The organism is Mitsuaria sp. MSU3D (genome assembly GCF_056867975.1).
Genome location: NZ_CP200314.1, coordinates 3,576,712 through 3,634,382, shown reverse-complemented (window position 1 = coordinate 3,634,382; position 57,671 = coordinate 3,576,712). Strand labels below are relative to the sequence as shown.

The window sequence follows — 57,671 nt, the reverse complement described above, 5'->3', positions numbered from 1 at the left end:
CGCGGGACCGGCGCTGGTGATCATGGACATGGAGCTGCCGGAGCTGCCCGGCGACGGTCCGCTGGAGTTGCTGCGTCGCCTGGGCGGCGGTGGTGTCCCGGTGCTGACGCTGAGCCGCCCGCGCGATCCCCTGCGGCTCGGCGCCCTGCTGGCGGCGGGGGCTGCGGAGTGCCTCGTCAAGCCCGTGCGGTTGAGCGAACTGCTCGCGCGCGTCGAACGCCTGCTGCACCCCGCGCCCGCGGCAGGACCCGCGGCGCCGCGCCGGCCCACGGCCAGCATGACCGTGCGGGAACGCGACGGCCATTGCGCGTGGCAGACGCCGCAGGCGCGCGCCCTGATGGCGGCGTACTTCCCGCCGCCCTGGTCGGAGCACGCGCGTCTGCCGCCGGAGGTGCTGGCCTGGCTGCATCGCGAGGCGCTGCGTCGGCGCGCGGGCGCGCCGCCCTCGTCGCTGACGATCGCGCCGCCGTCGGGGGCGCCGCGGCAGCGCCTGAGCTTCACGCTGATGATGGCGGACGCCGCCGTCATCGGCGACGGACACTGGCTGCTGGTGCTCCACGAGGCCGACGAGGCCGCGAGCCTGGCGACCCTGGCCAAGGCGCTGGACCTGCCGCTGTCGGACGCGGAGCTGCTGTTCGGCCTGCTCGGCGAACCCGCGCCGGACCAGCAGGCCCGGGCGCTCGGCCTGGGGGACGCGGCCTATCGCGTGCGGCTGGAGGAACTGTGCCGGCGCCTGGGCGTGCCTGACGTCGGTCATGCCTTGGCACGTGCCCGCTCGGCCCTGGGAACGTCCAAGCTCGCGGAACGATGACGGGAGCGTCGCTCCGGGCGGTCCCCTGCACCGCGGAGCGGATCAGGCCTCAGGCGGCGCCTGCGCCGGATCGAGCGCCGCCAGGTCGTCGGCACTGAGCCACCCGCGCCGGGCGCTCCGCCGCAAGGCCTCGCGCCAGACCTCGAGGCAGCGGGCATGACCGCCCTCCGATGCCGCGTCGCGACCGGGTCGCTCATCCGCGCCATAGGCGATGAGCAGTTCCCGCAGGTCGCCGTCGTCCAGCAGCTTGTCGGCGCGCGCCTGCAGGACCGCGTCGAGCCACACTTTCAACGCCTCATCGTATCCACGCGCGAAGGCGACATGCGCGCCGGCGCCGTCGGACGCGGATCCCGCTTCGAGCAGGCGCCGCACGAGCGGCTGCGACAACCGGGCTTCGCGTCCGGCACGCAGCGTCGCTCTGGCGACGGCCTCGATCACATCGGGCCGGTTGCGTTCGAAGGCGAGCGCCAGCGGCGGGCGCGTTCCGTGCCGGCCCTCCAGACGCAGGCGCAGCGTCGCGCGGTCGATCCACCGCTGTGAGACGGCAGAGACGAGCGCCTGCAGCACATCGGGGAGACCGGGGTAGCGCACCGCCGTCGTGGCGAGGTCGTCCAGTTCGTCGATCTCGAGCACGGCCGCCAGCGCCGGCACATGGCGGTCCGACCGCCGCGGCCATGACATGAGTTCGTCCAGACATTGCGTCAGCATCGAGCGATCCTCGAGGCTCATCAGCCGGCCCAGCAGCGAGGGGGCGTCGTCGGACCGAGTCGCCAGCAGCGAGCGCAGTTGCGGCGGGGACAAGCGCCGGTCTTCGACGAGCGCGCGCAGGCCTCGCAGGTAGCGCTTGAGCATCGGCCAGCCGTCGGTCGGACTGATGCCGGGCGGCGGCCAGAACAGACGGCCCCCGGCGTCGCGCAGATCCAGCCAGCCGAGCTGCTGCGCCGACATCGGCTCCGAGCCGACCACGGCGGTCTGCACCAGGGCCATGTACCGGTCGAGGGCGCCGGGGATCCGGTGTTCGAAGGCTTCCGCGAGCGCCGGCACGCCGCCGGCGCTCTCCGCCCGCAGCAGGGGGCGGACCTGATCCGCGGGCAGGATTCCCCGCGCATGCATCTCGAGGATGCGCTGCCAGTAGAGCTCGACCGTGCCCAGGTGACCCTGGCGCAGCGCGAGGGCCAGGGCACCGGTGCCGTCGCCGTCCGGTGGCGGTTCGATACGCAGCAGATCGATGGCCTGCGGCAGCGACAGCAGCCGCCGGCCCAGCGCGACGGTGACCGCCTGCAGATAGAAGGCCAGCGCCGTCGTGGCGCCGTGAGACAGCCCCTGCACCAGGGCGGTGGTCCCGGCTCCGCCCTCCGACGCGCGCAACATCCGCTGGAGCCACACGCCATCGCCGGCGTCCGGCCGGCACAGCGCCAGCAGGCAGCCGAGCACCGCCAGGACCGAGGCATCGTGGTCGCCCGCCATGCCCTCGCACAAGGGCCAGGCGCGGCGTGCCGGGGTGGCTTGCAAGGAGCCGTCCCCCGTGTCGTCCCGGAACGCCTCCGGCTCGATCAGCAGTTGTCCGATCAGCGCCCTGTCCAGATGCCCACGTTGATGGAGGCGCCCCAAGGTGCCCAGGATCGTCGTTAGCCGCGCGGCCTGCGCGCCCTGCGTCATCAGGACGCGCAGCCAGTGCGGCCGGTCCCGGGGCGCGCTGGACAGCGCCGCGGCCAATGCGGGACCGCGCGCCTTGTTCTCCCGGGCCGCCGCTTCCACCAGTGTCAGGTAGCGGTCGAGGACGGTCGGGCCGGCCGCCTGCAGCAGTGGCCGGGCCGACCCTTCGGCGCGAACCGCCAGCAGCAGCATGGCGACCGTGGGTGCGTCGAGCAAGGGCAGCGCGGTCGCCAGCGAATCCAGGTAGGCCTCCGCCACCGGATCCTGGCCCCGCGCGAGCTGGGCGAGGTAATGAGGCAGCACGGCGCCGTTGTGCCAGAGCTGGAGGCTTCGCTGCGCGCCCACGTTCTTCAGCAGGGAGACGATGAGCTCGACGTCCCCCCGCGACTCGGCCACGGCGATCAGCATCCGCGCGGCCTCGACGGGCAGCGTGTCCTCCCACCGGAGCTTGCACCAGCATCGGAAGCGGTCGTCTTCGAGCCGCCGCGCCATCGCGAGGGCGTCCTCCACGCGGGCGAACCAGAGGGCAGGCAGGCGGGTGATCTCGTCCACGGGGGCATGCCGCAGCACGACCTCGAGCAGGGCGGCTCGCGCGGGGGCATCGAGGCGTCCGCCAGGGTCGGCGGTCGACGGGCTCCCCAGCAGGCCCGCGCGCTCCACGCGGCGGAGATGGCGCGCCTCGGGCAAGGTGTCCACCGGCGCGTCTCCCGTCTGCGCGCTCACCACCGCCAGGTCGTCGTCCAGCAGGACCAGGCGACGCGGGCCGCCCGTGCCGGGCCACTCATGGAGCGAACGCTCGCGCATCGGCAGGGTCAGGTCTTGCCTGGCGAGGTTGCGGCGGATCTGGGCGCCCACGAGCGTGGCATCGCGGTGGAGCGTCATCGCGCCGTCGCTGTCCGTCCGGACGAAGGCGTCCATCTTGAGCGGCCCGTACGCCGCCTCCAGCCCCTGCACCAGCATCGAGAGACGCGCGCAATGCGAGGTGTCGCCGTCGTCCTCCTTCCGCGTTCCGGACCTCAGATCCAGTGGCTGGTCACCCAGCCAGCCCGCGAGGTCCGCCGACACGCGCGACACGCATTCTTCCGCCAGATGCCGCGCCACGCGCATCGGCGTCAGCGTTGTTGCCAGGCGTTCCCGCAGCGGTTCGACCAGGTCCGCGACACGTCCGTCGTGCGGGGTGAACACATCGTCCCTGCGCGGCGCGCGCCCGCCCAGCCGGAGTTCCTCGATGGCGGCGGCGACCAGGTGGACCTCCAGCGACGTCGTCCGCTGCTGCCCCGGCCGGTACGGGGTGCGGTGCTCCGCCCAGCGGGCTTCCTGCTCCAGGATGCCCCGGATCGCGGCACCGGTCCGGCGGCGCAGGCTGCCGTCGCGCAGCAGGTCCAGCGCGGCCCGGGCGCGCGCGAAGTCGTCGACGATGCGCATCCCGCACAGGCCCATGCCGGCGACCATCCGGCGGAAGATCCCGCACCGTTCCCTGGCCGGGAGATCCTCGTTCGACAAGCCCTCGACGCATGCCGCGAGCAGGCGTTTGCCCCGTCCGAAGAGCTGGGGCAGGTAGGACTCGTAGTAGGCCCCGTCGTTGTCCATCAGGTGCTGGTGGAAGACCCCCAAGGGTTCCGGAGGCACGGGATGCCGACGCGCGAAAGCCTGGAGCGTCGCGATGGAGGCCTGCATCTGCGCCCGCGCGCGCGGCCAGTCGGGGCCGGCACGGAACGCGAGGAACTCCGGCGGCAGACGCCCCGAGGCGTCGCAGGGGCCGTCGTAGTCCACGATGTCGGCCACGGCGCTCGCGTCGATGTGCCCGGCATGTCCGGTGCGGCAGGCGTCGGACGGCGCATCGTCGACGGGGTCGAAGAGGGTCGCATCGAAACCGAACGGAAATGCCGAGGGAGAGGACGGTTGCATGGCCCGATCAGTGGCGCGGGCCCGCCGCATTGGCGGGACGATCGCAGCGTCCGCCGCGCTCCCGCGAGCCCGGCAGGCCCCGGCGTCCTGCGCCCCGGTCCATCAAGTCAGGCTGATCAGCCCACGCTGGTCGTCGAGATCGAGCGGTCCCGCATCGATGGCGGGCTGGCGAAGAACAAGTTCGAGCATCCGGCTGTGTGCATCGCCATCCCGGAACGGTTTCCTGGTCGGCAACAGGTCGCCAGGCGGTCATCCGGCTTTGGCGGGACAATCACGGATTGCCCCAGGACCGCCGATGTTCAGTTCCCTGATTGCTCCCGATGCCGGCGCCGCGCCGTCCGATGCGCGCGAACGCTTCCTCCGCCTGCTGCGCACCGCGCTGGCGGAGCGCCGTTTCCAGCGCCTGCTGCTGAACCGTCACGAGGGCGAGGACGCCTCGCTCGAACGGCTGACCGTGCGCGACATCGAGCTGCGCGGCGAGCGCGCGTTGAGCTTCCTGTGGCGGCACAAGACGAAGGACGTCACCAAGAACCATCCGCTGGACGAAGGCCTCGCGCTGATCGACGGCCTGCTGGGGCGCGACTTCCAGCAGGCGCATCTGGACACGCTCGGCGAGGAGGTGCAACTGCGCTTCAGCCGCAAGGGCAAGCCGCTGCTGCAGGTGGGGAAGAAGGCGGGTGCGGGCGCGCCCGCCGCGGCCGACGGCAGCGATGCCGAGGCGGACGCGGACGGCTCGAACGGTGCAACGGCGCCCGGCGGGCATGACCGCGCCAAGCCCCGGGAGTTGTCGACCGGCAGCCCGTTCTGGCGCGACCTCGGCGTCACGCACGAGCTCAAGGGCCAGCCCACGCTGGTGCCGGCGATGGCGCGCAAGTGGAAGCAGATCAACAAGTTCATCGAGATCTTCGGCGCGGCGGTCCGCAAGGCCGGGCTGGACGAACCCGGCACGCCCGTGCGGCTGGCCGACTTCGGCTCGGGCAAGGGCTACCTGACCTTCGCCATGCACGACTGGCTGCGCGCGCAAGGCCTGGCACCGCGGGTGCAGGGCGTCGAGCTCAAGCAGGACATGGTGGCGCTGGGCAACGCGGCGGCGGCGCGTCACGGGCTCGAGGGCCTGAGCTTCGAGCACGGCGACGTGCGTGAGCGCGGCGACCAGCCGCTGGACGTGATGGTCGCGCTGCATGCCTGCGACATCGCGACCGACTACGCGATGCACTTCGGCCTGCGCAGCGGCGCGCGCATCATCATGTGCGCCCCGTGCTGCCACAAGGAGATCCGGCCGCAGATGACGACGCCGGCCGCGCTGCGGCCACTGCTGCAGCACGGCATCCACCTCGGACAGGAGGCGGAGATGGTGACCGATTCGCTGCGGGCGCTGCTGCTGGAGCTGATGGGCTACGACACGCAGGTGATCGAGTTCATCGCGCTGGAGCACACCAGCAAGAACAAGATGGTGCTGGCCGTGAAGCGCCCGCAAGACCCGACCCCGGCGCGGCGCGCGGAGCTGCTGGCGCAGCTCGACGAGATCAAGCGCTTCTACGGCCTGCGCAGTCAGGCGCTGGAGACGTTGCTGCGCGTGGAAGGCAGGCTCGAGCCCGTCTGAGCGGCCAGCAGGCCCGGGAGCGACGCGCGCCAGGCCTGGAGGTCGGCCTCGCCGCCGCCGCGCGCCGCGGCGACGCGCAGCAAGGTGCAGGGAGTGCCCTTGGGATACCCGGCGGCGGACAGCAGATCCACCGGCCGCAGTACGCCCGCCGCGCACGCGGTGTCCAATCCGGAGAGGTAACGGGTCAAGGCCGCGTGCACATGCGGCTCCTTGACGGTGGACACGACCTGCTCCGCTTCCCGTGCGTCGGCCAGCAGGATGCGCCGAGCCGCGGCACTGTCGAGCCGCTCCTCCCGCACCATGGCGGTCACCCACTTGAACAGGCTGTCCACCAGGAAGGGCTTCCCCGCGATCAGCGCGGCGCTCATGAGCGGTGACGGCACCGGGTATTGGGCGGTGCCGCTGACCTGCAGCAGGGCGGCGGTCTCCTCGGCGCTCAGATCGAGCTGGATCGAGAGCCGACGGATCAGGGCGAGTTCCACCAGCAGACGCTCCGGACCGCCTTGGTAGAACGTCGTTTCCAGCGCGTCGGACAAGCCAGCGGACTCGTTGAGCAGCGGCGCCGTCAATCGGCGTCCGGGCCCACTGCGCAGCGACTGCAGCGCTGAGATCAGGCCATCCCAGGCGGGTCCGCCGACCCTGGATCGATCGCTGCCGAGCGGATAGGCATTCTTGAAACGGACCAGTCCAACGCGCGCGGGGAAAAGGGGAACGGTGCGTCCGAGTTGTTTCGCGAAGCGGCCGATCAACTGGCGTTGCGGCGAGGGGCGGTCGACGACCTCCGCGTCGCCGTCCTCGACCCCGTCCCCGCCCCGGACCCGCGCCTCGGTGTTCAACGACCGGTCGCGCACCGCCTGCTCGTGCAACTGACGCTGCCAGCTGTCGGTGAAGCCCTCGGCGTCCCAGGACGCCAGCAGCGCTGCGAGCGGAGCGCCCCCGTGGCCGCGGAGCAGCAGATGCAGCGCGTGGTCCAAGGCGTCGGCTTCCCAATTCGGCGCGGCCTGCCTCAGCCACGAGGCCAGTGTCAGGTCGTCCAGTCCCTGGCGCTCGATCACGGTCTCGAGGCCCGCGGCGGTGGGGCAGGCGGCGACGCGCTCACGCGTCGTCTCCGGGTCTGATCGCGCCGCCGACGACGAGTCGGCGAATGCCCTCAGCGCCTGCCGGGTCCGTGCGTCGAGCCCGCGCGGCAGCCCGGTCGGCCGGAGCAGCGCGTCGATCTCCTGGCGGTTCAGGAAGCGCCGCGGCGGATTCAATTCCTCTCCGGTTCCGTCGTCGAGCGCAATGTACGGCCATCGGCCTTCGAACAGCACGATGCGTTCGCGCTTGCCGTGGACGCGACGCTCCTGGAGCACCTGCTCCTGCGGGGGCGGGGCGATGTGCTGTTCCGCCATGTTGTGGCGGATGCCGATGGCCAGGAGGCGCGGATCGTCGGTCAGGCCGCCTGTGAGATCGCCCTCGTCGTCCAGCGCCGCGACCTGGTGGACATGCAGATCGCCGAAGCGCGGGACGAACGCTTGCAGGGCCTTTTCCAGCAGGGGCCAGTGGTCGAGGTCCTCCCACACGGCGAGCGTGGCCCCCTTCAGTTCGTCCTCCAGCTTCTGGCCGACTTCCATCAGACAGTCGTCGGCGAGATGCTCCGCGATCGTCGTCATGTCCATGCGCTGCGCCAGGCCGTCGGCGCAACGCCTGATCTCGTCCGCATGGGCGCGGACGTCGATGATGAAGGTGTCGGTCAACTCCGACGCCAGCGAGAAGCCCGGCAGGCGCAAGGCGGCGGCGAAGGGGTCCAGCGCGTGGGGGGTCGAGAGATCATGGTGCGCGAGCCTGGCTTCGCCGCGCAGCAGCTCCCTCAGATGAACGAGGGCCACGTCGGAGAACGCGGACCAGACCGAGGCGCCGAGCCCGCCGGCCAGCCCCGCGAGCCGCAGCGCCGCCCGTTTGAGCTCCGAGGCGTGGCGCTGCGGACACTCTTTCAGTCCCTCGATGCGCAGGAGCGTCTGGCAGCGGTGCTGCAGGCTGATGTCTTCGTTGCCGAGATGACGGACCACCGCTTCCAGGGCCTGCTTGCACTCGGGTCGATAGAGCTCGATCTCCCCTTGGGGCTTCGGCCCCGCGTGCTTCTTGCGGAACGCGAGCAGATGCGACAGTTCCGTCGTGGCCGCCGTCAGGCGATGTTTCCCGGTGAACTCGAGGACCGCCGTGATCGCCGTCTGCCATTCCTCCCGTGCGCGATGGCCGTCGGGACTCTCGAGGAACTCGCGGTTCTGCCTCTTCAGCATCGGCTTGAACTCGCTGATTTCTGAATTCGGCGGCGGGGGCGGGGCATACGCCGGCGCGGGTCCGGCATCGAGGCCATCGGCCCGGGCGCCGTCCAGCCTGCTCTCCTCGGCGTGCTTGCTGTCGAAGAACGCCGGTTCGAAGCTGTAAGAGGTCTGGACGCTGGGCGCCCAGGAAGACGAAGAAGGAAAGGTCATGAGTCCTGGGTGTGCAAGCGCCCGGGACGGTTCGCGAAGTTGCCGGAATGAAACTTGCCATGCGGGGCCATGGCCGTGCTTGCGGCGCTCCAGGCGACTCGATGTCCAACCTCCTTGCACCGTCCCCCGCTCCCGTCCCCTGGCTGGCCCGCGTCCTCGGCGCCGCGCTGCTGATCCTCGGCTTCGTCATGCTCGCCGCGGGCGGCCTGCTGGCCTCGCTCGGCGGCAGCTGGTATTACGCGTTGTCGGGACTGGCCTGGGCCGTCATCGGCGCGTTGATGTGGGGGCGGCTGCGCGAGGCGGTGCTCGGTTATGCGCTCTACTTCCTCGCCACGCTCGTGTGGAGCCTGTGGGAAGTGGGCCTGGACTGGTGGCCGCTGGGCGCGCGCATCGGCGTGCCCTTCATCCTCGGCGCGGTGTTGCTCGCGCTGGTGCCGACGATGCGCCGTCATCTGCCCGTCGACGATCTCCGACGCGTCGCCTGGCGCAGTCCGCCGGCGCTCGCGCTCGCAGCGGTGCTCGGGATTTTCGTTGTCGTCGCGTTGACGTCGTGGACACGCGACCTTCATGCCGTCGAAGGCACGATGCCGGCCAACGGCGCCGCGCGTCCGCCCGGGGTGCCGGCCTCCGGCGCGGCATCGGTGCCCGACGGGGAGTGGCACGCCTACGGCCGCACCGGCTTCGGCCAGCGCTGGTCGCCGCTGGCGCAGATCACGCCGGCCAATGTCGGCGATCTCAAGCTGGCCTGGGACTTCCGCACCGGCGACGTCCGCGGCCGGCCCGGCGACCCCGTGGAGACCACCTTCGAGGTCACGCCCCTGAAGGTCGGCGAGCGGCTCTTCCTCTGCACGCCCCACCAGACGGTGCTGGCGCTCGACGCGACCACGGGCCGCGAGCTGTGGCGCTTCGATCCGCAGGTGCGCGGACAGCTGGCGCTGCAGCATCTGACCTGCCGCGGCCTGTCCTACCAGCCGCCGGCGGACACGATGGCCGCGGCCGGGGCGCAGCCTGCCGCCTGCGCGGCCAAGCTCTTCATGCCCACCGCCGACGCGCGGCTGATCGCCCTGGATCCGGCGACGGGCAAGACCTGCCCCTCGTTCGGGCGGCAGGGCGCGGTCAGCCTGATGGCCGGCATGCCCAACGCCAAGCCGGGCGCCTACTACTCGACCTCGCCGGTGGTGGTGACCCGCAAGCTGGTGATCGTCGGCGGCACGGTGCTCGACAACGCGTCGACGAAGGAGCAGTCCGGCGTGATCCGCGCCTATGACATCGAGACCGGCGCGCTGGTCTGGAACTGGGATTCCGCCAACCCCGACGCTACCGCGCCGATCGCGGCCGGGCAGACCTACACGGCCAACTCGCCCAACAGCTGGTCGGTGGCCAGCGTCGACGAGTCGCTCGGCCTGGTCTACCTGCCGATGGGCAACCAGCCGCCCGACCAGTGGGGCGGCAAGCGCTCCGCGGCGGTGGAGAGGCACTCGTCGTCGGTGGTGGCGCTGGACCTCGCGACGGGGCAGGTGCGCTGGGTCTTCCAGACCGTGCATCACGACCTGTGGGACTACGACGTGCCCGCGCAGCCGGTGCTGGTGGACCTGACGGTGAAGGGGCGGCGCGTGCCCGCGCTCGTGCAGCCGACCAAGCAGGGCGAGCTCTTCGTGCTGGACCGCCGCGACGGCAAGCCGGTGTTCCCGGTGACCGAGACGCCGGCGCCGCAGGGCGCGGCGGCGGGCGACTTCAGCGCGCCGACGCAGCCGGTGTCGGCGATCTCGTTCAACCCGCCGGCGCTGCGCGAGCGCGACATGTGGGGCGTGTCGATGTTCGACCAGCTCTGGTGCCGCATCGCCTTCCACAAGCTGCGCTACGAGGGCCGTTTCACGCCGCCGTCGGAGCAGGGCTCGCTGATCAACCCGGGCAACTTCGGCGTCTTCAACTGGGGGAGCATTGCCGTCGATCCGGTGCGCGGCATCGCGTTCACGACGCCGGCGATCCTGGGCTTCACCTCGACGCTGGTGCCGCGGCGCGACGACACCTCGCTGCTGGTGCAGGACGGCGGGCCGCCCAAGGGCGCGCTGCCGGCGCTCAACGAGAACTTCGGCGCGCCGTTCGCCGCGAAGATGAAGCCCTTCACCTCGCCGCTGGGCATCCCGTGCCAGGCGCCGCCGTGGGGCACGGTGGCCGGGGTGGACCTGAACGAGGGCAAGGTCGTCTGGCGCCATCGCAACGGGACCGTGCGCGATCTGTCGCCGGTGCCGGTGCCGTTCAAGCTCGGCGTGCCGAGCCTGGGCGGACCGATGATGACGGCCGGCGGCGTGGCCTTCCTGTCAGGCAGCATGGACGACTATGTCCGCGCCTACGACGTCAACGACGGCCGCGTGCTGTGGGAAAGCCGTCTGCCCGCCGGCGGCCAGGCCACGCCGATGACCTACCTGGGCGCGGACGGGCGGCAGTACGTGCTGGTCGTCGCGGGCGGCCACGGGTCGACCGGGACGAGGCCCGGCGACCACGTGCGCGCGTATGCGCTGGAGAAGCGCTGAGCGAACCGGGTCAGCCCTTGGCCGCCACGATGGCCTGTGCATCCATGTAGGCCGCCAGCGCCTCGGGTTTGTTGCTTCGCTCCAGCATGGTCCTCAACGCCGTGTTGTAGGGGCCCTGCAGCACTGTCCGAGCTTCCTTCGCGGTGATCAGGCCGGTGGCCTGCGCCTGCGAGATCAGCGTGCCCCACTGACGCAGGCGATCGGCCTTCCCCGGATCCCCCGCCCATGTCCGGATGTCGGCGTGATATCTCAAGCTGGTCGGCAGCAGGGCCTGCTTGGCCTCCCTGGCGTTCATGCGGCCGCCATCGACGGCCAGCTTGAGCGCCTGCAGCCAGGGCGCGAAGACGTCCGGATGGTCGAGCGCCTCGTTGCTCATTGCCTCGGTCAGCAACTTGCGTTCGTCCTCGACCCCGATCGCCTTGTCCTTCCGGAGCACGCCGGCGGCGGAGAGCAGCAACTGCACCGATGCTTCGTGGCCGTTCGCCATGGCCCCACGCAGTGCGCTCTGACGATGGTGCCCGGACGGCTCTTTCAAGAGTCGGGCGAGCTCGACGGGCGATGCGTGCAGCGCCTGCAGCGAGGCGCTGAGTGATGGCGCGTCGCCGGCTTTGAGCGCTGCCAGGAACGATTGGCGGGCCGCGTTCAAGTCGACTTCGGAGTCGGGCAAGGACGCGGGGAGAAGGGGGGCGACGGGGGGCAGGTACATGGCAGTCTCGGCGTGACGAAAGAGTGTCAGTCGACGCTGTTCGTCGCCGGTTCACCGAGGACATCCGGTTGCCCGACGCCGAAGAGACGAAAAAAAGCCCGGCCCCTCGTGGAGAGGCCGGGCAAGGGCGCTGTGACGCCGCCTGAACGCCCTGACTGCTGAGGGCGTGGCGCTGCGGCGTGGCGAATGGGGAGCGCTTGCGCGCCGGCCATGAGGCGACCCGCGACGGGACGCGGCCTGGGCGCGTGGATCGTGAGAACTCAGGTCCGCGGGGGCGGGACCGGCGCCGGGGCTGGCTTTCCGGGGCAGGGACGCGGGGGCGTGGACTGCGGGGAGGCGGGCGTGCGGCGTGTCGTCATGCTTCGCATCATCGCCGCGGCCGGAAAAGCCGAGAAGGAAAGAACAGGGCGCAAATCCGGCCAAACAAGTGGCCGGTTTTTTCGTCCATTTCCGGGCCTTCAGGGAATCGGCGGGCGCAAGGGCACCTGGAAGGCATGGCGACGTCGGAGGCGATGGTTGGAAGGATCAGTTGTCGTCCGAGACCCCTCGGTTCGATCAAAGTCGGGTCCACCAACGACAAGCCCGGCGCGTACGAGACGGGCCGGGCCTGAAGATGATCCGGTCCGGTGCGCGCAAGCGCACCGACGGGTCAGCGCGTCGCCCTGTCGGGCATCTCGCGCAGGTCGCTCATCACGTGCATCACGCGCATCACTTGACGTCCATCCCGAACGTGTTCGCGATGAAGGCCAGGATGTCCGCGCGCTCCTCGATGATCTTGGAGGTCGGCTTGCCGGCGCCGTGGCCGGCCTGCGTCTCGATGCGGATCAGCTTGGGCGCGGGGCCGGTGTCGGCGGCCTGCAGCGTCGCGGTGTACTTGAAGCTGTGGGCCGGGACGACGCGGTCGTCATGGTCGCCGGTGGTCACCAGGATGGCTGGATAACGCGCGCCGCTCTTGATCGTGTGCAGCGGCGAGTAGGCCTTCAGCCACTGGAAGTCCGCGGCGTTCTCCGAGCTGCCGTAGTCCGAGGTCCATGCCCAGCCGATGGTGAACTTGTGGAAGCGCAGCATGTCCATCACGCCGACCTGCGGCACGGCGGCGCCGAACAGGTCCGGACGCTGGTTCACGACCGCCCCCACCAGCAGGCCGCCGTTGGAGCCGCCGTTGATGGCGAGCTTCGCGGGCTGCGTGTACTTGCTGGACACCAGGTACTCGCCGGCGGCGATGAAGTCGTCGAAGACGTTCTGCTTCTTGGCCTTGGTGCCGGCTTCGTGCCAGGCGGCGCCGTACTCGCCGCCGCCGCGCAGCACGGCCAGCACGTAGACGCCGCCCATCTTCATCCAGGTCGCGGCGGTGACGCCGTAGCCCGGCGTCATCGGCACGTTGAAGCCGCCGTAGCCGTAGAGCAGCGTCGGGTTGCTGCCGTCCAGCTTCAGGCCCTTGCGGTGCGCGATGAAGATCGGCAGCCTGGTGCCGTCCTTGCTGGTGACGAAGACGCGCTTGCTCTCGAATTCGCTCGCGTCGAACGCGGTCTGCGCGCGCTTGAACAGCTCGGCCTTGCCGGTCTTCGCGTCCAGGCGCCAGATCTCGCCCGGCGTGGTCAGGCTGGTGTAGCTGAAGAAGGTCTCCGGGTCGTTCCACTTGCCGCCGAAGCCGGCGGCGGTGCCGACGCCGGGCAGCTGGATGTCGCGCACATGCTTGCCGCTGGGGGCGTGCACGCGCACCAGCGTGGCGGCGTCCTGCAGGTAGCTCAGCACCAGCTGGCCGCCGACGCCGTTGGCGGCGTTCAGCGCGTCCTTGGTCTCGGGCACCAGCGTGGTCCAGGTCTTCGGATCCTTGGCCGTCCAGTCCTTGTCCAGGTCGATCGCGATCAGGCGGCCGCGCGGCGCGTCCTTGTCGGTCTTGACGATCAGGCGCTGGCCGTCCAGCACGACGGGCGCGTACTCCGCGTCGAAGCTGACGGTCAGCGGCACCGGCTTGGCGCCGGCGTAGCCGCCCTTGCCGTCCAGCGGCAGCAGCATCAGGCCGTTCTTGCGGGCGGAGCCCTTCCACACGTTGATCAGTCCGAGGCGGCCGTCGTCGGTGACGTCGACGTTGAAGCCCCATTCCTTCTCGGCCGGGTTCTCCACGACCAGCGTGTCGGCGGACTGCGGCGTGCCCAGGCGGTGGTAGTAGACCTTCTGGAAGTAGTTGGCGCCGGTCAGGGCCGCGCCTTCCTTGGGCGCGTCGTAGCGCGAATAGAAGAAGCCCTTGCCGTCCGGCGTCCAGGACGCGCCGGAGAACTTGACCCACTCGATGGTGTCGTCCAGGTCCTTGCCGGTGTCGAGGTCGCGGACCTTCCAGGTCTGCCAGTCGGAGCCGGCGCCGGCGGTGCCGTAGGCCAGCAGGCGGCCGTCCTTGGACACGACGCTGCCCGTCAGCGCGACGGTGCCGTCCTTGGACAGCGTGTTGGGGTCGAGCGCGACCTGCGGCGTGTCCTTCAGGCTGCGTGCGGTGTAGAGCACCGCCTGCTGCTGCAGGCCGTTGTTGCGGGTCCAGAAGTAGCGGCCGCCTTCCTTGTAGGGGACGCCGAACTTCTCGAAGTTGTAGAGGTCGGTGTAGAGCTTGCGCGCGGGCAGGCGCTGCGGCATCGCGGCGAGGAACTTGTCGGTGACCGCGTTCTCGGCCTGGACCCAGGCCTTGGTGTCGGCGCTGTTGTCGTCCTCGAGCCAGCGGTAGGGATCGGCGACGGTGGTGCCGTGGTAGTTGTCGGTCTGGTCGACCTTGCGGGTGACCGGGTAGGTCAGGCCCTGCGAGGCGGCCGACGCATTGGCGGGGGCCGAGGCGGTTTGCGCGGTGGCGGCCGTCGCGGCGCCGAGCCCGACCACCAGCGCGGCGGTCAACGAAAGACGGGAATGCATGCGATGTGCTCCTGGAGTCGGGAAGCCGCCCCGCGCGGCTCGTGGCCGTTCGGGGCGGTGGGCGGGAATTGTGCCCCGCTGTCCTTGGGGTGCCTTTGGTCAGGGCGGGGAAGTACGGGGTGGACGAACTTCATCGAATCCATCGCGGCGACGGTGGCTCAAAGTGATCGTCTTTCGCGGACGACTGACTTGTCCTGGTTGTTTTGGCCGTTGGCTCGAATCCCGCGGTGCCGGATCGTTCTCAGAATCCCGCATCCCCCTTCATTGGAAAGTGCAGGTGCAGAATGAATGCCCTCGTGGATCCGATCTACTTCACGCCTCCCATGTCCGCGTCCGAGCCTGAGTCCGAGACCATCCCGTTGACGGTGAGCATCGATGTTGAATTGATGCGCAAACTCGAAGCGGGAGCCGCCGCATCGAACCTCTCGATGGACGAGCACGTGGCCTGGCTGCTCGAGGAAGCGATCTTCATCAACAGCCCGGAGTTCTTTGATCCGGACAACTGGGAGGCGCACGAATACCACCTCGTGCGCGAGTCGCTCCAGTCCACCATCCTCGGGCATGACCTGCCCCTGGAGCAGGTGGAAAGGGAGATCGAAGATCAATTCGGAACGGACGGGTCGCAAGATCTTCCGGCGCAGTCTTGAGCGCGGCGATCACGCGTCAGGCGCGTCAAGACCTCTTCGAGATCCTCAGTCGTATCAAGGCGGACGACCCCTTTGCCGCCGAAAAGATGGCCAAGGAGTTCTTTCGCAAGTTCAAACTGCTGTCCAACCAGCCAGGCATCGGTACCCGCACGAGGAATCAGAACGTGCGGGTCTTGCCCGTCAAGCGCAGCTACAAGGTGCTCTACCAGTCACCGCCGCCGCATCTGATCATCCGTCGTGTGATCCATGCGGCACGGCATTGGCCCGAAGCCGAGCTGCCGGGAAGGCAGACTCAGTAATCCCACCTCGCCTCGACTTGGAACGTCCGCCCCGGATACGGATGGAAGTTCCAGTACTGGTAGTTGTTGAGGTTGTCGACGCCGGCCGCGAGCGTCCACTGCCTGTCGAGTCGCCACTGGGCCCGCACGTCGACGGTGAAGTACTTGCTCGCCGCCATGTAGGCGAAGCCGTTGACATCGCTGTTGTCGAGCGTGCTGAACTGCTTGCCGCTGTAGCGCGCGCCGAGGCTCAGGCTCAGGTCGTCGCGTGCCTGCCACTGCGCGAGCATCGTGGCGCGCCAGCGCGGCACGCGCGGCTGCCACTTGCCGATCGTGTCGCCGGGCACCGTCGCATAGCCGGCGTTGGCCAGGATGATTGAATCGGCGAAGGTCACGCTGCCCGTCAGGCTCACGCGCTGAGGCAGTCCCGCCGTTCCGCTGAGCTCGACGCCCCGCGTCCGGATGCGGTCGATGTTCTGCACCGTGTTCGCATTGGTCGCGACGTTCAGCTGCGAATACAGCGCATCGCGGCTGTCCTCGTGGAAGAGCGTGACCCGCAGGGCGTCGCGATCCTTGCCGGTCCATTCGGCGCTGAGCTCGCTGGTCCAGCTGCGCTCGGCCTTCAGGTTGGGATCGTTGTTGATGAACTGTCCCGCGGCGTTGAAGCCGCCCTGGAACAGCTCGCTGACCGTCGGGAAGCGCACCGCGCGGCCGGTGCTGGCCTTGATCACCCATTGCTCGCTCAGTCCGTACGACAGCGCCGCCTTCGGCGACCACGCGGTCTGCGCGCGTGACGGGTGGTTCTGCAGGTTCGTCGTCGACTGGGTCACGCCGTCGAACGACTGCCAGTGCTCGCCACGCAGGCCCAGCACCGCGGTCCAGTCGGGCGCGAAGGCCCAGGCGTCCTGCGCGAAGACGGCCCGCACGCGCGTGTCACCCTCGAAACGCGAGGTCAGCGCGCCGGCATCGCCATCTCGCCAGTCCGCCAACGCGGAGACCCGCGTGCGCAGCCGATAGCGCTCCTGCGACACGCCCGCATCGATCGTGTGATAGCTGCCGTCGGGCGTCCAGGTGAGCTTCCCCGACAGCGTGTTCCACCCGGTGCCCGCCTGGTCGGTGAGCCGACCGGCGTCGGGGGATGCGCTCGTCGGCGCGTAGGCGCGCGAGCGGTCGGCGAGGTAGTCGTACAGGCTGCCCGAGACCTCCCAGCCGAGCCCGTCGCGCACGCGGCGCTTCAGCGAGATCGCATGCATGCGGTGCTCGAGCTCGTCGCGCGTCTGCGGGAAGTCGCTCGCGCTCAGCGAATAGCCCTTGCCGTCGATGCTGACCGGCTGGGTGATGCCGCCGCCGGAACGGTGATCGATCGTCCGCCCGTTCGCGTCCGTCAGGAAGCTCTGCGAGCGGCCGTCGGAGTTGTTGCTCCACAGCCCGAAGACATACATCGCCCGCAGGCCGGGATCGATGTCGTAGGCGAGCTTCAGCTTTGCCTGGTCCTGCACCGTGTCGTATTGCGTGCCGCTGCCCAGCAGCAGCCACGGCTGGTTGGCGCGGTTGAGCCCTGCGACCGCGCCCGAGACCGGCACCGCGCCGGCCGCAGGCGCGGCCGAGCTCAGGGTCCTGTTCGCGAAGGTCTGCGGCTGGCCCTCGCTGTCGGTGCGGCCGGCGTGCAGCCACCACGAGAACGCGCCGTCCGCACTACCAATCGAGGCGCTCGCCTGCTTCGCGTCGTAGTCGCGCTTGTGGCCGTAGAGATCATTCGGCTGATGGCTGTAGCCCACCCGCGCGTGCGCCTCGAAACGCGTCGGCATGCGCGTCTGGTAGTCGACGACGGCACCCACCGCATTGCCCGAATACGCCGCCGAGAACGGTCCGTACATCACGTCGACGTGGGCGATCTCCTCCGGCGACACGAGGCCCCACCGAGGTGCGAAGGTCGCGCCGTTGCCCAGCAGGTTGGACAGCAGGATGCCGTCTGCATAAACCAGCGAGCGCGCGCTGTTGCCGGTGCCCGACGCGCGCGTCGACAGCACGGCATGGTTGTAGTCGCCGATGTAGCGCTTGCGCACCAGCAGGCTGGGCAGATACTTGAGCGCGTCCTCGGCATCGGTGGCATTGATGTCGCGGGCGATGGCCTCGCCGGTGACGCCCTCCATCGTCGTGGGAATGCGGCTCGGGAGCGAGGTCGGCGCGGCACCGTCGACACGGACGATGCCCAGGGAAAGAGCGCGGACGTCGGCGTCCTCCGCGGCGTACACGATCGTGGACGCGGCAGCGGAAGCGGACGCCAGCACCGTCAGCGCACCGGCTCTCAGCCGGCGCGCACGGGAAATGCTGTGCATGGAAAGAAACTCCAACGGAATGAAGGAGCACCGGCGCAAGCCGGCGCGGCAAACTTCAGACCGTCAGAGGAGGCGCACGGGCCGGCGCGCTGCGCCAGGCGTGCGCGGTGACCGCGGCGCTGTAGAAGCGCTCCGGCAGGCCGTGGCGCAGCTCGGTGCGCAGCGGCAGCACCCCCGGCACCGGCGGCAGCGGCAGCACGTCCTGGTGCAGGTGGCAGAACGCGCAGTGCTGGAACAACGCATGGTCCTGGTCGTCGACGCCGCTGTCCGCCAACCCCGCGCGCAACTCGGCAGCGCGAGGACCGACGACGCTGGAGCGGCAGATCTGCGTCCAAGGCGCCAAATCCCCGTTCAACGCCTGCGCACCCATCGACGCCGCAGGCAGCAGCGCCGCTAGCCAGAAGACCAAAACGGTCATCCAGCGGGCGAAGACAGGGGGGGATTGCGGGTGCATCACGCAGGGCATTCTAGGGGGAGCGCGCGAAGCAGGCATGGCCGGGGCCGGCGGCTCACGCCTCGCTTGGCGCGCCAACTCGTTCCGTTCACCTGCGGCTCACTGCACTCAAACAGACGGCGCTCAAGTCAGTCTTGAACGCTCGGCTTCGCCGCCGGCCCCGGCCATGCCTACTTCGCGTTCGACGAGTCGCGGACTCAGGTCGGACTCAAGAGATCGAAGAGGGTGCGTGCGACGACCTTCGTCGCGCGGCGCAGGTCGTCCAAGTCGACTCGCTCGTCCGAACGCTTGGCATGCGACTCCAGCACGGTGCGAGGACCCGCACCATAAATCGCCGCAGGGATGCCGTGCTCGCCGTAGAGACGTACATCGGTGTACAGCGGCGTGCCCGAGGTCGGGATCGGCTCGTCGAAGACCGCCTCGCCATGACGCTGCAATGCGCCGACCAGCGGTTGATTGCCAGGCAGCGGCTTGAGCGCGCGCGCCAGCAGCAGGCGCTTTACGTCGACCGTGATGCCGGGGAACGAGGCCGCGGCCTTCGCGATGGTGTCCCGGATCTCCGCCTCGACGACGACCGGATCCTCTTCCGGAATCATCCGGCGATCCAGCTTCAACGTGACCTTGCCCGGCACGACATTGGTGTTCGTGCCGCCCTCGATGCGGCCCACGTTCAGGTAAGGATGCTGGATGCCCTCGACCTTCGACGTGACCTCGCGGTACGCGACGTTGCGCGCGTAGAGCGCGTTCAGGATCACGACCGCGCCCTGCAGCGCATCGATGCCGGTGTCCGGGATCGCGGCATGCGCCATCTTGCCGTGAACCGTGACCTCCATCTGCAGGCAGCCGTTGTGCGCAGTGACCACCTGGTAGCTGAAGCCGGCAGCAAGCAGCAGATCGGGCTTCGTCAGCCCCTGTTGCAGCAGCCAGCCGGGGCCGAGCTCGCCGCCGAATTCCTCGTCGTAGGTGAAGTGCAGTTCGACGCCGCCCTTGAGTGCTGCGCCTTGCGCGGCCAACGCTTCCACTGCGCGCAGCGCGAAGGTGTAGGTCGAGAAGTCACTCTTGCTGACGGCCGACGCGCGTCCGAAGAGCTGGCCGTCGACCACCTCGCCGCCGTACGGGTCGTGCGTCCAGCCATCCCCGGGCGGCACCACGTCGCCGTGCGCGTTCAGGGCGATCACCGGGCCGCCGCCTTCGGCGCCGAAGCGGCGGCGGACGATCAGGTTGGTCAGCGATTCCAGCCCGTACTCGCGCACCTGCGCCTGGGGCACCGGGTGCTTCTCGGCGACGTAGCCCATCTCGGCGAGCAGCTCGGCCGTGCGCTCGGCATGCGGCGCGTTGTTGCCGGGCGGCGTGTCGGTGGGCACGCGCACCAGCGCCTGCAGGTAGCGGACCTGTTCGTCGAAGTGGGCGTCGACCCACGCGTCGAGCGTGTCGTAGGCGATCTGGGAGGAGGTGGGTGCGGAAGCGGTCATGGGAGGTCTGTTCCAGGAGATCGGGCGGCGTTCACAGCCGGTCGAGCAGCGCGAGGAAGGCCTGCACGCAGAGTTCGGTGTCGTCGTTGCTGATCGCTTCGAGCGGGTTGTGGCTGATGCCGAGGTTCAGTCCGCGCTGGAACAGCATGGCCTGCGGCATCGCCTGATGGAGCTTCATCGCGTCGTGGCCGGCGCCCGAGGGCATGCGGTGCACCGGCAGACCGAGGGCGCCAACGGCCGATTCCCAGCGCGCCTGCCACGCCGCATCGCTCGGCGCGGCGGCGGCGGCCTCGGTGCGTTCCAGCGTGAAGCTGACGCCGCGGCGCTCGCAGATCTCGGCGAGACGGGCGCGTACGTCGGCGTCGAGCGCGTCGCGCGCCGCATCGGTCGTCGCGCGCAGGTCGAGGCTGAATCGGCAGCGGCCCGGGATCACGTTGATGGACCCGTTGGGCACCTGCAGCTGCCCGACGGTGCCGACGACCTCGGGCACCGCGCCCGCGCGTTCCTCGACGTGGAGGATCAACTCCGCGACCGCGGCGGCGGCATCGCGGCGGCGGTCCATCGGCGTCGTGCCGGCGTGCGAGGCGAGCCCGCGCACTTCGCCGACGTAGCGGATGCTGCCGTTGATCGAGGTGACGATGCCCAGCGGCAGGTCGAGCTCGTTGAGCACGGGCCCCTGTTCGATGTGCACCTCGATGAAACCGAGGTAGCGCGCCGGATCCCGCTTCAAGGCCTGGATCGCCGCCATCGTGCCGGGCAGGCCGGCGTCGCGCATCAGGTCGCGCAGCACGACGCCGTCGGCATCGGCCTGATCCAGCCACGCAGGATCGAAGCGGCCGACCAGCGCGCTGGAGCCGAGGAAGGTCGCCTTGTAGCGCTGGCCTTCCTCTTCGGAGAAGCCGATGACCTCGATGCTGTGCCTGAGTCGTCGCCCTTGGCGCTTGAGCTCGCGCACGCAGGCCATCGGCACGAGGATGCCGAGCCGACCGTCGTACTTGCCGCCGTTGCGCACGGTGTCGTAGTGGCTGCCGGTGAGCAGCCGAGGAGGCTCGTCGGCCTGGCCGTGGTGTTCGCCGTGATAGACGCCGACGACGTTGCCAACCGCGTCGATGCCGACCTCGTCGAAGCCGCACTCGCGCATCCAGTCGGCGAGTTGCGCCGCCGCGGCGCGATGGGCGTCGGTCAGGTACAGGACGGTGAGCTGGCCGTTCTCCGCGAAGCCGGGATCGGAGAACCGCGCCAGCGATTCCGCCCAGTCCCAGACCTGGTTGCCCAGGGTCGGCGCCACGCCGAACTTGTCGTTGAGCCGGATCTCCGCGATGCGATGGATGTTGCGCAGGCACTCGGCGCGCTCGATGTCCGGGTGCGCGTTCAGGCGCCGCGCGAAGGTCTCGATGATCTGCTGTCGCGTCAGGCCATCGCCGCGCGGGCCGCGCACGGCGAGGATGAAGGGCCAGCCGAAGCGCGCGTTGTAGTCCGCGTTCAGTTGCTGCAGGCGCGCGAACTCCTCCGGCGAGCAGTTCGTGAGGCCGGCACGGCTCTGCTCGTTCGTGGACTCGGCGGTCAGGGCCTGCGCCACCATCGCCTTGCCGGCGAGTTCCGGATGCGCTCGGATCAGGCCGAGCTGCTCGTCGAGCGCGGCCTCGCGCACGACGGTCGCCATCGCATGCTTCAGCGCCGCGAGGCTCGGGAAGCCGCCCGCGGGGCGCCGGGCGAAGGCGCGTCGCGCGATCCACGGCGAGTGCTCGTAGACGCCGTCCAGCAGCGCGACGAAGGCGTCCTCACCGGCCGCGTCCAGCGCGGCGAGGGACAGGGACGGCGAGGGCGGAAGTGTTGGCGAAGAGGTGCTCATCGGATGCTCAGCGATTCAGCCCCACACGAAGGCCTGGTCCGCATCGAACGGATGCGTGGCGCGCCAGTGGCGGGCGATGTCGACGCGGCGGGCGACCCAGACACGGTCGTGCTTCTCGACGTGATCGAGGAATCGCTGCAGCGCGCGCATCCGGCCCGGCCGGCCGAGCAGGCGGCAATGCATGCCGATGCTCATCATCTTGGGCGACTCGGCGCCCTCGGCGTAGAGCACGTCGAAGGTGTCGCGCAGGTACTCGAAGAACTCATCGCCATGGCTGAAGCCCTGCGGCAGCGCGAAGCGCATGTCATTGCAGTCCAGCGTGTAGGGCACGACCAGATGCGGCGTCAGCGCGCCGTCGGTCTTGCGGACGTTGAGCCAGAACGGCAGGTCGTCGCCGTAGTAGTCGCTGTCGTACTCGAAGCCGCCGAAATCGGCCACCAGCCGGCGCGTGTGGGGGCTGTCGCGGCCGGTGTACCAGCCCGACGGCCGCTCGCCGGTCAGCTGCTGGATGATGTCCATGCCGATGTCCATGTGCTGGCGCTCGATGGATTCATCGACGCCCTGGTAATGGATCCATCGCCAGCCGTGGCACGCGATCTCGTGGTTCAGCTCGACGAAGGCCTTCGTCAGCTCCGGATGCCGCTCCAACGCCATCGACACGCCGAAGACCGTCAGCGGCAGCGCGCGTTTCTCGAACTCGCGCAGCAGCCGCCACACGCCGGCACGCGAGCCGTATTCGTAGATGCCTTCCATGCTCAGATGGCGCGCGGGGAAGGCCGGCGGGTTGAACATCTCGGACAGGAACTGCTCGCTGCCGGCGTCGCCGTGTAGCACGGAGTTCTCGCCGCCTTCCTCGTAGTTGAGGACGAACTGCACGGCGATGCGCGCCTGGCCCGGCCACTGCGCGTGCGGCGGATGCTCGCCGTAGCCGATGAGGTCGCGGGGATAACCGGGAGAGACAACGGGCTTCATGCGGCGGGTGTCATGCGACGGGTTGGGTGGAGGTGTCGGAGGAGTCGGAGGAGGGCGGCGCGATCAGCGTTGAAGGACCGACTTCAGGTCCTGCACGCGCGGATCGAGCCGCAGGTTGGCCTCGACGTTGCCGAGGTGGGCATCGAGCAGCTTCAGCGCCGCGCGCTTGTCGCGGGCCTCCAGCGCATCGACGATGGCGTCGTGCTCGGCCTGCGACTCGGCGGCGGAATGGGAGCTCTGGTACATCAGCGCGATCAGCGAGCTGCGTGAGAGCAGGTCGGTGAGCAGCTGCGCCAGCACCTCGTTGCCCTGCATGCGGGCGAGCACGACGTGGAAGTCCGCCAGCAGCCGCGTGCGGCCGGGGACGTCGGTGCGGGCGACGGCCTCGCGTTCCTGCTTCAGATGGGCGCGCAGCTGCTTGATCTGCGCGGGGGTGATGCGCTGGCAGAGGTCGGCCAGCATCGCGGCCTCGAGCATCTTGCGCACCTCGAAGACCTGGCGCGCTTCCTCGACGCTGGGCTGCGCGACGAAGGCGCCGCGCGCCGGTTCCAGCCGCACGAGCCGATCGCGACTGAGCTGGTTCAGCGCCTGCCGCACCAGCGTGCGCGAGCAGTCGAAGATGTCCGCCAGCTGCTGCTCCACCAGCTTGGTGCCCGGCATCAGCCGCCGCTCGACGATCGCCTGCGTGATGGCGGCGGTGATGCGTCCGGTGACGGAAGCGCTGGCATCGATGTCCCGGGCGTTCATGGTGTTCGCAAGTGTATACACTTTGTACTTTCATTCCCCTTTTCAACGAAGGCGCCGATGGGCAAGCTCACGACTCACGTCCTCGACACGATGCACGGCAGCCCGGCCGCGGGCATGGCCGTCCGGCTGTACCGGATCGAGTCCGGCGAGCCGCGCCTGCTGCAGGCGCTGACGCTGAACGCCGACGGCCGCGCGGACGGGCCTCTGCTCGACGGCGCGGCGCTGCAGGTCGGACGCTACCGACTCGTCTTCGCGGTGGCCGAGTACTTCCGCAGCCGCCTCGTGACGCTGCCGGAGCCGGCCTTCCTGGACGAGGTGCCGCTGGACTTCGGCATTGCCGACCCCGGCGCGCACTACCACGTGCCGCTGCTGGCGAGCCCCTGGTCGTACTCGACCTACCGGGGCAGCTGAGGTCCTCGCATGCGGTCTTGGCAGACATTGGCCCTGAGACTCGCGCGCGAGCCGGCGGTGCTGGTGCGCGTCGACGAGTTGCAGGGCAGCGGGCCGCGGGAGGTGGGCGCATGGATGGCCGTGACCGCCTCCGACGTCCTGAACACGATCGGCGGCGGACAGCTCGAATTCGACGCGATCGCCAAGGCGCGGGCCGCGCTGGCGTCAGGACGGGTGATGGAGGTGCGCCAGCGCTTCGCGCTCGGACCCTCGCTGGGGCAATGCTGCGGCGGTGTCGTCTGGCTGGCCTTCGAATGGCTGGATGCGCTGTCGATCGCCGGACTGGCCGATCGCCTGGGCGATCAGCGCGAGTGGCGGCGCATCGCGCTGTTCGGCGGCGGTCACGTGGGCCGGGCGATCGTCGACCTGCTGGCGAAGCTGCCGGCGACGGTGCACTGGATCGACAGCCGCGAGGGGGTGTTCCCGGACCCGCTGCCGGACAACGTCCGGGCCGAGCACTCCGAGCCCGTGCAGGGCGCGGTGCCGACGCTGGCCCCAGGCTCGCACGTGCTGATCATGAGCTTCAGCCATGCCGAGGATCTCGACATCCTCGCGAGTTGCCTGAAGCGCCAGCGCGAGTCGCGCGATCTCCCGTACATCGGCCTGATCGGCAGCAAGAGCAAGTGGGCGACCTTCCGCCACCGGCTGGAGGCGCGCGGATTCACGCCCGCCGAGCTGGCGCACGTGACCTGCCCCATCGGCATTCCCGGCATCCCCGGCAAGCAGCCGGAGATGGTGGCCCTGTCGGTCGTGGCGCAGGCGATGCAGGAGCCGACCGAGCCGCTGTAAGGCTCCTCTCCCGCTTGCGGGAGAGGGCAGGGGTGAGGGCCAGCGGCCGTCGCAGTCCGCGTCCAAGACTGTATACACTTCGCCCCTAGACGTCGCCGCGGCGCCCCGACTTTCTCAGCGCGACGCTTGCCGGTTCACAGCGCCCGCAGTGGTGGTCCGGATCTTGCTCGACGTTCGTTGATGGACAGCTACCTGCTTGACTGGGCCAATCTGCTGCTGCGCTGGCTGCACGTGATCGTGGCCATCGCCTGGATCGGCGCCTCGTTCTATTTCGTCTGGTTGGACAACCACCTGCTCAAGCCGCAGGCCGAGGACCTGAAGTCCAAGGGCGTGGACGGCGAGTTGTGGGCGGTGCACGGCGGCGGCTTCTACAACCCGCAGAAGTACATGGTCGCGCCAGCCAACCTGCCGCAGCACCTGCACTGGTTCTACTGGGAGAGCTACTGGACGTGGATGAGCGGCTTCGCGCTCTTCGCGCTGCTGTACCTCTTCAACGCCGACACCTACCTGATCGACAAGCGCGTCTTCGACTGGAGCGCGCCCGCGGCCGTGGCCGGTGCGCTCGGTTTCCTCGCGGGCGGCTGGCTGGTCTACGACCAGATCTGCCGGCGCTTCGGCCGCAAGGCCGACGGCTCGATCGGCAACGACGGCGTGGTGCTCGGCCTGATCGCGGTGGTGGTCGTCGCCGCGGCCTGGGGCGCATGCCAGCTCTTCGCGGGCCGTGCGGCCTTCCTGATCACGGGCGCGATGATCGCCACGATGATGAGCGCGAACGTCTTCTTCTGGATCATCCCGGGCCAGAAGCAGGTGATCGCGGACATGCGGGCGGGGCGGCCGGTGGACCCGGTCCACGGCCAGCGCGGCAAGCAGCGCAGCGTGCACAACACCTACTTCACGCTGCCGGTGCTGATCGCGATGCTGTCCAACCACTACGGCATGCTGTACAGCCACGCGCACAACTGGCTGGTACTGGTGATGCTGATGCTGACGGGCGCGCTGGTGCGGACCTGGTTCGTGAAGCGCCACAAGGGCATCGACGCGTGGCCGCTGCTGGTGGCGGTGGTCATGCTGCTCGCGGTGCTGATCGCGTGGCTGGCGCCGCAGCCGGCGACGGTGCCGGTCACGGCCGCACCGGCGGTGTCTTCTTCGGCAACGCCTGACCCCGGCGCGGCGGGCGTGGGTGGTGATCCGTCGAAGGTCACCTTCGAGCAGGTCAGGACGATCGTCAATGCGCGCTGCCTGGCGTGCCACAACGCGGCACTGGCGCCCAAGCGGATCCAGTTCCACGAGCCGCAGATGATCGAGCAGCACGCGGCCGAGATCTACCAGCAGGTCGTGGTGCAGAAGACCATGCCGCTGAACAACGCGACCGGCATCACCGATGAGGAACGGGCGGCGTTGGGACGGTGGTTCAAGGCGCGGTGAGCGGTCGCGCTGGCGTCATGCCGCGTCCGTCGACCAGGTCTTGAGCACCCGTCGCCACTTCTGCCGCCGACGACCGGCGATCACGGTCATTGGCTCGTCGAGACGTGCGTGATCAGGCGCCCCCCGCCGCCCAGGGTGTAGCCGGAAACGATGACGGTGGAGATGGACTCCTCCGCTCCAGGGTCACCCCGGTCGTTTCGTCTGCCGGTCGGTCCGACGCACACGGCATCGACATCGATCTGCAGCGACCAGTCATAGCCGCCGCGGGGCGTGATGTCGGTGCCGTCTGTGACTTGGCTGAGGTCGGGATAGATCACCGTGACGTAGGCGCTGTGACTGCCGGGTCGGTGGTCGGGGTCGTAGAGGTCCCAGGCCTTGTTTAAGGCGGCGTTTTCGCTGGCGGCCACATGGCGTTGCGCGAACTGGGCGCCGAGCTGGTAGTTCGGATTGCCGCTGTCGCTCTGGATGCCCGGCCACCGTTGGGCGACGGCGGCTCGCTGCATCACCTGGCGCTGCGCCGCCATGCGGGGGCTGCTGTCGATCAGGTCGATCATTCGCCGCTGAGTCGACAGGCTCGCGTTGGCTTCGGTGGGGACGGTGGATCCGCCGCGAGACTGCTGCCTCGAGGCGGTCTCGCCACCGCTGCCGGCCTCGTGTCGTTGGGCGATGGTGCGCAGATAGGACATCGGGATCTCCAAGGAGTGATCCTGGCACCGTAGCGGGGTCGCGCCTGCCTGGATATCGGAAAACTGCTGAACCTGGGGTCACTCCCGTGGCGCTTTACGCGGGTGGAAACCAGAATCCAAAACACCGTTTCAAGATCAGGAAGCGAAGAGGATTCCGATGACCCAACGCGTGGCCGTGATCGGCGAATGCATGCTGGAGCTCAAGGGCGAAGCCTTCGGCGCGATGACGCTGGGCTACGGCGGGGACACGTTCAACACCGCCGTCTATCTGCGCCGCTGCGGCGCGACGGCTGGCCTGGAGGTGGCGTATGCGACGGCCCTCGGCGACGACGGTCTCAGCGCCGGCCTGCTCGATCGCTGGCGCGAGCAGGGCATCGACACGCGCCTGGTACGGCGCCTTGCGGGCCGCATGCCGGGGCTCTACATGATCGAGGTCGACGGTCGCGGCGAGCGCAGCTTCCACTACTGGCGCGACACCGCCGCGGCGAAGGCGTACTTCGAGGTCGAACGCACGCCGCTGGAGGCGCACGCGGAAGACTTCGACGCGCTCTACCTCAGCGGCATCACGCTCGCGATCCTGCCGCCGGCGGGGCGGGAACGTCTCTATGCATTGATGGCCGCGATGCGCGAGCGCGGCGCTCATGTCGTCTTCGACAACAACTACCGGCCTCGCCTGTGGGCGGACCGGCATGCGGCGCGTGTCGAGTTCGAGCGGGCCTTCTCGCTCGCCACGATCGCGCTCGTGACGGCGGACGATCATCAGGCGCTGATGGACCTGCCGGACCTCGACGCGGCCCTTGCTCATGCGAAGGACTTGTCGACACCCGAAGTGCTGATCAAGCGCGGCGCTTCATCGACGCTCGTTCGTGCTGCCGACGCGCAAGGGCGGCCTGCGCAGGTCGCTGGCCCTCACCCCAGCCCTCTCCCGCATGCGGGAGAGGGGGAGGGACGGGGCGTGTGGCTCGAAGCGCCGACGCAATGGGTCGAGCGCGTCGTCGACACGACGGCGGCCGGTGACTCCTTCGCGGGCGGCTATCTGGCGCGTCGGCTGTCGGGGCACGATGCCGTGAGCGCGGCGGCGCATGGGAACCGGGTGGCGGCGCGCGTGATCGGTCACCCCGGCGCGATCATTCCCGCCGAGGCGATGGCAGATCTGCTCTGAATGCGCGCTGACTCCGCGCCGGGTCCGGGCCGACTCCGCGCCGAGTCGCGCTGAAGTCTGCTTTGGAGATCTCGAACGTCGCGCTCAGCGCATCCAGCGCTTGAGCTCCGGCATCACGACGACGAGTTGCTCGGCGACCATCGCCGAGAACACCTGCGCGCCCTTGGTGCCCAGGTGCGTGCGATCAAAAACGGGATTCGCGGCGCCCGCGCGCTCGGGCGAGGAGGCGGCCTGCGCAGGCGCATCGATCGGCTTCGGCGCCATCGCGAGTGTGTCGGCCTCGGTCTCGCCCATCGTCTGCACCGCCGCGTGGCTGATCGCGTTCAAGTCGATCAACGGGACCTGATGCTCGGTGCTGACGCGGATCGTCGCGTCGGCCCAGGGGCGCAGGTTGTTCTCGAGCCTGCCCTGCGCATCGAAGCTCCGGCGCGTGAGCGGCGTGAGCATCACCAGACGCGCGCCGGTCGGCGCGACGTCGGCGATGTAGCCGGCCAGGTTCACCGGGAATTCGGTCTGCAGGTCCGTGGAGCGGCCCGGCTTGCCGGGCTGGTCGTTGTGGCCGAACTGCATCAGCACCACGTCGGCCTGACCCGGCGGTCGATCACGCAGCAGCGTCAAGACCTGACCCCAGAGGCCTTCGGCGCGGAAGCTTTTCGTGCTGCGCCCGCCCTTGGCGACATTGAGGCAGGTGACCTCGGGTTTGAAGCGTGCGCAAAGCGCGTCGCCATAGCCGCTCTTCGTGGCCATCGTCGAATCGCCGACGAGGAACACACGCAACGAGGACGCCGTGTTCTGCGCATGCGCGGCGCCGGCCACAAGGACGAGCGCCGCGAGCCATGACTTCTTCATGAGTTCTCCGAGGTGATGCGACCGGAATGAGGCTTGGGGGTCCAGGAGGGATCCCCCATGCCTCGTGGAGAGTCGGCGCTCGTCCTCCGCAGTCGTTCGCGAATCCTCCACGGTGCTGCGAGAGGAACGGAGCGAAGCGTCGGCGCTCCGCCTCACGCAGTCAAGCAAGCAGACTCAGAACTTGTAGCTCGCCCCCAGCAGGAACTCCCGCCCTGTCACGTGATAGACCACGGGACTGTTGCGCGCCCGGGAGATGAACTGGTCGTTCGCCTCGTTGGTCAGGTTGACGCCCTCGAGCGTGATCGTGAGGTTGTCGTTGACCTTGTACGAGATCGACGCATCCACGTTGAGCGAGGCGTTCTTCCCTTCGACGTCGTTGTTGTTCTGCCCCGGCACCCGGGTCAGGAACGACGAGCGCTTGGACGCCGACACCCGCGCGCTGAAGATGTTGTCGTCGTAGTACAGCGTCGCGTTCCACGACTTGGGCGACATGTTGAGCAGGTCGTCGGTGATGGTCGTGTTGCTGGTCGGCGAGATCAGGTAGGTGATCTTGGACTTCACGTAGGTGTAGTTGAGCACCGTGCCGAAGTTCTTTCCCCAGCTCGGCAGGAAGGTGAACGGCTGCTGGTAGTTCAGCTCGATGCCGCGCAGCTTGCCTCCGGGGGTGTTGATCGGCGTCGTGAGCTGGAACACTTCCTCGCCGGTGAAGTTGGACGGCAGCAGCGACAGCGGCAGTCCCGTCTGGTTGTACGGCGCGTTGGTGCGCAGGCTCTGGATGTAGGTGTCGATGTTCTTCTGGAACAGGCCCACGCCGATGAAGGCGTTGCGGCCGAAGTACCACTCCAGGCTGCCGTCGAAGGTCTTCGCGCGGAAGGGCTTCAGGTACGGGTTGCCGGTGGTGATCGACAGCGTGCCGGTCGTGCTGATCGTGCCGCCCGGATTCAGGTTGCCGAGCTGCGGACGCGCCATCACCTTGGCCGCGGCGAAGCGCGCGATCAGGTCCTTGGTCAGGTTGGCCGAGACGTTGAGCGCCGGCAGCCAGTCCTTGTACTTCTGTCCGATCACGACCTCGGTGCCGCCGCCGGTGGCCAGGTAGCCGGTGGCGTCCTGCTCGGTCACGACGTAGCGTACGCCGACGTTGCCCTGCAGGCGCAGGCCGAGCAGGCGACCTTCGAAGTCCGCCTGCACGAAGCCGCCGGTGTCCTTCTCCACCACCGCGCGGTTGTTGCCGCGCGCGTTGCCGTTGGTGGTCGAGGACAACGTGTAGTCGCCCGGGCCGCCCGCGGGACCGCTCTTGATGCAGTTGCAGTAGATGTCGTAGGCCGCCGCGATCGCGTTGAGGTCGGGAATGACCCACGAGGTGGGCGTCCCCGCCGGCAGGCTCAGGCCGCGGCCGAAGCCGGTCAGCATCTTCGTCAGCACGCCCGATCCCGCCGCCGGCGAGAAGATCGTGTCGTTCTGGTTGACGCGCCGGAATTCGAAGGTGTCGAAGCTGTACTTCTTGTAGTCGAAGCCAGCCTTCAGCGTCAGCGTGTCCGGCATCACTTCCCAGGCCAGGTCCAGGTGGGCGATGTCGTTGACGTTGTTGGCGCCTTGCGGCCGGATGCGGATCTCGCTGGTGGTCGTGTTGGTGACCGTCGTCGGTTGCGTGCCCGTCGTGACCTGCGGCACGCCGACGATCTGCAGCGCGCCGTTCTGCGCGGTCGGATCGAAGGGGTACTTGATGACCGGCAGCCGGTCGTTGTCGCGGAAGTCCAGCGTGTAGCCGTTGACGTTCAGCGCGTCCAGGGTCACCGTCGTCTGCACCGGGTTGCGGAACTTGGAATCCGCCCGGCCCACCTTGGCATTGAGCTTGAGGTGGTCGGTGATGTCCTGCTCCAGCGTCAGGCTCGGCTGGCGGAAGGTGGTTGTCAGCTCGTCGTAGCGCGACTCGGCGCGGATGTCGACGCCGTTGAACACGCCGTACTGCAGCGCGCCGTTGGGCGCGTACTGCGCCTCGACCACGCTGGTCTGCGGCTTGCCGCCCTGGCTGGCCGTGCGGCTGAACGAGATCGCCTCGAGGAAGTCCTCCCGCCGCGTCGCGTCGAGCTTCGAATACAGCATGTCGAAGGTCAGCAGCGTGCGGTCCGTCGGGCGGAACTGGATCGAGCCGGTCAGGCCGAGCCGGTCCTGGTCATGCGACAAGCGGCCGTAGCGCGGCAGGCGAGGGTGGAAGTTGTCGGCGCTGCTGGCCGCGTTGTAGGCCGCGGTCGCGCCGGCCGACGCGGGCAGGCGCGGCACGCCTTGCGCGGCGGGGCCGCAGTTCGTAGCGGTGGTCGTCGGATTCGCCGGGGTCACGCCTTGCGGCGAGCACCAGCCGCCGGAAGACGCGCCGTTGTCCCAGCGCACCGTCGAGAAACCTTCCTCGAAGAGCCGGCGCTTGGAGTACGCGCCCGACACCAGCACGCCGAGCTTCTTGTCCAGGAACACGTCGCTGAGCAGGAAGGCCGCGCGCGGGTCGGTCTCGCGCGCCAGGTCGTTGTAGCGGGCCTTGACCGAGGCGGCGACGACGCGCTTGTTGAAGTCGAAGGGCCGCGCGGCCTGCAGGTCCACGGTCGCGCCGAGCGAGCCCTCGTCCACTTCGGCCGAGCTGCTCTTGCGCACGGTGATCGTGTTGAAGAGCTCGGCGGCGAAGACGTTGAAGTCGAAACCGCGCGAGCGGTTCGCGCCGCCGGAGCTGTCGGTGCCGCCGGTCGTGGCCAGCGCCTCGATGCCGTTGATGCGCACGCGCGTGAAGTCCGCGCCCAGGCCGCGCACGGTGATGTTGCGGCCTTCGCCGGCGTCGCGGTCGATCACGACGCCCGGGATGCGCTGCAGCGATTCGGCCAGGTTGGTGTCGGGGAACTTGGCGATGTCCTCGGCCTTGATCACGTCGACGATGCCGCGGTCCTGGCGCTTGGCGTTCAGCGCGCTCTCCAGCGAGGCGCGGATGCCGGTGATGACCACCGTGTCCAGCGCCTTGTCGGGCGCGGGAGAGGCGGCCGCGGGGGGCGTCGCGGGCGCCGGCGCGGGGGCAGCGGCAGAAGCGGCGGCGGCCGGCGCGGGCGCGGCCTGGTCCTGGCTCCACGCGGGCAGCGACAGGGTGGCCGTGCCCAGCAGGCAGGCGGCGAGGCGGGTCAGGCGAGGCGTCGGCGACGTCGCGGACGCGGGCTGGATGCGCTGTGCTCGACGCGGGCGGTCGGACGTGGACGTCCCGAGGCGAGTCCCAATACGGTGGGGCATGACGTTGTCTCCAAGGTTCTTCTGGCCGCGGGCACGGGATCGTGGCCCGTCGCTCTCGCGGCATCGTTCGGTCGCGGGCGCACGCAGGGCGCCGGCAGGGCGGGAGCGGCCATCGCTGCAGTGCGATCGCCACCTCGGTACTGCGGATGCGATCCGCGCCGCGCGCGGACCCTGGGGAACTGCGGGGACGGCGAGGGCTAGAGGTAGTCCTCGCGCCGCGGCGAGAACTGGTCCAGCAGCGTGCTGCCGGCCTCCAGCGCGACGACGCCGTGCGTCGTCAGACGCGGCGCGACGAAGGCGTCGCCCGGCTTGAGCACGCGCTTCACGCCGCCGACGTCGCATTCGAACGAGCCGCTGATCACGAACGCGATCTGGTCATGCGCGTCGTGCGCATGCGGCGTGCCGATGGCGCCCTGGTCGAACTGCACCAGCACCGACATCAGCTCCGGCGTGTGGCCGACGATCTTGCGGCGGATGCCGTCGCCGAGTTCGGTCCACGGCTCGGCGTCGTTCAGGAAATACGGGCTGGTCATCGGGGCGTCTCCTGGATTCAGGACGGTTCTCGGCCGTCGTTGCGAGCAACTATAACGACGTCACGAAAAATTGAAACAGCGGTTCACTACATAGAAACCATAGTTCCGGGAAAGTCCGCAGACCCGTACGCTGCGATCCCATCAGAGCCAACGAAGCCCTGCACACAGCCCCGGACAGTCAGGAGACGAGACATGGAAATCCGCCAACCCATCCACAGTGAACACGCCCGCACGCTGGACACCGAAGGCCTGCGCCGCCAGTTCCTGGTGGAGGACCTGTTCAAGCCCGACGAGGCGACGCTGACCTACAGCCAGATCGACCGGATCATCGTCGGCGGGATCATGCCGGTGACCAAGCCGGTGACCTTCTCGGCGGAGCTGGGCAAGCACACCGGCACCGACTACTTCCTGCAGCGGCGCGAGCTGGGCCTGATCAACATCGGCGGGGCGGCGCGCGTCTTCGTCGACGACACGCAATACGACGTCGGCCCGCGCGAGGCGCTCTACATCGGCCAGGGCGCCAAGATCGTCGAGTTCAAGAGCGTCGACGCGACGAACCCGGCCAAGCTCTACTTCAACTGCGCGCCGGCGCACACCGCGTATCCGACGCGCAAGGTCACGCTGGCCGAGGCGTCGCCGGAGACGCTGGGCTCGCCCGAGACCAGCAACCGCCGCACCATCCACAAGTTCCTGGTGCCCGACGTGCTGCCGACCTGCCAGCTGCTGATGGGCATGACGCAGCTGGAGCCGGGCAGCCTCTGGAACACGATGCCCTGCCACCAGCACGACCGCCGCATGGAGGTGTACTTCTACTTCGACATGAAGTCCGACGCGGTGGTGTTCCACATGCTGGGCGAGCCGACGCAGACCCGCCACCTGGTCGTGCGCAACGAGCAGGCGGTCATCAGCCCGAGCTGGTCCATCCACTCCGGCGTCGGCACGCAGGCCTACACCTTCATCTGGGGCATGGTCGGCGAGAACCAGGTGTTCAAGGACATGGACCACGTGCCGATGACGACGCTGCGCTGAGCGCGGATCGTGGTGTCACGGCAATCAACGGAACGAATCACATGATCCTGGACAACTTCCAACTGGACGGCCGCGTGGCCATCGTCTCGGGCTGCAACACCGGCCTGGGGCAGGGGATGGCGGTCGCGCTGGCGCAGGCCGGCGCGCACATCGTCGGCGTCAACGTGTCCGACCCGGCGGAGACGCGCACCGAGGTCGAGCGCCTGGGGCGCCGCTTCCTCGACCTGCGCGCCAACCTGGGCGACATCAGCTGCATCGAGGGCCTCGTGGCCGAGGCCAAGTCGCTCACCGGCCGCGTCGACATCCTGGTCAACAACGCCGGCATCATCCGGCGCGAGGACGCGATCCGCTTCAGCGAGAAGGACTGGGACGACGTCGTCGACCTCAACCTGAAGACGGTGTTCTTCTTCTCGCAGGCGGTCGCGAAGCAATACCTGGCACAGGGCGGCGGCGGCAAGATCATCAACGTCGCGTCGATGCTGTCCTTCCAGGGCGGCGTGCGGGTGCCGTCGTACACGGCCAGCAAGAGCGGCGTGATGGGCATCACCCGGCTGATGGCCAACGAATGGGCCTCGCACGGCATCAACGTCAACGCGATCGCGCCCGGCTACATGGCGACCAACAACACCGCCGCGCTGCGCCAGGACGAGACGCGCAACGCCGCGATCCTCGACCGCATCCCGGCCGGTCGCTGGGGCAGCCCGGACGATCTCGCCGGACCGGTCGTGTTCCTCGCCTCCAAGGCCTCGGACTATGTCAACGGCTACACCGTCGCCGTGGACGGCGGCTGGTTGGCTCGATAACCCTGTAGGACGGCCGTCCCGACGGCTACACCATCACCTACGCGCCCGGTCCAACCAAGCGGAGCTCATGGACCGGCTCTGCCGGGTCATCGAGCTCGCCCCCTCGAGGGGGCGCGCGCAGCGCGTAGGGGGGAGACATATGTACGAGAACAAGAAGCTGGGCTTTCTGTTCGTCCTGCCATTCGTGCTGGGCGTGCTGCTGTTCAAGCTTTTCCCTTTCGTGATGAGCTTCGCGCTCAGCTTCACGCAGTACGACCTGATCGATCCGCCGACCTTCGTCGGGCTGCGGAACTATGAGGAACTCGCCACCGCGGATCCGCTGTTCCGCAAGTCGCTGGGCGTGACGCTGCTCTTCGCGCTGCTGGCGGTGCCGCTGCGCGTGGGCTTTGCCCTGTTCATCGCGCACGTGCTGAACTTCAAGCTGCGCGGCATCAACTTCTTCCGCGCCGCGTTCTACATCCCGTCCATCCTCGGCGGCTCGATCGCGGTGGCGGTGCTGTGGCGCTTCGTCTTCGCGCGCAACGGGCTCGTCAACCTGGTGCTGATCAAGCTCGGCATCGAGCCGATCGCGTGGCTCGCCGACGAGCACTACTCGATGTGGACCATCGTGCTGCTGTTCACGTGGCAGTTCGGCTCGGCGATGGTGATCTTCCTGGCGGCGCTGCAGAACGTGTCGATCTCGCTCTACGAGGCCGCCGAGTGCGACGGCGCCAGCAAGATGCAGCAGTTCTGGAAGATCACCGTGCCGCTGATCACGCCGGTGATCTTCTTCAACGTGATCATGCAGATGGTGCACGCGTTCCAGGAGTTCAACGGCCCGTACATGATCACCGAGGGCGGCCCGCTGCACTCGACCTACGTGCTGGCGCTGTACATCTACGACCAGAGCTTCCGCTTCTTCAACCTCGGCTACGGCGCGGCCCTGTCCTGGGTGCTGTTCGCGCTGGTCGGCGGCCTGGCGGCGCTGTCGTTCTGGAGCTCGAAGTACTGGGTCTTCTACTCCGGCGAGAAGGAGACCAAGCGATGAGCCGCCCGCCCGCGTCCGCGCACGTGAACACGCCTCGGTCGGCCCAACTCCCTCTCCCGCTGGCGGGAGAGGGCCGGGGTGAGGGCAGCGGTGGTGGCACCGCGCCCACCCTGATCCTGGGCCGCGACCGCGGCAACCGCACGCTGCGCTACCTCGCGCTGGCCGCGGTCGCCATCGTGATGCTCTACCCGCTGCTGTGGCTGATCGGCGCCTCCTTCAAGAGCAACGCGGAGATCTTCAGCTCCGCCGGCTTCTGGCCCGAGCGCTTCGACTTCGACGCCTACGCCAAAGGCTGGAAGACCAGCACCGAGTACACCTTCGCGACCTACTTCCTGAACAGCTTCCTGATCACCATCCCGCGCATCATCGTGACGGTGATCTCCTGCGTGCTGGTGGCCTACGCCTTCGCGCGCTTCGAGTTCTGGGGCCGCAAGACGCTGTTCAGCATCATGATCGCCACGATGATGCTGCCGCTGATCGTGCTGCGGCTGCCGCAGTACCTGGTGTTCCGCGAGATCGGCTGGCTCGACTCCTATCTGCCGCTGATCGTGCCCTCGGCCTTCGCGACGGACACCTTCTTCGTGTTCATGCTGGTGCAGTTCCTGCGCGGCATCCCGCGCGACATGGAAGAGGCCGCGCAGATCGACGGCTGCAACGCGCTGCAGCTGCTGTGGCACATCATCGTGCCGCTGCTCAAGCCGGCCATCATCTCCGTGGTCGTCTTCCAGTTCATCTGGACGATGAACGACTTCATGGGCCCGTTGATCTACCTCGCGTCGGTCGAGAAGTACCCCGTCTCCCTCGCGCTGAAGATGAGCATCGGCGCGACCGAGGAGGTCGAGTGGGCCAACGTCATCGCGATCTCGGTGGTGGCGCTGATCCCGTCGGTGGCGGTGTTCTTCGCGGCGCAGAAGCACTTCATCGAAGGCGCGACGTCCAGCGGCGTCAAGGGCTGATCACAAGAGAAGAATCCGGAGACAAGACGTGGCAAGACTGAGCCTCAACAAGATCGAGAAGGTGTACCCGAACGGCTTCAAGGCCGTGCACGGGGTGGACCTGGAAGTGCGGGACGGCGAGTTCATGGTCTTCGTCGGCCCGTCGGGCTGCGCGAAGTCGACGCTGCTGCGGATGATCGCGGGGCTGGAGAGCATCACCGGCGGCGAGCTGCGCATCGGCGACCGCGCCGTCAACGCGCTGCCGCCCAAGCAGCGCGGCATCGCGATGGTGTTCCAGAACTACGCGCTGTACCCGCACATGAAGGTCTACGACAACCTGGCCTTCGGCCTGAAGCTGGCCGGCACGCCGAAGGCGGAGCTGGACCAGCGCGTGCGCCACGCCGCGGGCCTGCTGGAGATGGAGCATCTGCTGGACCGTTATCCGAAGCAGCTGTCCGGCGGCCAGGCGCAGCGCGTCGCGGTGGGGCGCGCGATCGTGAAGAAGCCGGACGTGTTCCTCTTCGACGAGCCGCTGTCCAACCTCGACGCCAAGCTGCGCGCCGCGATGCGCGTGCGGCTGACCGAACTGCACCGCACCTTGCGCGAGAGCCGCCAGCCGGCCACGACCGTCTACGTCACCCACGACCAGGTCGAGGCGATGACGATGGGCGAGCGCATCTGCGTGCTCAAGGACGGCGTGATCCAGCAGGTCGACACGCCGACGGCGCTCTACGACCGGCCGGCGAATGCCTTCGTGGCGAGCTTCATCGGCTCGCCGGAGATGAATCTGCTGGAGGCTCGGCTGGTCGCGACCGACGTCGGCCTGGCCGTCGAGGTGGGCGGCGCGCGGCTGCCGCTGCCGGCGGAGAAGTCGGCGGGCGTCGCCGCGCTGCCGCGCCTGGCGGACGGCGCGGTGACCTTCGGTCTGCGGCCCGAGCACATCGGCCTCGCGCCGCGCGCGCAGGGCGACAGCGTCGCCGTCGGCGCGCGGCTGCGCTTCACCGAGCACATGGGGTCGGAGGTCTACCTGCACGCCGAGCTCGGTCCGCTGCCGATCACCGCGCGCGTGCCCGCGGAGCAGGCCGTGGCGTTGAACGGCCTCGCACGCGGCGACGCCTTGACGCTGCACCTGCAGATCTCGGCCTGCCACCTGTTCGACGCGACGAGCGGCCTGAATCTGCTGTCGACCTCCACCTCGACCTCGTCGACCTCCGCATCCTCGTCTTCGGGAAGCGACGCATGAGCCTGCCACGACGACAGCTGCTCGGCATCGCCGCGGGGTCGGCCGCGATCGCGGCGACCGCGGGCGTGACTGCGGCGCTGACCGCGCCGGCGCGCGCGCAGGACAAGGCCACCGTGCTGCGCTTTGCCTGGTGGGGCGGCGCGGGCCGGCACGAGGCGACGCTGAAGGCGCTCGCGCTCTTCGAGCGCCGCCATGGCGTGCGCGTGAAGGCCGAGTACATGGGCTTCAACGGCTACCTGGAGCGGCTGACGACGCAGATCGCCGGCGGCTCCGAGCCCGAGGTCATGCAGATCAACTGGGCCTGGCTGGCGATGTTCAGCAAGCGGGGCAACGGCTTCGCGGATTTGAATCGGTTCGGGCGTCTGCTGGACCTCGCGCAGTTCGACCGCGAGGACCTCGCCTACGGCGACGTCGCCGGCAAGCTGAACGCGCTGCCGGTGTCCTTCAGCGCGCGCGTGATGCTGTGGAACCAGGCGGCGTTCGATCGCGCCGGCCTCGCGCTGCCGAAGACCTGGGATGAACTCTTCGCGACGGGGCCGGCATTCCGTCGGATCCTCGGCGAGGACGCCTATCCGCTCGACGGCGAGCTCTACGACATGATGCTGCTGTCCCAGGCCTGGGTGCAGCAGCGGCACGGCACGGCCTACGTCGATCCGGCGCAGCCGCGCGTGGCGATGAGCGAAGGCGCGGCGCTCGACTGGGTGCGCACCTACAAGCGGCTGGTCACGGACCACGTCGCGACGCCGCTGCCGCTGCGCGCGAGCCTGGGCGGCGCCGAGAAGCCGACCGAGCAGCAGCCCGACTGGGTCGTCGGCCGCTGGGCCGGCAACTACACCTGGGACTCGGTCATCGCGCTGCGGGCGTCGACGCTGGACAAGCAGCAGAAGCTGGTGCTCGGCGAGTTTCCGACGCTGCCGGGCGCGCTCGACAGCGGCATGTTCGGACGTCCCACCGTGATGTACGCGGTCAGCCGCCATGCCGAGAAGAACGGCCGCGCGGAGATGGCCGCCAAGCTCGTCAACTTCCTGCTCACGGACCCCGAGGCCGCGGCGCTGCTCGGTCGCACGCGCGGCCTGCCGTCGGCGCGCGGCCCCTACGAGCAGTTGAAGGCCGCCGGCAAGCTGCCGCCGCTCGAGGTCGCGGCGCACGAGCAGATCAAGCTGCAGCGCGAGTCAGGCCGGCTCAAGCGTCCGGCGCCCTTGTTCGAGCACGCACGGCTGCACAAGTTCATGCGCGAGGTCTTCGAGACCGTCGCCTACAACAAGACCAGCGACGTCGACGCCGCGCGCCGCCTGGTCACCGAGGGTCAGGCCTTGCTGCAACGGATCAAGTGAAAAGCCATCATGAAAGCCAACGAACGACAGCTCCACTTCGTCACCCGCGAGGATCCGGACACCGGCGCGCGCGTCACCCGGCTGACGCCTACCGACGTGACCTGCCATCGCAACTACTTCTATCAGAAGTGCTTCACCAACGACGGGGCCAAGCTGATCTTCGGCGCCGAGTTCGGGCCGGGCACCAGCTGGAACTACCACCTGCTCGACCTGAAGACGCAGGTGGCGACGCAGCTCACCGACCAGCCGGGTGAGAACACCTTCGGCGGTTTCCTCAGCCCGGACGACCGGCATCTCTACTTCGTCCGCGCGGAGCGGCAGTTGATCCGCCTGTCCATGCGGGATCTGGGCGAGGAGGTCGTCTACACCGTGCCGGAGGGCTGGGTCGGTTACGGCACCTGGGTCGCGAACACGGCCTGCACGAAGATGGTCGGCATCGAGATCGCCGCGAGCGACTGGTTCCCGCTCAGCGACTGGCAGAAGTTCCATCAGATGTTCCATGCGAAGCCGCGCTGCCGCCTGATCCGCATCGACCTGGCGACCGGCGCGCGCGAGGTGATCCTCGAGCAGCAGGGCTGGCTGGGCCATCCGCAGTACCGGCCCGGCGACGACCACACCGTCGCGTATTGCCACGAGGGGCCGCACGACCTCGTCGATGCGCGCATGTGGTTCATCGACGAGGACGGCCGCAACGTCCGCTGCGGCCGCCGCCACGATCCGGGCGAAAGCTGCACCCACGAGTTCTGGGTGCCGGACGGCTCCGCGATGATCTACGTCTCCTACCTGAAGGGGCAGCGCGACCGCTGGATCTGCTCGCTCGATCCGGTGACGCTCGCATCGAAGCGCCTGACGCGGATGCCGCCGTGCTCGCACCTGATGAGCAACCAGGACGGCACGCTGCTGATCGGCGACGGCTGCGATTCGCCGGCCGACGTCGCCGACACCGGCAGCCACCAGATCGCGACGGATCCCTTCCTGCACCTCTTCGACCTGAAGGCGGGCACCGAGCGCCGCGTCGCGCGGCACGACAGCTCGTGGCGCGTCTACAAGGGCAACCGGCAGGTCACGCATCCGCATCCGTCGTTCACGCCGGATGAGAAGCAGGTGCTCTTCAGCGCGGACGCCGAGGGCGAACCGGCGCTGTACCTGGCGGACCTCTGATGCGAGTCCGGTCGGTGGTCGTGGCGGCGAGTGTGAGCCTGGCGGCGCTGTCCGGCGGCGCCGGTGCGGCACAGCCGATGGCCGGCCCGGAAGCGATCCACGCAGCGGCACCGGGTGTGCCCGTCCAGGAACGTCCCCAGCTCACCGATGCGCAGGCGGCCATGGCCACGGTGGCCGCCTTCCTCGGCGACTGGCAGCCTGTGCCGCTCGATCCTGCGCGCTGGACGCCGACCTTCGTCGTCGCCGCCGACGGCAGCGGCACGCACCGCACGGTGCAGGCCGCGATCGACGCGCTGCCCGCGAGGGCGTCAGGCGCGGCATCGGCGCCACGCGCCTATGTGCTGGTGAAGCCCGGCACGTATCGCGAGCCACTCTGCATCCAGGACAAGGCGCCGTTCACGCTCTACGGCGCGGGCGACCCGTCGCAGGTCGTGATCGTCGAGGGGCGCTACAACGCGCTGTCCAAGCCGCGCGGCACGGCGGCGCATCGCTGCATGCCGCTGCTCGACGCGGACACGCACGGCACCCCCGGCAGCGCGAGCGTGATGCTGTTCAGCGACGACGTGCAGCTCGCGCAACTGACGATCGCCAACGATGCGATGGACCGCGTGCGCGATGGGCAGGGCTATCCCGCCGGCGTCGGCGAGAGCGGCGGCGCGCAGGCCATCGCGCTGATGACGCGCGGCGATCGCCTCCAGCTGGAACGGGTCCGCCTGATCGGGCATCAGGACACGTTCTACGCGGAACGCGGCGCCGTCGGCACGGAGACCGCCGCGGGCGCCGCTCTCCCGGCCCGTGTGTTCGTGCATGCCAGCGAGATCCGCGGCGATGTCGACTTCATCTTCGGCGGCGCGACGCTGGTCATCGACGACAGCGTGATCGTCAGCCGCGCCGGTCGTCGCGTGCCGGGCCACGGCGGACACGTGATCGCGCCCAGCACGCCCAACGCGCAGTCGCGCGGGTTCCTGATTCAGCGTTCGCGTTGGGTCGCTGAGCCGGGCGTCACGGCGGGCAGCATCAGCCTGGGTCGCGCCTGGGATCGCGGCATCGCGCGTGGTGAATGGCGCGCGTCGCCGACCGTGCCGAACGGTCAGGCGGTGATCCGGGACAGCCTGCTGGGGCCGCACCTCGCGCCGTGGTCCGCATCGACATCGCGCCGCCCGTTCAGCGCCACCGGCGAGGCCGCCAACCGCATGGCCGAGTACCGCAACGCCGCGCTGCCGGTGGCGCTGCCCGCCGCGGCGTTCGACGCGGTCGCGCCGGGCGACGGCTGGGCGTCGATGAACGGCGGCACCCTCGGCGGCGCGCAGGCGAAGATCGACGCGATCCGATTCGTGCGCACGCGCGCGGAGCTCGATGCGGCGCTCGCGCTCGGCGACACGCCCAAGCTGATCGCGCTCGCCGCGCGCATCGACCTCGCGGCGGATGCCACGGGCCGGCGCCTGGGCTTCGAGGACTTCCGCGATCCCGCCTTCGACCTGGACGCTTTCGTCCGGCAATACGACCCCGCGACCTGGGGCCGTCGCGCGCCCGAAGGTCCGCTGGAGGAAGCCCGCAGGCGCTCCGTGAAGAAGCAGGCCGCGCAGGTCGTGATCAAGGTGCCGTCGAACACGACGATCGTCGGCGTCACGCCTGACGCCGGCTTCGACGGCGGCTCGCTGATGCTGGACAAGGTGTCGCAGGTGATCCTGCGCAACCTGCGTTTCTCCGATGCCTACGACTTCTTCCCCGCCTGGGACCCGAACGACAACGGCCACGGCGAGTGGAACTCCGAGTACGACACCGTCTCGCTGCGCGAGGCCACGCAGGTGTGGATCGACCACTGCGCCTTCGACGACGGCGAACGGCCCGATCCGCGCGAGCCGGTGGCGCTGGGCCAGCGCCTGCAGCGGCACGACGGGCTGCTCGACATCACGCGCCGCTCGGACTTCGTGACCGTGTCCTGGAACGTCTTCCGCCGCCACGACAAGACGATGCTGATCGGCGGCGGCGACGGCCATCGCGACGATCGCGGCCACCTGCGCGTGACGCTGCACCACAACCTCTGGGAGCAGGTGAAGGAGCGCACGCCGCGCGTGCGCTACGGGCAGGTGCACGTCGCCAACAACCTCTATGTCGCCGCCGCCGGCGGGGACTATCCCTATGCTTACTCGATCGGGGTAGGCATCGAATCGCAGGTGCTGAGCGAGGCCAACGCCTGGGAGGCCGCGGCCGCCATCGGCCCGGATCGCGTCGCGCGTCTGCTCAAGGGCGAGCGCTTCGAGGATCGAGGTTCGAACTTCAACGGCGCGCCGATCGATCCGGTGCGCTGGCTGCGTGCCGCGAACCCTGACAAGGCTGTCGTCGGCGAGGCCGGCTGGACGCCGCCATACCGGCTGCCCATCGAGCTTGCGGGCGAGGTGGCGGCACGGGTTCGCGCGGGCGCGGGGACGGGCCGGCTGTGGTGAAATCTTCCCTTTCCAAGAACACCTTGCGCATGGATGACGAACTGAACGATGGCAAGCAGCAGCCCGAGTCCGTGGCCGCGGTGCTCAAGGTCTTTGCCATCCTGCAGGCCTTGTCGGAACGCAGCGACACCGGCATCTCGGAGCTGTCCGTGCGGCTGGCGATGCCCAAGGCGACGGTCTACCGCTTCCTGCAGACGATGAAGACGCTGGGCTACGTGCGCCAGGAGACCGACAGCGAGCGCTACGGCCTGGCGATGAAGGTCTTCGAGATCGGCGCGAGGGCGCTGCAGTATCCGGACCTGGTCGACCTGTCCAAGCATCACATGCAGATGCTGGCCGACGCCACCGGCGAGACGGTGCACCTGGGCACGCTGATCGACAGCGAGATCATCTACGTCCACAAGGTCGATTCGAAGCACATGCTGGGCATGTACTCGCGCATCGGGCGGCGCGCGCCCTTGCACTGCACGGCGATCGGCAAGGTGCTGATGGCCTGGGAGCATCCGGAGCGCCGGGCGCGCGTGCTGGCGGGGGCCGAGTTCCAGCGCTTCCGCGACAAGACCATCACCGAGCCGGCGGCCTTCCAGGCCGAGCTCGAGCGGGTGAAGCGCCAGGGCTTCGGCGAGGACCGCGAGGAATTCGACGATCACATCCGCTGCCTGGGCGTGCCGATCTTCGACCGGCTGGGCCAGCCGATCGCCGGCATGAGCGTCAGCTTCCCGACCTTCCGCTACGACGACGCCAAGGCGCCTGAGGTCGTGGCGATGCTGCAGGCGGCCAGCCGGGACATTTCGGCCCGCCTGGGTTGCACGGCGTTCCCGCTGGACGCCGCCTGACGCACTCAGCGCGGCCGGGTCCGGGACAATCCCAACCCGCTTCTCGCTTCCCCGCTCCCGGGGGCGCGTCCTGTCGCCTCCTTTCGAAAGACACGCTGCATCGGCGCGACACCGCGATAACGCGGTTGTCGTTGAGGCCTATGTTGTCGTACAACTGACCCTGTGATGAATGCTTCGTTGACCCGTTCCCGCCCGAAATCGCTGGCACTCGGACTTGTCCGTGCGCTGGAGGACCGGATCCGTGCGGGTGCGCTCGCCAACGGCGACAAGCTGCCGACCGAGGCGGCGATCATGGCCGAGTTCGAGGTCAGCCGGACGGTGGTCCGGGAGGCGATCTCGAAGATGCAGGCGGCGGGGCTGGTCGAGACCCGGCACGGCATCGGGACCTTTGTCCTGGGGCTGGGGGAGGGCGGGCCGTTCCGGATCGGCGCGGAGCAGATGGCGACATTGCACGATGTCGTCGCGGTGCTGGAGCTGCGGATCGGCATCGAGACCGAGGCGGCGGCGCTGGCCGCGCAGCGGCGCACCGACGCGCACCTGCTGAACATGCGGGCCGCGCTGTCGGCCTTCGCGGAGGCGGCGCTGGCGGGCCGCGACGCGGTGGCCTCGGACTTCCAGTTCCACCTCGAGATTGCCCGCGCGACCGGCAACCCGCACTTCGAGCAGCTGATGGCGACGCTGGGCGCGCCGAGCATCCCGCGCGCGCGCCTGGCGAGCCTGGCGGCCGCGGGCGACGAAGACCCCGTGGCGCAGCGCGACTACCTGCTGCGCGTGAACGCGGAGCACGAGAGCATCCTCGACGCGATCGCCGCGCGCGACACCGAAGCCGCCCGCGCCGCCATGCGGACGCACCTGGCCAACAGCCGCGAACGGCGCCGGCGCGCGGCGTTGGCGTTGCAGGACAAGCGCTGAGCGGGTCCCAGCAAGCCCTGGGGTCAGGCTTCGGCAGCCGCCTCGCTCGTTCCCTGTTCCGTTTCCTCGACCTTGAACCGCCAGCCCGCCCGGCCGGCGGTGGCGACGATCTTCTGATGGACGAGGCGCTCGACGGTCATGATGCGGTCGAGCGCCGACTTCACGAGGTCGTCGCCTGCCGCATGCGCGACGTAGCACATGCGCAGCACGGTGTCGTTCGCCTTGGGCACCTTGCCCCGACGTTCCCAGAGGCTGATGTTCTGCTCGCTGACGCCCTGCACCTTGGCGAGGGCGGCTTGGGAGAGGCCGAGCTCCACGCGCAGGAAGCGGAACTCCTTGCCCGTCAGGCGCGACGGCTTGCGCACGAGGTGAACGGCGATCTGGTCAAGAAGCTTGTCGGCGGCCTTCACGGACACGCCTTTTCCGTACGGGGTGTCCACCACCTCGTAGCCGTTCTCGAGCCAGACATTGTCGAGTCCGCATTCCCGGTATTGATACATGGTCGGATTCCTCTAAACGATCACCGTGATGACCAGCAGCTTGGGGTCGTCGTCGTCCAGACCGACGCAAACCGCCAGGTTCCGCGCGGTCCCATACCGTTGCATGCGGCAGATCAACCGACCGGTCTTCATGTCCTCTTCCGGCGGCAGGTCGATGCGACCCGTCTGAAGACATGCGAACACCTCGCGCGCCAACACGCCGCGCTGACGCATCCTTGAAAACGCATGTCCAGTGATGACGATGTTGTGGACATCTCCTGCGGTCTGACGGATATGTCGCTCCAGCTGGTCCCGAGTCTGCTTCTTGAACGTCACGTCAGTCGTGCCTTCGCGCCTGATTGCTCCCCATAATTTTTATGGGTTGAATCCTAGACGCGTCCGAGGTGGCGGCGCGAAAGCGGTGTTGCGTTCTTCCCATAGTTTTTATGGGTTGTTCGTTGACTGCAATCGGTAGTTCTGCGTGTTTTCCCTCATCGATGAGCGATTGATGCCGCCTTGTCATCCGCTCGACTCAACTTGTATGATGACTGACAACAAGACCGCCAAATCGTCGACGGGTTGAGTCCCGGCGTCGCACCAAGAGCGGTTTCCACGGTTCCTTCCCCGGAGACAAACCATGACCGTTCTGACCCGCCGCCTGGCCGTCAAAGCCGGAGCCGCCCTCGGCGCCGCCTTCCTCTCCACCTTCGCGGCCGGCCTGGCCCACGCCAGCGGCTTCCCCGATCGACCGGTGACCATCGTCGTGCCGTTCCCCGCCGGCGGTTCCACCGACATGCTGGCCCGCGCCATGGGCGCCGAGCTGCAGAAGAAGTGGGGCCAGACCGTCATCGTCGACAACCGCCCCGGCGCCACGGGCACCCTCGGCACCTCGCAGGTCAGGCGCGCCGCGCCCGACGGCTACACGCTGCTCGTGTCCTCGCTCGGGCCGTTCGTGATCGCGCCGCATCTGCTCAAGGCCGTCCAGTACGACGCCCTCAAGGACATCGACCTGCTGACCGTCGCCATCCAGGCGCCCAACGTGCTGGTCGTGCCCGCCGCCTCGCCGCTGAAGAGCGTCAAGGACGTCGTCGACACGCTCAAGAAGGACCCGGGCAAGATGAGCTTCGCCTCGTCGGGCAACGGCTCCTCCGACCATCTGACCGCCGAGCTGTTCTGGCTGCAGACCGGCACCAACGGCCTCCACGTCCCCTACAAGGGCGGCGCGCCGGCGATCAGCGATCTGCTGGGCGCCCAGGTCGACGCGTCCTTCCAGAACATCAACGCGGTGCTGCCGCACATCCTCGGCGGCAAGCTGCGCGCGCTGGCCGTGACCGGCGACAAGCGCTCCGCCGTGCTGCCCAACGTGCCCACGCTGTCCGAGTCCGGCATCAAGGGCGCGGACGTCTACTCCTGGCAAGGCGTGGCCGCGCCCCGGGGCCTGCCGCCCGCCGTGCGCGCGCAGCTGCAGAAGGACATCGTCGCCGCGCTGCACGACCCGTCGGTGAAGCAGAAGTTCTCCGACATCGGCATCGAGACCGTCGCCAACACGCCCGACCAGGCGCAGGCCTTCCAGAAGACCGAGTTCGCGCGCTGGAAGCAGGTCATCGAGACCCGCAAGATCACCGCCGATTGATCCCATTGTCGGATCGTGTCGTCCGATCCCCGCAGACCGACCAGGAGTTCCGCGTGAGCGCAAGCAGTCCCATCGTCACCTCCGCCCGCGCGATCCCGGTCGCCGGTCGCGACGGCATGCTCATGAACCTGAGCGGCGCCCACGCGCCGTTCTTCACCCGCAACCTGCTGATCCTCGAGGACGACGCCGGCCATGTCGGCATCGCCGAGATCCCCGGCGGCGAGCCCATCCGCAAGACGCTCGAACAGGCCGGCGAGCTGCTCGTCGGCCAGCCGGTCGCGAAGTGGAACGCGCTGCTGGCGCAGGTCCGCGAGAAGTTCAAGGGCCTCGACAGCGGCGGCCGCGGCCTGCAGACCTTCGACCTGCGGACCACGATCCACGTGCTCACCGCCGTCGAATGCGCGCTGCTGGACCTGCTGGGCCAGCACCTCGGCGTGCCGGTCTGCGAGCTGCTCGGCGAAGGCAAGCAGCGCGACAGCGTCGCGATGCTGGGCTACCTGTTCTTCGTCGGCGACCGCACGAAGACCGGCCTGGCCTACAAGACCCCCGAGGACGAAGCCGGCAGCGATGCCGCCGCCGACGCCTGGCTGAAGGTCCGCCACCACGTCGCGATGACGCCGGAGACCATCGTCGAGCAGGCCGCCGCGGCGCAGGCGCGTTACGGCTTCAAGGACTTCAAGCTCAAGGGCGGCGTGCTGCGCGGCGAGGAAGAGGTTGAGGCCATCCAGGCGCTGAAGGCGCGCTTCCCCGAGGCGCGCGTCACGCTCGATCCCAACGGCGGCTGGCTGCTGAAGGACGCGATCCGCCTGCTGCGCGACCTGGGCGGCGTGCTCGCCTATGCCGAGGATCCCTGCGGCGCCGAGGAGGGCTTCTCCGGCCGCGAGGTGATGGCCGAGTTCCGCCGCGCCACCGGCCTGCCGACGGCCACCAACATGGTCGCCACCGACTGGCGCCAGTTCACCCACGCGCTGAGCCTGCAGTCGGTCGACATCCCGCTGGCCGATCCGCACTTCTGGACCATGTCCGGCGCGGTCCGCGTCGCGCAGACCTGCCGCGACTTCGGCCTGACCTGGGGCTCGCATTCCAACAACCACTTCGACGTGTCGCTGGCGATGTTCACGCATGCCGCCGCCGCCGCGCCGGGGCGCCTCACCGCGATCGACACGCACTGGATCTGGCAGGACGGCCAGTTCCTGACCGAGAAGCCGCTGCAGATCGTGGACGGCGAAGTCGCCGTGCCGACCGCGCCCGGCCTGGGCGTCACGCTCGACATGAAGGCCGTCGACGCCGCCCACCAGCTCTACCTGCAGCACGGCCTGGGCGCGCGCGACGACGCCATCGCCATGCAGCACCTGATCCCCAACTGGAAGTTCGATCCCAAGCGGCCCTGCATGGTCCGCTGAACGATCCCCCCGAACGACACCCGGAGAGAGACATGCACGAACACAAGAAGACGTCCCCCATCACCCGCCGCGCGCTGATCGCCGCGGCCGCCGTCGCCGCGGTGGCAGGCGTGGCCCCGAGCGCCTTCGCGCAGGCCGCCTGGCCCAGCAAGCCGCTGAAGATCATCGTCCCGTACACGCCGGGCGGCTCTTCGGACATCATCGCCCGCATTATTTCGCCGATGCTCGGCGAAGCGCTCAAGCAGACCGTCATCGTCGAGAACAAGCCCGGCGCCAGCGGCAACATGGGCGCCGACCAGACCGCCAAGGCCAACGACGGCTACACCATCATGCTGTGCGACGTCAGCGCGCTGGCCATCAGCCCGTCGCTGTACACCAAGCTCGCCTTCGACCCGTCCAAGGACCTGAAGGGCGTGGCGATGCTGGCCTACTCGCCGCACATGCTGGTCGTCCACCCGTCGGTGCCGGCCAACAACCTGAAGGAACTGGTCGAGTTGTCCAAGAAGTCCAAGATCGACTTCGCCGTCACCGCGATGGGCAGCGCGCCGCACCTGGCCGGTTTCCAGGTCGCCAACCTGACCGGCGCCAAGTGGGAGTACATCCCGTACAAGGGCGGCTCGCAGGCCGTCACCGACACCATCGCCGGCCAGACGCAGGTGCTGATGAACGGCATGCTCGCGACGCTGCCCTTCGTGCAGCAGAACAAGCTCAAGGTCATCGGCGTCAGCAAGGCGACCCGGGTGCCGCTGCTGCCCAACGTGCCGACGCTGGCCGAGCAGGGCGCCACGGGCTTCGAGTCCGGCACCTGGCAGGGCATCCTGGCCCCGGCCAACATGCCCAAGGCCAACATCGACAAGCTGTCGGCCGCGCTGATCAGCATCATCCGCTCGCCGGAAGTCCGCGCGCGTCTGGCCGCGCAGGGCGCCGAGGTCAGCACGATGAACCCGACCGAGATGGATACCTTCTTCAACGCCGAGCGCAAGAAGTGGGCGGGTGTCGTGAGCAAGAGCGGGCTCAAGCTCGACTGACCCGCGATCGAGCCGCGATCGAGCCGCGACTGATGCATCGATTTCTGCTCGATTGCCGCTCGATTGATCCCGTTTGATCTCGACCCGAGGATCCCTGCCATGCCGACGCCGACCACGCCTTACTCTGCCTTCCCCAACACGCTGCGGCAACGCCTGATCGCGGGCGAACGCCTGATCGGCTGCTGGTGCTCGCTCGCCAGTCCGATCAGCACCGAGGTGCTGGGCGTGGCCGGTTTCGACTGGCTGCTGCTCGACGGCGAGCATTCGCCCAACGAGGTCAGCAGCTTCGTGCCGCAGCTGATGGCGTTGAAGGACAGCGTCAGCGCGCCGGTCGTGCGGCCGAGCAGCAACAACGCCGTCGAGATCAAGCGCCTGCTCGACGCGGGCTTCTCCAACCTGCTGATCCCCTTCGTCGAGACGGCCGAGGAGGCGGCGCGCGCCGTCGCCGCGACGCGTTATCCGCCGCAGGGCATCCGCGGCGTGTCGGTCTCGCAGCGCAACAACCGCTATGGCACGGTGCCGGGCTACTTCCAGGGCATCAACGAGCAGATCGCCGTGATCGTCCAGATCGAGAGCCCGGCGGGTGTGGCCGCGGTCGCGGACATCGCGGCGGTGGCGGGCGTGGACGCCGTGTTCATCGGCCCGTCCGACCTGGCGGCCGGCTACGGCCACCTCGGCAACCCGCAGCACCCCGACGTGCAGGCGGCGATGGCGACGATCTACGCGGCCTGCAAGGCGGCGGGCAAGCCGGTCGGCATCCTCGCGCCGGTCGAGGCCGACGCGCGCCGCTATATCGAGCAGGGCGCGACCTTCGTCGCCGTCGGCAGCGACCTCGGGGTCTTCCGCGCCGCGACGCAGGGCCTGCGTGACAAGTTCAAGGATTGATTCAGGAGCAATGGCAATGAGCATCAAGATCGGTTTCATCGGCCTGGGCATCATGGGCGCGCCCATGGCGGTGCGTCTCGCGCAAGGCGGACATCAGCTGTTCGTCCACACCCGTTCCCAGGTCCGCGAGGACGTCGCCGCCGTCGGTGTCACCGTCTGCGACAGCGCCACGGAAGTCGCGCAGCAGGCCGAGGTGATCTTCACGATGGTCCCGGACACGCCGGACGTCGAACGCGTGCTGTTCGGCGAAGGCGGCATCGCCGCCGCGTTCGCCGGCGGCAAGGGCGCGGGCAAGACGGTCGTGGACATGAGCTCGATCTCGCCGATCGCGACCAAGGACTTCGCGCAGCGCATCGAGGCGCTCGGCGCCGAGTGGCTGGACGCGCCGGTCTCCGGCGGCGAAGTCGGCGCCAAGGCCGGCACGCTGTCGATCATGGTCGGCGGCAAGGAAGCCACCTTCGCGCGCATCAAACCGCTGTTCGAGCTGATGGGCAAGAACATCACGCTGGTCGGCGGCGCGAGCGCGGGCCAGGTCACCAAGGTCGCCAACCAGATCATCGTGGCGCTGAACATCGCCGCCGTGAGCGAGGCGCTGGTCTTCGCGTCCAGGGCCGGCGCCGATCCGGCCAAGGTGCGCGAGGCGCTGATGGGCGGCTTCGCCTCCAGCCGCATCCTCGAGGTGCACGGTGAACGCATGATCAAGCGCACCTTCAACCCGGGCTTCCGGATCGCGCTGCACCAGAAGGACCTGAACCTCGCGCTGCAGAGCGCCAAGGCCATGAACGTCGCGCTGCCCAACACCGCCAACACCGCGCAGCTGATGCAGGCCGCCGCGGCGCAGGGCTGGGACCAGCTCGACCACTCGGCGCTGGTGCGGGCGCTGGAAGTGCTGGCCAACCACGAGGTCGGTAGCACTACGGACGCCGGCTGAGGGGACAGGTCTCCACAATCGCCGGTCATGAGCCAGCCCCACGACGATTCCGCTTCCCCGGCCGCTTCCCCGGCCGCCTCGGCCTCCCCGACGTCCGGCCCCGGTTCGCCCGGTCCGGACTCGCCAGTCGCCGGATCGCCGGCGGCTGAGGCCCTGCTCGCGGATCCCCGCGCGCTGCTCAAGCATCTCTACCGCGTGGCGGTGGATCGGGCGCTGCCGGGCAAGATCCTCGCGAGCCACCTGCCGCCGCCGCCGAAGGGCCGCACGCTGGTGATCGGCGCGGGCAAGGGCGGCGGATCGATGGCGCAGGCGTTCGAGGCCGCCTGGCCGGCGAGCGCGCCCATGACCGGACTGGTGATCACGCGTTACGGCCACATCCCGCCGGACTACCGGCCGCGCCGCATCGAGATGGTCGAGGCCGCGCACCCGGTGCCCGACGCCGCCGGCGAGCGCGCCGCGGCCCGGATGATGCAGAAGGTGCGCGACTTCAACCCCACCGTCGACGATCAGGTGATCTGCCTGATCTCGGGCGGCGGCTCGGCGCTGATGCCGCTGCCGGCGCCGGGGCTGACGCTGGCCGACAAGCAGGCGGTCAACCGCGCGCTGCTGGCCAGCGGCGCCAACATCGTCGAGATGAACTGCGTGCGCAAGCACCTCAGCGGGATCAAGGGCGGGCGGCTGGCCGCCGCCTGCGCGCCGGCCAAGGTGCTGACGCTGATGATCTCCGACGTGCCGGGCGACGATCCGCAGGTGATCGCCTCCGGCCCGACGGTGCCCGACGCGAGCACCTGCGCCGAGGCGCTGGCGATCTGCCGCCGCTACCGCATCGCGCTGCCGCAGCTCGCAGTCGACGCACTGGAACGCGGCGAGTGGGAGACGCCCAAGCCCGGCGATCCCTGCTTCGACGGTCATGAGCAGCGCATCATCGCCGCGCCGCGCCAGAGCCTGCTGGCGGCCGCCGAGGCGGCCCGCGCGCTCGGCATCACCGCGCATGTGCTCTCCGACGAGATCGAAGGCGAGTCGCGCGAGGTCGGCCGCGTGCATGCGGCGCTGGCGCGTTCGGTCGCGCGGCACGACGAGCCCTTCGCCAAGCCCTGCCTGATCCTGTCCGGCGGCGAGACGACGGTGACGCTGGTCCCGCAGCCGGGACGCGGCGGGCGCGCCGGCGAGTTCGTGCTCGGCTGCGCGATCGCGCTGGACGGGCAGCCGGAGGTCTGGGGCCTGGCCGCGGACACCGACGGCATCGACGGCGTCGAGGACAACGCGGGGGCCTTCCTCAGCCCCAGCACCCTGGAGCGCGCCCGCGCGCTCGGCCTGAAGCCGGCGGACCTGCTGGCGGCCAACAACGGCTACGCGCTGTTCGAGGCCCTGGGCGACCTGCTGATCACCGGGCCGACACAGACCAACGTCAACGACTTCCGCGCGCTGCTGATCCGCTGAGGCGTTTCACAGATATCCCCCCATCGAGCGAATCGACGGGGGAAATTGAACGGATGTTGACGCGCCTCAAGGCAATTTCCGTTCAGGGCGAGGACAGTCCGGCATTTCCGGTTTCCGAGAGTGCCCGTGATCGCCCATCTGACGTCTGATCCCGACGGATCCGCTGACCCCAGCGATGTTGCTTTTCCCCCTGCCGGCGCCGGACTCGTTCCCGGGCCCGGCCATCCGATCCCCTGGCGCGTGTTGCTGGGCGACCTGCTGCTGGACGGCGAGAGCTGGTCCGCGCTGGCCGCCATGACGCAGTTGCGCCGCTGCAAGGCCGGCGAGCTGGCGATCCGCCGCGGCGATGCCGCGGTGGCCATGCTGGCGCTGTGCGAGGGCAAGGTCGCCGCGCGCGCGCCGCTGACCGGACCGCTGTGGCTGGACCTGCACACCGCCTGGCTCGAGGGCCGCTACGAGGAGGACGTCAGCGTCGTCTCCGCGTCGGCGGTGGTGATGGTCTGGCCGATGTCCGTCGCGGCGATGTGGCTGCGCTCGCAGCCGCTGGTGCTGGAGGCGCTGGTGCGGGCGGTCGCCACGCAGCTGCGGGACGCGCAGGACGCGATCCGCGGCCTGACGATGAAGGACGCCACCGGTCGCGTGGCCGCCTGGCTGCTGGCGCAGGCCGGCGCCGCCGGGGAAGTGCAGTTCAGCGAGCGCAAGCGCGACGTGGCGGCGCAGCTGTCGATCTCGCCGGAGACGCTGTCGCGCACGCTGCGGCAGCTCGCCGATCGGGGCGTGCTGGCGGTCCAGGGCTACCGCATCGGGCTGCTGGACCGGGTCGAGTTGCTGGCGCTGGCGCGCGGTCGCTGAGCGGCTTAGACTCGCTGCCACACTTGTCGTTACGTCCCGAGGAGGCCAATGTGACGATCGCCAGCGTGACCCCCCTGACTGCCGTGACCACTGCCGGTTCCAGCGCGGAACGTTTCCTCGGGGGGCACGCCAGCCTCCCCGTGATGCCCGAGGTCGGACGCAAGCTGCTGCGCAGCCTGGACGACGACGGCGTCTCGCTCGGGCAGATCGCCGAACTGATCGGCAAGGATTCGACGCTCGCGGCCAAGGTGCTGCGCCTGGCCAACTCGGCGCGCTACAGCCCGTCGCACACGATCAGCACGCTGCAGGACGCGGCGATGGCGCTGGGGCTGGAGACGCTGCGCAACCTCGCGATGGCGGCCAGCTTGTCCGGCACCTTCCCCGACGTGAAGGGCCTCGACCGCCAGCGCTTCTGGCGGCACAGCGTGCGCACGGCCGGGCATGCGCGGCTGCTGGCCAAGCTGCTGCAGGGCGACGCGGACGCCGCCTACCTCGCGGGCCTGATGCTGCGCACGGGCCAGCTGATGATGGCGATGAGCGAGCCCGACCAGGTCGCCGACGTCGAAGCCCACGCGGGCGAGCCCGGCAGCCGCTTCTCGCTGGAGTCGCACCGCTTCGGCTGCACGCATGCCGACGTGACGGCGGCGCTCGCGGCGCACTGGCACTTCCCGGCGGATCTGGTCGAGGCCTTCAAGGACACGAACGCGCCGCTGGACGTGCGGCCGTTCTCGATGCTCGCCGCGATCCTGCACCTGGCCGAGGTGGTCGCCGACGCCTGCGACCAGGACGTCGACCGCATCGACGCGCTCACGACCGCGGTGCCCGAGCTGGTCGAGCATCTCCACCTGGACCTCGACTTCCTGCGCCTGCGCCTGGACGGCTGCGGGGATCCGGGACAGGACGTCGAGCTGATGCTCAAGTGACGCGGCGCTGAGGTAAGGTCGGCCGCTTCAAGATCCAGGAAAAGATTTGGAGACGGCATGACGACCTACCAGGGAAGCTGCCACTGCGGCCGCGTGGCTTACGAGGTGGACGGCGAGATCGACGGCGCGATGTCGTGCAACTGCTCGATGTGCCAGCGCAAGGGCTCGCTGCTGTGGTTCGTGCCGCGCGCACAGTTCCGCTTGAAGACCGACGAGTCGGCGGCCGCCACCTACCTGTTCAACAAGCACGCGATCAAGCACCGCTTCTGCGCGGTCTGCGGGATCCACCCGTATGCCGAGGGCACGGACCCGAAGGGCAACGCGATGGCGGCGATCAACGTCCGCTGCCTCGAAGGCATCGAGCTGGAAAGCATCCCGGTCACGCACTACAACGGCCGGGATTCCTGATGCGGCGCTGATGCGGCGCTGATCCGCGCGCGACGCGGAACTCTTACTCCCTCTCCCTCTCCCTCTCCCGCAAGCGGGAGAGGGAGTCATCCCGGCGGTCTGTCAGCGCGCGCTCACAGTTTCGTGATCCGCACCCAGTTCAGGTTCCAGCCGCTGGCCGGCGCGTAGACGCCGAGCGCATAGGTGCCGGCGTTGACGTTCACGGTGTGCGACACCGTGGTCCAGTTCTGCCAGCCGCCGGTGGCCGGGATCGCGACCTGGCCGAGCTGGATGCTGCCGGCGTTCAGGTCCAGCGAGAGCCGTGCGCCGCTCGGGCTGGCGACGCGGTACTCGACGCGATAGCTGCCGCTGGTCGGGAAGTTGACGTTGGCGTAGGCCATCCAGTCGCCGGTGTCGATCCAGCCGACGTTGCTGCCGCCTTCGCTGCAGGCTTCGGTCTGCACACCGCTCTGGCTGGTGAAGCTCTCGGCCTCGATCAGGCGGCTCGTCGTCGGCGGCGTGGTGCCGCCGATCTCGGCGCGGATCGCGCTCAGCAGGCTGTTGGCGCCGGTGCCGTCCTGCGACAGCTCCCAGATCATCACGCCCGAGCCCTGCTGCAGCGCCAGCCGTGTCTTGGCCTTGATCGTCGGGATGCCGTTGTAGGTGATGTAGCCGCAGCTGGCGCACAGCGTGCCGACCAGGTCCTTCTGCGCCGCCGCCGCGCCGAACTGGTTGACGATATCGTTGAAGCCGTAGTCCGACGCGTAGCCGTTGAAGCCGTAGCCGTAGAACGGCACGCCCAGCACGAGCTTTTCCTTGGACAGGCCGCGCGACTGCCAGGTCGCGACGTCGCGTTGCGCCATCGCGTAGGTCGAGTGCTCCTGCCCGACCTGACCCCAGTTCGGTCCCACGTTGTCGTAGGACATGATGGTCACGAAGTCGAAGTGCGGGATCGAAGAGACCGGGATCATCCCGCCCTCGTAGGTGGCCGTGGCCGCGGTGATCAGCTTGCCGGGCAGCGCGGTGCGCAAGGCCTGGATGAAGGGCGTGTAGTTGCCGGCGCGGTCGATGGCGGTCAGCACGCCGCCTTCGATGTCGATGTCCGCGCCGTCCAGCCCGAAGGTGTTCACGAACTGCGCCAGGCCGTTGACCGTGGCCGCGCGGTTGCCCGGCTGCAGCAGCGTCTGCCAGTTGCCGGAGCAGCCGGGGATCGCGCCGCCGGCCACCGAGATCAGCACCTTCGCGCCGGCCGCATGGGCCTTCTGCACGACGTACTGGATGTCGGCGGCGGAGGCGTCCATGCAGGTCGGATTGCCGTTGCTGAGGAAGGCGCCGCTGCCCGACGGATTCGCGAAGGCGAGGTTCACGTGGGTGAGCTTGGTCAGGTCGGTGCGGTCGGCCACGGCGCGCAGGCCTTTCCAGCCCGGGATGTAGCCGACCACCTTGGTCTGGGCGAGGGCGCTGGACGCGACGCCGCACAAGGCGAGCGCGGCCAGCAGGCCGGTGAGGACAGGACGGCGGAACGATTCGGACAGTGTCATCGCAAGCTCCCTTGGGGTTGAAGGACCGGCCGGGCTTGCGCGACCTCCGCGCGGCCTCGATCGATCGCCGGCGATTCTGTGGCGTTTCGTGAAATCGCTTTCATGGTTGTCCCTGAATCGGCGACGCGCGTTCCGTATCGAGTGCAACGAGGCGTTGCGCCGTTCCACGCTCGTGCGGGCCCGTGTCCGCCTTGTAAAGCGCGAAACGCTGGAAACCTGCTTGCGCCCGCTTACCAATCGGCGCGACCCGTTGCACGGCGTGCGCAGGGCGCTCCGAATAATCCGCCGCCTACCTCCAAAGGACGGATTCCATGACGATCACCACCGCGCGCCAGGACGGCGCTCTCCGCCTGCATCCGCTGGCCCTGTCGCTCGCCCTGGCCGGCGTGCTCGTCGGTTGCGGGGGCGGCAGCGATGGCGCCGGCGCCCTGGTGTCCGCGGCTCAGCAGAACGGCGGCGGCACCGCGTCCGCGGGCGCCGTCACGGCGGCGGCCGATCCGCAGGTCTGCTTCTACGAGAACGCCAACTACGCCGGCGCCGGCCTGTGCCGCAGCACCACGACGAGCTGGATCGGCCCGACCTGGAACGACCGCATCTCGTCCATCCGCGTGCCCGCGGGCTTCAAGGTCGAGCTCTTCGCCGACATCAACTTCGGCGGCCGCTCGGTGACGCTGACGGCGGACAACGCCAACTTGACCGCGGTCAGCCTCAACGACGCGGTCTCGTCGATGCGCGTCACGAAGGTGGTGGCGTCGAACGTGACGCTGGCCTCTGTGCAATTCGCGCAGTCCATGCTCTACGGCAGCACGGACAATCAGCTGGTGCTGGTCGCCAACAAGCCGGCGCTGCTGAAGGTCAACGTGACCGCGCCGGCCGGCACCGCCGCGCCGACGGGCCTCGTGCGTGTCGACAACACCGTCGACGGCAGCAGCCGCGACCTGGTGCTGGCGGCACCGCGCCGCGGGCTGCCCACGACGGTGTCGGACACCCAGTCCTTCGACGACGCCTACACCGTCACCGTGCCGGCCGAGCTGGTGAAGAACGGCCTGAAGGTGACGGTGACCGTCGCCGGCGCCGCGGCGCAGAGCTTCACGCCGCGCGTGGGCGGCGGCACGCCGATGCGTTTCGTGCCGATCCCGGTGCGCATCGCCGGCACGACGGGCCAGTTGCCGACGGACCAGAGCGCGCATCTGCGCGCGCTGTTCCCGGTGTCGACGGTCACGCTGCAATCGCACCCGGCCTTCGTGTCGAGCAAGGTCACCACGCTGCCGAGCACCGACGCGCAGTGGAGCGACGCCTTCGGCAAGATCCTGGGCGAGCTCGCCGACCTGCATCGCATCGAGGGCGCGGCCCGTCACGACTACTACTTCGGCTTCATCCCGAAGCGCACCTGGGGCCTGGCGGGTCTGGGCTACGTGCCGGGCAACTCGGCGGTCGGCTTCGACATGCCGAGCAATCCGGACACGGTGCGCGACGTCGTCGCGCACGAGCTGGGCCACAACTTCTCGCTGCCGCACGCGGCCTGCGGCGGCGCCGGTTCGCCGGACCCGAAGTACCCGTACCCGGACGCCAACCTGGGCAAGCCGGGCCGCTACATCTGGAGCTACCTGTCGGACACGAACACGTTCTACGACCCGCGCCCGACGGACCGCCACGACATCATGAGCTACTGCGGCGGCACGGTGTTCTCGGACTACAACTACCGCATCATGCAGACCTTCCTGACGCCGGCCGACACGGCCAAGGCGCAGGCGGCCGAGGCCAAGGCGGTGGCGCAGGACGTGCTGCTGGTGAGCGGCAGCATCAACGGCCGTCAGGTCGAGATCAACCCGGTGAAGGCGCTGTTCGCCAAGCCTGACGCGGCCTCCGGCCCGTACGTGCTGCGCGTGCAGACGACGGGCGGCCAGATCCAGGACCAGGCCTTCACGGCGATGGC

At 69.2% G+C, this 57,671-nt stretch carries 46 protein-coding genes (2 of these 46 only partly in view); 29 read left to right on the top strand and 17 right to left on the bottom strand.

Going from position 1 to position 57,671, the window contains the following annotated elements; all coding sequences use genetic code 11:
* On the top strand, positions 1-811 hold the 3' portion of the coding sequence (locus AC1VNM_RS15880; protein ID WP_483107539.1) for a response regulator. Its footprint begins 167 nt before the window's first position; the window shows 811 of its 978 coding nt (coding positions 168-978); the start codon falls outside the window, past its left edge; it ends in the stop codon at positions 809-811.
* A 42-nt stretch (positions 812-853) separates the two neighbouring features.
* Here the strand turns inward: AC1VNM_RS15880 and AC1VNM_RS15875 are convergent, their stop codons facing one another.
* Positions 854-4,375, bottom strand: a complete 3,522-nt coding sequence (locus tag AC1VNM_RS15875; RefSeq protein ID WP_483107538.1) for a hypothetical protein — start codon at positions 4,373-4,375, stop codon at positions 854-856.
* A 295-nt stretch (positions 4,376-4,670) separates the two neighbouring features.
* Between AC1VNM_RS15875 and AC1VNM_RS15870 the strand changes: the two genes are divergently transcribed.
* Entirely contained in the window at positions 4,671-5,978 is a 1,308-nt protein-coding gene (locus tag AC1VNM_RS15870) for a class I SAM-dependent methyltransferase (RefSeq protein WP_483107537.1), read from the top strand.
* On the opposite strand, the gene AC1VNM_RS15865 is transcribed toward AC1VNM_RS15870, so the two are convergent.
* Positions 5,927-8,452, bottom strand: coding sequence for a hypothetical protein (locus AC1VNM_RS15865; RefSeq protein ID WP_483107536.1), 2,526 nt, complete (start codon positions 8,450-8,452; stop codon positions 5,927-5,929). The genes AC1VNM_RS15870 and AC1VNM_RS15865 overlap by 52 nt on opposite strands.
* A gap of 101 nt (positions 8,453-8,553) precedes the next feature.
* On the opposite strand from AC1VNM_RS15865, the gene AC1VNM_RS15860 reads away from it, so the two are divergent.
* Entirely contained in the window at positions 8,554-10,986 is a 2,433-nt protein-coding gene (locus AC1VNM_RS15860; protein WP_483107535.1) for a membrane-bound PQQ-dependent dehydrogenase, glucose/quinate/shikimate family, read from the top strand.
* A 10-nt stretch (positions 10,987-10,996) separates the two neighbouring features.
* Here AC1VNM_RS15860 and AC1VNM_RS15855 read toward each other — a convergent pair whose 3' ends face one another.
* Positions 10,997-11,692: a hypothetical protein gene (locus tag AC1VNM_RS15855; RefSeq protein ID WP_483107534.1), complete on the bottom strand. Its 696-nt coding sequence runs from the start codon at positions 11,690-11,692 to the stop codon at positions 10,997-10,999.
* Positions 11,693-12,400: 708 nt separating this feature from the next.
* Positions 12,401-14,590: a prolyl oligopeptidase family serine peptidase gene (locus tag AC1VNM_RS15850; RefSeq protein ID WP_483107533.1), complete on the bottom strand. Its 2,190-nt coding sequence runs from the start codon at positions 14,588-14,590 to the stop codon at positions 12,401-12,403.
* Positions 14,591-14,886: 296 nt separating this feature from the next.
* Between AC1VNM_RS15850 and AC1VNM_RS15845 the strand changes: the two genes are divergently transcribed.
* Both AC1VNM_RS15845 and AC1VNM_RS15840 read left to right on the top strand, forming a co-directional pair.
* Positions 14,887-15,237, top strand: coding sequence for a hypothetical protein (locus AC1VNM_RS15845; RefSeq protein WP_483107532.1), 351 nt, complete (start codon positions 14,887-14,889; stop codon positions 15,235-15,237).
* A complete protein-coding gene (locus tag AC1VNM_RS15840; protein WP_483107531.1) occupies positions 15,234-15,536 on the top strand; it encodes a type II toxin-antitoxin system RelE/ParE family toxin in 303 nt (100 codons plus the stop codon). The genes AC1VNM_RS15845 and AC1VNM_RS15840 overlap by 4 nt, the downstream gene beginning before the upstream one ends.
* Here AC1VNM_RS15840 and AC1VNM_RS15835 read toward each other — a convergent pair.
* The 6 genes from AC1VNM_RS15835 to AC1VNM_RS15810 form a co-directional block, all read right to left on the bottom strand.
* Entirely contained in the window at positions 15,530-17,854 is a 2,325-nt protein-coding gene (locus AC1VNM_RS15835; protein WP_483107530.1) for a TonB-dependent receptor, read from the bottom strand. The genes AC1VNM_RS15840 and AC1VNM_RS15835 overlap by 7 nt on opposite strands.
* Before the next feature lie 55 nt (positions 17,855-17,909).
* Positions 17,910-18,272 carry a DUF2946 domain-containing protein gene (locus AC1VNM_RS15830; RefSeq protein WP_377161061.1) on the bottom strand — a complete coding sequence of 121 codons (363 nt, stop codon included), beginning with the start codon at positions 18,270-18,272 and terminating at the stop codon, positions 17,910-17,912.
* A 233-nt stretch (positions 18,273-18,505) separates the two neighbouring features.
* Positions 18,506-19,780: a M20 family metallopeptidase gene (locus AC1VNM_RS15825; RefSeq protein ID WP_483107529.1), complete on the bottom strand. Its 1,275-nt coding sequence runs from the start codon at positions 19,778-19,780 to the stop codon at positions 18,506-18,508.
* Between the two features lie 31 nt (positions 19,781-19,811).
* Positions 19,812-21,632 carry a 2-oxo-4-hydroxy-4-carboxy-5-ureidoimidazoline decarboxylase gene (gene uraD, locus AC1VNM_RS15820; RefSeq protein WP_483107528.1) on the bottom strand — a complete coding sequence of 607 codons (1,821 nt, stop codon included), beginning with the start codon at positions 21,630-21,632 and terminating at the stop codon, positions 19,812-19,814.
* 15 nt (positions 21,633-21,647) lie between these two features.
* A complete protein-coding gene (gene puuE, locus AC1VNM_RS15815; RefSeq protein ID WP_377161067.1) occupies positions 21,648-22,604 on the bottom strand; it encodes an allantoinase PuuE in 957 nt (318 codons plus the stop codon).
* 63 nt (positions 22,605-22,667) lie between these two features.
* Complete coding sequence (locus tag AC1VNM_RS15810; protein WP_067276517.1) at positions 22,668-23,351, bottom strand: GntR family transcriptional regulator; 684 nt, start codon at positions 23,349-23,351, stop codon at positions 22,668-22,670.
* Positions 23,352-23,408: 57 nt separating this feature from the next.
* On the opposite strand from AC1VNM_RS15810, the gene uraH reads away from it, so the two are divergent.
* From uraH to AC1VNM_RS15795, 3 genes are all read left to right on the top strand, one after another.
* Positions 23,409-23,762 carry a hydroxyisourate hydrolase gene (gene uraH, locus AC1VNM_RS15805; RefSeq protein ID WP_377161070.1) on the top strand — a complete coding sequence of 118 codons (354 nt, stop codon included), beginning with the start codon at positions 23,409-23,411 and terminating at the stop codon, positions 23,760-23,762.
* Between the two features lie 9 nt (positions 23,763-23,771).
* A complete protein-coding gene (gene xdhC, locus AC1VNM_RS15800; protein WP_483107527.1) occupies positions 23,772-24,590 on the top strand; it encodes a xanthine dehydrogenase accessory protein XdhC in 819 nt (272 codons plus the stop codon).
* Positions 24,591-24,770: 180 nt separating this feature from the next.
* Entirely contained in the window at positions 24,771-26,015 is a 1,245-nt protein-coding gene (locus AC1VNM_RS15795) for a urate hydroxylase PuuD (RefSeq protein ID WP_483107526.1), read from the top strand.
* Between the two features lie 86 nt (positions 26,016-26,101).
* Here the strand turns inward: AC1VNM_RS15795 and AC1VNM_RS15790 are convergent, their stop codons facing one another.
* Positions 26,102-26,713, bottom strand: a complete 612-nt coding sequence (locus AC1VNM_RS15790) for a hypothetical protein (RefSeq protein WP_483107525.1) — start codon at positions 26,711-26,713, stop codon at positions 26,102-26,104.
* Between the two features lie 145 nt (positions 26,714-26,858).
* Here AC1VNM_RS15790 and AC1VNM_RS15785 point away from each other — a divergent pair, with 145 nt between their 5' ends.
* Complete coding sequence (locus AC1VNM_RS15785; RefSeq protein ID WP_483107524.1) at positions 26,859-27,863, top strand: sugar kinase; 1,005 nt, start codon at positions 26,859-26,861, stop codon at positions 27,861-27,863.
* An 84-nt stretch (positions 27,864-27,947) separates the two neighbouring features.
* On the opposite strand, the gene AC1VNM_RS15780 is transcribed toward AC1VNM_RS15785, so the two are convergent.
* The 3 genes from AC1VNM_RS15780 to AC1VNM_RS15770 all read right to left on the bottom strand — a co-directional run bounded on the left by AC1VNM_RS15780 (position 27,948) and on the right by AC1VNM_RS15770 (position 32,506).
* Positions 27,948-28,712, bottom strand: coding sequence for a rhamnogalacturonan acetylesterase (locus AC1VNM_RS15780; protein ID WP_483107523.1), 765 nt, complete (start codon positions 28,710-28,712; stop codon positions 27,948-27,950).
* Positions 28,713-28,886: 174 nt separating this feature from the next.
* Positions 28,887-31,973 carry a TonB-dependent receptor gene (locus AC1VNM_RS15775; protein WP_377161086.1) on the bottom strand — a complete coding sequence of 1,029 codons (3,087 nt, stop codon included), beginning with the start codon at positions 31,971-31,973 and terminating at the stop codon, positions 28,887-28,889.
* 197 nt (positions 31,974-32,170) lie between these two features.
* Positions 32,171-32,506, bottom strand: a complete 336-nt coding sequence (locus AC1VNM_RS15770) for a cupin domain-containing protein (RefSeq protein WP_431099798.1) — start codon at positions 32,504-32,506, stop codon at positions 32,171-32,173.
* Between the two features lie 192 nt (positions 32,507-32,698).
* Here AC1VNM_RS15770 and kduI point away from each other — a divergent pair, with 192 nt between their 5' ends.
* The 10 genes from kduI (at position 32,699) to AC1VNM_RS15720 (ending at position 44,233) form a co-directional block, all read left to right on the top strand.
* Positions 32,699-33,535, top strand: a complete 837-nt coding sequence (gene kduI / locus AC1VNM_RS15765; RefSeq protein ID WP_483107522.1) for a 5-dehydro-4-deoxy-D-glucuronate isomerase — start codon at positions 32,699-32,701, stop codon at positions 33,533-33,535.
* Positions 33,536-33,576: 41 nt separating this feature from the next.
* Entirely contained in the window at positions 33,577-34,338 is a 762-nt protein-coding gene (gene kduD, locus AC1VNM_RS15760) for a 2-dehydro-3-deoxy-D-gluconate 5-dehydrogenase KduD (RefSeq protein WP_377161092.1), read from the top strand.
* Positions 34,339-34,477: 139 nt separating this feature from the next.
* Positions 34,478-35,365: a carbohydrate ABC transporter permease gene (locus tag AC1VNM_RS15755; RefSeq protein WP_377161094.1), complete on the top strand. Its 888-nt coding sequence runs from the start codon at positions 34,478-34,480 to the stop codon at positions 35,363-35,365.
* Positions 35,362-36,321, top strand: a complete 960-nt coding sequence (locus AC1VNM_RS15750; RefSeq protein ID WP_483107521.1) for a carbohydrate ABC transporter permease — start codon at positions 35,362-35,364, stop codon at positions 36,319-36,321. The genes AC1VNM_RS15755 and AC1VNM_RS15750 overlap by 4 nt, the downstream gene beginning before the upstream one ends.
* Before the next feature lie 28 nt (positions 36,322-36,349).
* Entirely contained in the window at positions 36,350-37,543 is a 1,194-nt protein-coding gene (locus AC1VNM_RS15745; protein ID WP_483107520.1) for an ABC transporter ATP-binding protein, read from the top strand.
* Positions 37,540-38,877: an ABC transporter substrate-binding protein gene (locus tag AC1VNM_RS15740; protein WP_483107519.1), complete on the top strand. Its 1,338-nt coding sequence runs from the start codon at positions 37,540-37,542 to the stop codon at positions 38,875-38,877. The genes AC1VNM_RS15745 and AC1VNM_RS15740 overlap by 4 nt, the downstream gene beginning before the upstream one ends.
* Before the next feature lie 9 nt (positions 38,878-38,886).
* Positions 38,887-40,038 carry an oligogalacturonate lyase family protein gene (locus AC1VNM_RS15735; RefSeq protein ID WP_431099792.1) on the top strand — a complete coding sequence of 384 codons (1,152 nt, stop codon included), beginning with the start codon at positions 38,887-38,889 and terminating at the stop codon, positions 40,036-40,038.
* Positions 40,038-42,485, top strand: coding sequence for a pectinesterase family protein (locus AC1VNM_RS15730; RefSeq protein ID WP_483107518.1), 2,448 nt, complete (start codon positions 40,038-40,040; stop codon positions 42,483-42,485). Before AC1VNM_RS15735 ends, AC1VNM_RS15730 begins: the two co-directional genes overlap by 1 nt.
* 29 nt (positions 42,486-42,514) lie before the next feature.
* The gene (gene kdgR, locus AC1VNM_RS15725; protein WP_377161106.1) at positions 42,515-43,321 is read left to right on the top strand and encodes a DNA-binding transcriptional regulator KdgR; all 807 of its coding nucleotides are present in this window, start codon (positions 42,515-42,517) and stop codon (positions 43,319-43,321) included.
* Between the two features lie 165 nt (positions 43,322-43,486).
* Positions 43,487-44,233 (top strand): FadR/GntR family transcriptional regulator, encoded by a 747-nt coding sequence (locus AC1VNM_RS15720; protein WP_377161108.1) that lies wholly within the window; start codon positions 43,487-43,489, stop codon positions 44,231-44,233.
* Between the two features lie 23 nt (positions 44,234-44,256).
* Here AC1VNM_RS15720 and AC1VNM_RS15715 read toward each other — a convergent pair whose 3' ends face one another.
* Together AC1VNM_RS15715 and AC1VNM_RS15710 are read right to left on the bottom strand one after the other, a co-directional pair.
* Positions 44,257-44,643 (bottom strand): helix-turn-helix domain-containing protein, encoded by a 387-nt coding sequence (locus AC1VNM_RS15715; protein WP_483107517.1) that lies wholly within the window; start codon positions 44,641-44,643, stop codon positions 44,257-44,259.
* Positions 44,644-44,745: 102 nt separating this feature from the next.
* Positions 44,746-45,048 carry a DUF4258 domain-containing protein gene (locus AC1VNM_RS15710; protein WP_377161112.1) on the bottom strand — a complete coding sequence of 101 codons (303 nt, stop codon included), beginning with the start codon at positions 45,046-45,048 and terminating at the stop codon, positions 44,746-44,748.
* 301 nt (positions 45,049-45,349) lie between these two features.
* Between AC1VNM_RS15710 and AC1VNM_RS15705 the strand changes: the two genes are divergently transcribed.
* From AC1VNM_RS15705 to AC1VNM_RS15665, 9 genes are all read left to right on the top strand, one after another.
* A complete protein-coding gene (locus AC1VNM_RS15705) occupies positions 45,350-46,345 on the top strand; it encodes a Bug family tripartite tricarboxylate transporter substrate binding protein (protein WP_483107516.1) in 996 nt (331 codons plus the stop codon).
* A gap of 116 nt (positions 46,346-46,461) precedes the next feature.
* On the top strand, positions 46,462-47,748 hold the full coding sequence (locus tag AC1VNM_RS15700) for an enolase C-terminal domain-like protein (RefSeq protein ID WP_483109284.1): 1,287 nt from the start codon (positions 46,462-46,464) through the stop codon (positions 47,746-47,748).
* A 32-nt stretch (positions 47,749-47,780) separates the two neighbouring features.
* Positions 47,781-48,776, top strand: a complete 996-nt coding sequence (locus AC1VNM_RS15695; protein WP_377161114.1) for a Bug family tripartite tricarboxylate transporter substrate binding protein — start codon at positions 47,781-47,783, stop codon at positions 48,774-48,776.
* Positions 48,777-48,875: 99 nt separating this feature from the next.
* Positions 48,876-49,661 (top strand): 2-dehydro-3-deoxyglucarate aldolase, encoded by a 786-nt coding sequence (gene garL, locus AC1VNM_RS15690; RefSeq protein WP_377161116.1) that lies wholly within the window; start codon positions 48,876-48,878, stop codon positions 49,659-49,661.
* Positions 49,662-49,671: 10 nt separating this feature from the next.
* A complete protein-coding gene (gene glxR, locus AC1VNM_RS15685; protein WP_483107515.1) occupies positions 49,672-50,592 on the top strand; it encodes a 2-hydroxy-3-oxopropionate reductase in 921 nt (306 codons plus the stop codon).
* A 27-nt stretch (positions 50,593-50,619) separates the two neighbouring features.
* Positions 50,620-52,032: a glycerate kinase type-2 family protein gene (locus AC1VNM_RS15680; protein ID WP_483107514.1), complete on the top strand. Its 1,413-nt coding sequence runs from the start codon at positions 50,620-50,622 to the stop codon at positions 52,030-52,032.
* A 240-nt stretch (positions 52,033-52,272) separates the two neighbouring features.
* On the top strand, positions 52,273-52,884 hold the full coding sequence (locus AC1VNM_RS15675) for a Crp/Fnr family transcriptional regulator (protein ID WP_377161122.1): 612 nt from the start codon (positions 52,273-52,275) through the stop codon (positions 52,882-52,884).
* Positions 52,885-52,949: 65 nt separating this feature from the next.
* On the top strand, positions 52,950-53,807 hold the full coding sequence (locus tag AC1VNM_RS15670; RefSeq protein WP_483107513.1) for an HDOD domain-containing protein: 858 nt from the start codon (positions 52,950-52,952) through the stop codon (positions 53,805-53,807).
* Positions 53,808-53,864: 57 nt separating this feature from the next.
* On the top strand, positions 53,865-54,215 hold the full coding sequence (locus AC1VNM_RS15665; RefSeq protein ID WP_377161126.1) for a GFA family protein: 351 nt from the start codon (positions 53,865-53,867) through the stop codon (positions 54,213-54,215).
* Between the two features lie 113 nt (positions 54,216-54,328).
* On the opposite strand, the gene AC1VNM_RS15660 is transcribed toward AC1VNM_RS15665, so the two are convergent.
* Complete coding sequence (locus AC1VNM_RS15660) at positions 54,329-55,735, bottom strand: carbohydrate-binding protein (RefSeq protein ID WP_483107512.1); 1,407 nt, start codon at positions 55,733-55,735, stop codon at positions 54,329-54,331.
* Between the two features lie 311 nt (positions 55,736-56,046).
* Between AC1VNM_RS15660 and AC1VNM_RS15655 the strand changes: the two genes are divergently transcribed.
* Positions 56,047-57,671, top strand: the 5' portion of a protein-coding gene (locus AC1VNM_RS15655) for a peptidase inhibitor family I36 protein (protein ID WP_483107511.1). It continues 391 nt past the right edge of the window; 1,625 of the gene's 2,016 nt are visible here — the first part of the coding sequence; it begins with the start codon at positions 56,047-56,049; the stop codon falls past the right edge of the window.

What these genes read in the sequence shown, in the direction of transcription:
- AC1VNM_RS15875 (WP_483107538.1), bottom strand. Translation starts at nt 4,375, where the DNA reads ATGCAACCGTCCTCTCCCTCGGCATTTCCGTTCGGTTTCGATGCGACC.
- AC1VNM_RS15870 (WP_483107537.1), top strand. Translation starts at nt 4,671, where the DNA reads ATGTTCAGTTCCCTGATTGCTCCCGATGCCGGCGCCGCGCCGTCCGAT.
- AC1VNM_RS15865 (WP_483107536.1), bottom strand. Translation starts at nt 8,452, where the DNA reads ATGACCTTTCCTTCTTCGTCTTCCTGGGCGCCCAGCGTCCAGACCTCT.
- AC1VNM_RS15860 (WP_483107535.1), top strand. Translation starts at nt 8,554, where the DNA reads ATGTCCAACCTCCTTGCACCGTCCCCCGCTCCCGTCCCCTGGCTGGCC.
- AC1VNM_RS15855 (WP_483107534.1), bottom strand. Translation starts at nt 11,692, where the DNA reads ATGTACCTGCCCCCCGTCGCCCCCCTTCTCCCCGCGTCCTTGCCCGAC.
- AC1VNM_RS15850 (WP_483107533.1), bottom strand. Translation starts at nt 14,590, where the DNA reads ATGCATTCCCGTCTTTCGTTGACCGCCGCGCTGGTGGTCGGGCTCGGC.
- AC1VNM_RS15835 (WP_483107530.1), bottom strand. Translation starts at nt 17,854, where the DNA reads ATGCACAGCATTTCCCGTGCGCGCCGGCTGAGAGCCGGTGCGCTGACG.
- AC1VNM_RS15830 (WP_377161061.1), bottom strand. Translation starts at nt 18,272, where the DNA reads ATGACCGTTTTGGTCTTCTGGCTAGCGGCGCTGCTGCCTGCGGCGTCG.
- AC1VNM_RS15825 (WP_483107529.1), bottom strand. Translation starts at nt 19,780, where the DNA reads ATGACCGCTTCCGCACCCACCTCCTCCCAGATCGCCTACGACACGCTC.
- uraD (WP_483107528.1), bottom strand. Translation starts at nt 21,632, where the DNA reads ATGAGCACCTCTTCGCCAACACTTCCGCCCTCGCCGTCCCTGTCCCTC.
- puuE (WP_377161067.1), bottom strand. Translation starts at nt 22,604, where the DNA reads ATGAAGCCCGTTGTCTCTCCCGGTTATCCCCGCGACCTCATCGGCTAC.
- AC1VNM_RS15810 (WP_067276517.1), bottom strand. Translation starts at nt 23,351, where the DNA reads ATGAACGCCCGGGACATCGATGCCAGCGCTTCCGTCACCGGACGCATC.
- uraH (WP_377161070.1), top strand. Translation starts at nt 23,409, where the DNA reads ATGGGCAAGCTCACGACTCACGTCCTCGACACGATGCACGGCAGCCCG.
- xdhC (WP_483107527.1), top strand. Translation starts at nt 23,772, where the DNA reads ATGCGGTCTTGGCAGACATTGGCCCTGAGACTCGCGCGCGAGCCGGCG.
- AC1VNM_RS15795 (WP_483107526.1), top strand. Translation starts at nt 24,771, where the DNA reads ATGGACAGCTACCTGCTTGACTGGGCCAATCTGCTGCTGCGCTGGCTG.
- AC1VNM_RS15785 (WP_483107524.1), top strand. Translation starts at nt 26,859, where the DNA reads ATGACCCAACGCGTGGCCGTGATCGGCGAATGCATGCTGGAGCTCAAG.
- AC1VNM_RS15780 (WP_483107523.1), bottom strand. Translation starts at nt 28,712, where the DNA reads ATGAAGAAGTCATGGCTCGCGGCGCTCGTCCTTGTGGCCGGCGCCGCG.
- AC1VNM_RS15775 (WP_377161086.1), bottom strand. Translation starts at nt 31,973, where the DNA reads ATGCCCCACCGTATTGGGACTCGCCTCGGGACGTCCACGTCCGACCGC.
- AC1VNM_RS15770 (WP_431099798.1), bottom strand. Translation starts at nt 32,506, where the DNA reads ATGACCAGCCCGTATTTCCTGAACGACGCCGAGCCGTGGACCGAACTC.
- kduI (WP_483107522.1), top strand. Translation starts at nt 32,699, where the DNA reads ATGGAAATCCGCCAACCCATCCACAGTGAACACGCCCGCACGCTGGAC.
- kduD (WP_377161092.1), top strand. Translation starts at nt 33,577, where the DNA reads ATGATCCTGGACAACTTCCAACTGGACGGCCGCGTGGCCATCGTCTCG.
- AC1VNM_RS15755 (WP_377161094.1), top strand. Translation starts at nt 34,478, where the DNA reads ATGTACGAGAACAAGAAGCTGGGCTTTCTGTTCGTCCTGCCATTCGTG.
- AC1VNM_RS15750 (WP_483107521.1), top strand. Translation starts at nt 35,362, where the DNA reads ATGAGCCGCCCGCCCGCGTCCGCGCACGTGAACACGCCTCGGTCGGCC.
- AC1VNM_RS15740 (WP_483107519.1), top strand. Translation starts at nt 37,540, where the DNA reads ATGAGCCTGCCACGACGACAGCTGCTCGGCATCGCCGCGGGGTCGGCC.
- AC1VNM_RS15735 (WP_431099792.1), top strand. Translation starts at nt 38,887, where the DNA reads ATGAAAGCCAACGAACGACAGCTCCACTTCGTCACCCGCGAGGATCCG.
- AC1VNM_RS15730 (WP_483107518.1), top strand. Translation starts at nt 40,038, where the DNA reads ATGCGAGTCCGGTCGGTGGTCGTGGCGGCGAGTGTGAGCCTGGCGGCG.
- kdgR (WP_377161106.1), top strand. Translation starts at nt 42,515, where the DNA reads ATGGATGACGAACTGAACGATGGCAAGCAGCAGCCCGAGTCCGTGGCC.
- AC1VNM_RS15720 (WP_377161108.1), top strand. Translation starts at nt 43,487, where the DNA reads ATGAATGCTTCGTTGACCCGTTCCCGCCCGAAATCGCTGGCACTCGGA.
- AC1VNM_RS15705 (WP_483107516.1), top strand. Translation starts at nt 45,350, where the DNA reads ATGACCGTTCTGACCCGCCGCCTGGCCGTCAAAGCCGGAGCCGCCCTC.
- AC1VNM_RS15700 (WP_483109284.1), top strand. Translation starts at nt 46,462, where the DNA reads ATGCTCATGAACCTGAGCGGCGCCCACGCGCCGTTCTTCACCCGCAAC.
- AC1VNM_RS15695 (WP_377161114.1), top strand. Translation starts at nt 47,781, where the DNA reads ATGCACGAACACAAGAAGACGTCCCCCATCACCCGCCGCGCGCTGATC.
- garL (WP_377161116.1), top strand. Translation starts at nt 48,876, where the DNA reads ATGCCGACGCCGACCACGCCTTACTCTGCCTTCCCCAACACGCTGCGG.
- glxR (WP_483107515.1), top strand. Translation starts at nt 49,672, where the DNA reads ATGGCAATGAGCATCAAGATCGGTTTCATCGGCCTGGGCATCATGGGC.
- AC1VNM_RS15680 (WP_483107514.1), top strand. Translation starts at nt 50,620, where the DNA reads ATGAGCCAGCCCCACGACGATTCCGCTTCCCCGGCCGCTTCCCCGGCC.
- AC1VNM_RS15665 (WP_377161126.1), top strand. Translation starts at nt 53,865, where the DNA reads ATGACGACCTACCAGGGAAGCTGCCACTGCGGCCGCGTGGCTTACGAG.
- AC1VNM_RS15660 (WP_483107512.1), bottom strand. Translation starts at nt 55,735, where the DNA reads ATGACACTGTCCGAATCGTTCCGCCGTCCTGTCCTCACCGGCCTGCTG.